The organism is Micromonospora sp. NPDC049081 (assembly GCF_040648835.1).
Lineage (GTDB): Bacteria > Actinomycetota > Actinomycetes > Mycobacteriales > Micromonosporaceae > Micromonospora > Micromonospora antibiotica.
In genome coordinates this window covers 55,683-111,317 of the sequence record NZ_JBEZEK010000007.1, presented here as the reverse complement: position 1 = coordinate 111,317, position 55,635 = coordinate 55,683, and the positions used below count along the sequence as shown (strand labels likewise).

At 73.6% G+C, this 55,635-nt stretch carries 53 protein-coding genes (2 of these 53 running past the window's edge); 28 read left to right on the top strand and 25 right to left on the bottom strand.

What is annotated here, in order from left to right; translation table 11 throughout:
- On the top strand, positions 1-169 hold the 3' portion of the coding sequence (locus tag AB0B63_RS13285) for a DUF6510 family protein (protein ID WP_208566361.1). It extends 125 nt beyond the left edge of the window; only the last 169 of its 294 coding nucleotides appear in the window; the start codon falls outside the window, past its left edge; it ends in the stop codon at positions 167-169.
- Positions 170-271: 102 nt separating this feature from the next.
- Here the strand turns inward: AB0B63_RS13285 and AB0B63_RS13280 are convergent, their stop codons facing one another.
- Together AB0B63_RS13280 and AB0B63_RS13275 are read right to left on the bottom strand one after the other, a co-directional pair.
- Positions 272-1,303, bottom strand: coding sequence for a LacI family DNA-binding transcriptional regulator (locus tag AB0B63_RS13280; protein ID WP_357017870.1), 1,032 nt, complete (start codon positions 1,301-1,303; stop codon positions 272-274).
- A 224-nt stretch (positions 1,304-1,527) separates the two neighbouring features.
- On the bottom strand, positions 1,528-2,613 hold the full coding sequence (locus AB0B63_RS13275; RefSeq protein ID WP_208566359.1) for a hypothetical protein: 1,086 nt from the start codon (positions 2,611-2,613) through the stop codon (positions 1,528-1,530).
- A gap of 350 nt (positions 2,614-2,963) precedes the next feature.
- Between AB0B63_RS13275 and AB0B63_RS13270 the strand changes: the two genes are divergently transcribed.
- The gene (locus AB0B63_RS13270; RefSeq protein WP_357017867.1) at positions 2,964-4,265 is read left to right on the top strand and encodes an NAD(P)/FAD-dependent oxidoreductase; all 1,302 of its coding nucleotides are present in this window, start codon (positions 2,964-2,966) and stop codon (positions 4,263-4,265) included.
- Positions 4,266-4,292: 27 nt separating this feature from the next.
- On the opposite strand, the gene AB0B63_RS13265 is transcribed toward AB0B63_RS13270, so the two are convergent.
- Positions 4,293-5,381 carry an AI-2E family transporter gene (locus AB0B63_RS13265; RefSeq protein WP_357017865.1) on the bottom strand — a complete coding sequence of 363 codons (1,089 nt, stop codon included), beginning with the start codon at positions 5,379-5,381 and terminating at the stop codon, positions 4,293-4,295.
- Between the two features lie 156 nt (positions 5,382-5,537).
- Here AB0B63_RS13265 and AB0B63_RS13260 point away from each other — a divergent pair, with 156 nt between their 5' ends.
- Entirely contained in the window at positions 5,538-5,873 is a 336-nt protein-coding gene (locus AB0B63_RS13260) for a hypothetical protein (protein WP_208566356.1), read from the top strand.
- A gap of 148 nt (positions 5,874-6,021) precedes the next feature.
- Here AB0B63_RS13260 and AB0B63_RS13255 read toward each other — a convergent pair whose 3' ends face one another.
- Complete coding sequence (locus tag AB0B63_RS13255; RefSeq protein ID WP_208566355.1) at positions 6,022-6,375, bottom strand: STAS domain-containing protein; 354 nt, start codon at positions 6,373-6,375, stop codon at positions 6,022-6,024.
- 85 nt (positions 6,376-6,460) lie between these two features.
- Positions 6,461-6,811 carry an STAS domain-containing protein gene (locus AB0B63_RS13250; protein WP_357017861.1) on the bottom strand — a complete coding sequence of 117 codons (351 nt, stop codon included), beginning with the start codon at positions 6,809-6,811 and terminating at the stop codon, positions 6,461-6,463.
- A 264-nt stretch (positions 6,812-7,075) separates the two neighbouring features.
- On the opposite strand from AB0B63_RS13250, the gene AB0B63_RS13245 reads away from it, so the two are divergent.
- The 5 genes from AB0B63_RS13245 (at position 7,076) to AB0B63_RS13225 (ending at position 11,599) form a co-directional block, all read left to right on the top strand.
- Positions 7,076-8,872 (top strand): PP2C family protein-serine/threonine phosphatase, encoded by a 1,797-nt coding sequence (locus AB0B63_RS13245; protein ID WP_357017858.1) that lies wholly within the window; start codon positions 7,076-7,078, stop codon positions 8,870-8,872.
- The gene (locus AB0B63_RS13240) at positions 8,869-9,915 is read left to right on the top strand and encodes a cobalamin-dependent protein (RefSeq protein ID WP_357017855.1); all 1,047 of its coding nucleotides are present in this window, start codon (positions 8,869-8,871) and stop codon (positions 9,913-9,915) included. Before AB0B63_RS13245 ends, AB0B63_RS13240 begins: the two co-directional genes overlap by 4 nt.
- Before the next feature lie 65 nt (positions 9,916-9,980).
- On the top strand, positions 9,981-10,349 hold the full coding sequence (locus tag AB0B63_RS13235; protein ID WP_308290694.1) for an STAS domain-containing protein: 369 nt from the start codon (positions 9,981-9,983) through the stop codon (positions 10,347-10,349).
- 128 nt (positions 10,350-10,477) lie between these two features.
- Positions 10,478-10,924, top strand: coding sequence for a response regulator (locus AB0B63_RS13230; RefSeq protein WP_208566350.1), 447 nt, complete (start codon positions 10,478-10,480; stop codon positions 10,922-10,924).
- A gap of 156 nt (positions 10,925-11,080) precedes the next feature.
- Positions 11,081-11,599, top strand: coding sequence for an ATPase (locus AB0B63_RS13225; RefSeq protein WP_357017851.1), 519 nt, complete (start codon positions 11,081-11,083; stop codon positions 11,597-11,599).
- A 145-nt stretch (positions 11,600-11,744) separates the two neighbouring features.
- Here the strand turns inward: AB0B63_RS13225 and AB0B63_RS13220 are convergent, their stop codons facing one another.
- The 3 genes from AB0B63_RS13220 to AB0B63_RS13210 form a co-directional block, all read right to left on the bottom strand.
- Entirely contained in the window at positions 11,745-12,572 is an 828-nt protein-coding gene (locus AB0B63_RS13220; protein ID WP_357017849.1) for a hypothetical protein, read from the bottom strand.
- Between the two features lie 270 nt (positions 12,573-12,842).
- Positions 12,843-13,268, bottom strand: a complete 426-nt coding sequence (locus AB0B63_RS13215) for an OsmC family protein (protein ID WP_208566347.1) — start codon at positions 13,266-13,268, stop codon at positions 12,843-12,845.
- A gap of 81 nt (positions 13,269-13,349) precedes the next feature.
- Positions 13,350-14,300 carry a serine/threonine-protein kinase gene (locus tag AB0B63_RS13210; RefSeq protein WP_357017845.1) on the bottom strand — a complete coding sequence of 317 codons (951 nt, stop codon included), beginning with the start codon at positions 14,298-14,300 and terminating at the stop codon, positions 13,350-13,352.
- Between the two features lie 255 nt (positions 14,301-14,555).
- On the opposite strand from AB0B63_RS13210, the gene AB0B63_RS13205 reads away from it, so the two are divergent.
- The 5 genes from AB0B63_RS13205 (at position 14,556) to AB0B63_RS13185 (ending at position 21,071) form a co-directional block, all read left to right on the top strand.
- Positions 14,556-14,789 carry a hypothetical protein gene (locus AB0B63_RS13205; protein WP_357017842.1) on the top strand — a complete coding sequence of 78 codons (234 nt, stop codon included), beginning with the start codon at positions 14,556-14,558 and terminating at the stop codon, positions 14,787-14,789.
- 133 nt (positions 14,790-14,922) lie between these two features.
- The gene (locus tag AB0B63_RS13200; protein WP_208566344.1) at positions 14,923-15,669 is read left to right on the top strand and encodes a response regulator transcription factor; all 747 of its coding nucleotides are present in this window, start codon (positions 14,923-14,925) and stop codon (positions 15,667-15,669) included.
- Positions 15,647-17,305, top strand: a complete 1,659-nt coding sequence (locus AB0B63_RS13195) for a HAMP domain-containing sensor histidine kinase (RefSeq protein WP_357017838.1) — start codon at positions 15,647-15,649, stop codon at positions 17,303-17,305. Before AB0B63_RS13200 ends, AB0B63_RS13195 begins: the two co-directional genes overlap by 23 nt.
- A 44-nt stretch (positions 17,306-17,349) precedes the next feature.
- The gene (locus AB0B63_RS13190) at positions 17,350-19,848 is read left to right on the top strand and encodes a glycosyltransferase family 39 protein (protein WP_357017835.1); all 2,499 of its coding nucleotides are present in this window, start codon (positions 17,350-17,352) and stop codon (positions 19,846-19,848) included.
- Positions 19,845-21,071, top strand: a complete 1,227-nt coding sequence (locus tag AB0B63_RS13185; RefSeq protein WP_357017832.1) for a glycosyltransferase — start codon at positions 19,845-19,847, stop codon at positions 21,069-21,071. The genes AB0B63_RS13190 and AB0B63_RS13185 overlap by 4 nt, the downstream gene beginning before the upstream one ends.
- A 184-nt stretch (positions 21,072-21,255) precedes the next feature.
- Here AB0B63_RS13185 and AB0B63_RS13180 read toward each other — a convergent pair whose 3' ends face one another.
- The 10 genes from AB0B63_RS13180 to AB0B63_RS13135 are packed head-to-tail and all read right to left on the bottom strand — an operon-like array spanning position 21,256 to position 30,937.
- A complete protein-coding gene (locus AB0B63_RS13180; RefSeq protein WP_208566340.1) occupies positions 21,256-22,326 on the bottom strand; it encodes a LacI family DNA-binding transcriptional regulator in 1,071 nt (356 codons plus the stop codon).
- Between the two features lie 39 nt (positions 22,327-22,365).
- On the bottom strand, positions 22,366-23,028 hold the full coding sequence (locus tag AB0B63_RS13175) for an SDR family oxidoreductase (protein WP_208566339.1): 663 nt from the start codon (positions 23,026-23,028) through the stop codon (positions 22,366-22,368).
- The gene (locus AB0B63_RS13170) at positions 23,025-23,807 is read right to left on the bottom strand and encodes an aldolase/citrate lyase family protein (protein ID WP_208566338.1); all 783 of its coding nucleotides are present in this window, start codon (positions 23,805-23,807) and stop codon (positions 23,025-23,027) included. Before AB0B63_RS13170 ends, AB0B63_RS13175 begins: the two co-directional genes overlap by 4 nt.
- On the bottom strand, positions 23,807-24,886 hold the full coding sequence (locus AB0B63_RS13165; protein WP_357017829.1) for an ABC transporter substrate-binding protein: 1,080 nt from the start codon (positions 24,884-24,886) through the stop codon (positions 23,807-23,809). Before AB0B63_RS13165 ends, AB0B63_RS13170 begins: the two co-directional genes overlap by 1 nt.
- On the bottom strand, positions 24,883-25,743 hold the full coding sequence (locus tag AB0B63_RS13160) for an ABC transporter permease (RefSeq protein WP_208566336.1): 861 nt from the start codon (positions 25,741-25,743) through the stop codon (positions 24,883-24,885). Before AB0B63_RS13160 ends, AB0B63_RS13165 begins: the two co-directional genes overlap by 4 nt.
- On the bottom strand, positions 25,740-26,531 hold the full coding sequence (locus tag AB0B63_RS13155) for an ABC transporter ATP-binding protein (RefSeq protein WP_232377477.1): 792 nt from the start codon (positions 26,529-26,531) through the stop codon (positions 25,740-25,742). Before AB0B63_RS13155 ends, AB0B63_RS13160 begins: the two co-directional genes overlap by 4 nt.
- Positions 26,532-26,533: 2 nt before the next feature.
- Positions 26,534-27,472, bottom strand: coding sequence for a polysaccharide deacetylase family protein (locus AB0B63_RS13150; RefSeq protein ID WP_208566335.1), 939 nt, complete (start codon positions 27,470-27,472; stop codon positions 26,534-26,536).
- The gene (locus tag AB0B63_RS13145; protein ID WP_357017825.1) at positions 27,466-28,902 is read right to left on the bottom strand and encodes an MmgE/PrpD family protein; all 1,437 of its coding nucleotides are present in this window, start codon (positions 28,900-28,902) and stop codon (positions 27,466-27,468) included. The genes AB0B63_RS13150 and AB0B63_RS13145 overlap by 7 nt, the downstream gene beginning before the upstream one ends.
- Positions 28,899-29,930: an alcohol dehydrogenase catalytic domain-containing protein gene (locus AB0B63_RS13140; RefSeq protein ID WP_357017822.1), complete on the bottom strand. Its 1,032-nt coding sequence runs from the start codon at positions 29,928-29,930 to the stop codon at positions 28,899-28,901. The genes AB0B63_RS13145 and AB0B63_RS13140 overlap by 4 nt, the downstream gene beginning before the upstream one ends.
- Positions 29,927-30,937 carry an asparaginase gene (locus tag AB0B63_RS13135; protein ID WP_357017820.1) on the bottom strand — a complete coding sequence of 337 codons (1,011 nt, stop codon included), beginning with the start codon at positions 30,935-30,937 and terminating at the stop codon, positions 29,927-29,929. Before AB0B63_RS13135 ends, AB0B63_RS13140 begins: the two co-directional genes overlap by 4 nt.
- A gap of 196 nt (positions 30,938-31,133) precedes the next feature.
- Here AB0B63_RS13135 and AB0B63_RS13130 point away from each other — a divergent pair, with 196 nt between their 5' ends.
- Together AB0B63_RS13130 and AB0B63_RS13125 are read left to right on the top strand one after the other, a co-directional pair.
- Entirely contained in the window at positions 31,134-31,823 is a 690-nt protein-coding gene (locus tag AB0B63_RS13130) for a helix-turn-helix domain-containing protein (RefSeq protein ID WP_357017817.1), read from the top strand.
- Positions 31,824-32,016: 193 nt separating this feature from the next.
- Positions 32,017-32,229, top strand: a complete 213-nt coding sequence (locus AB0B63_RS13125; RefSeq protein WP_357017814.1) for a hypothetical protein — start codon at positions 32,017-32,019, stop codon at positions 32,227-32,229.
- 856 nt (positions 32,230-33,085) lie between these two features.
- Here the strand turns inward: AB0B63_RS13125 and AB0B63_RS13120 are convergent.
- Positions 33,086-33,484 carry a VOC family protein gene (locus AB0B63_RS13120; RefSeq protein ID WP_208566331.1) on the bottom strand — a complete coding sequence of 133 codons (399 nt, stop codon included), beginning with the start codon at positions 33,482-33,484 and terminating at the stop codon, positions 33,086-33,088.
- A gap of 244 nt (positions 33,485-33,728) precedes the next feature.
- Between AB0B63_RS13120 and AB0B63_RS13115 the strand changes: the two genes are divergently transcribed.
- From AB0B63_RS13115 to AB0B63_RS13100, 4 genes are all read left to right on the top strand, one after another.
- Complete coding sequence (locus tag AB0B63_RS13115; RefSeq protein WP_357018201.1) at positions 33,729-34,019, top strand: hypothetical protein; 291 nt, start codon at positions 33,729-33,731, stop codon at positions 34,017-34,019.
- A 14-nt stretch (positions 34,020-34,033) separates the two neighbouring features.
- The gene (locus AB0B63_RS13110; protein ID WP_357017809.1) at positions 34,034-35,455 is read left to right on the top strand and encodes a methyltransferase; all 1,422 of its coding nucleotides are present in this window, start codon (positions 34,034-34,036) and stop codon (positions 35,453-35,455) included.
- Positions 35,448-37,496, top strand: coding sequence for a sulfatase-like hydrolase/transferase (locus AB0B63_RS13105; protein WP_357017806.1), 2,049 nt, complete (start codon positions 35,448-35,450; stop codon positions 37,494-37,496). Before AB0B63_RS13110 ends, AB0B63_RS13105 begins: the two co-directional genes overlap by 8 nt.
- Before the next feature lie 224 nt (positions 37,497-37,720).
- On the top strand, positions 37,721-39,004 hold the full coding sequence (locus tag AB0B63_RS13100) for a citrate synthase (RefSeq protein WP_208566328.1): 1,284 nt from the start codon (positions 37,721-37,723) through the stop codon (positions 39,002-39,004).
- A gap of 100 nt (positions 39,005-39,104) precedes the next feature.
- Here the strand turns inward: AB0B63_RS13100 and AB0B63_RS13095 are convergent, their stop codons facing one another.
- On the bottom strand, positions 39,105-40,511 hold the full coding sequence (locus AB0B63_RS13095) for a glycosyltransferase family 4 protein (RefSeq protein WP_357017803.1): 1,407 nt from the start codon (positions 40,509-40,511) through the stop codon (positions 39,105-39,107).
- Positions 40,512-40,836: 325 nt separating this feature from the next.
- On the opposite strand from AB0B63_RS13095, the gene glgX reads away from it, so the two are divergent.
- Genes glgX through treZ form a run of 3 tightly spaced genes read left to right on the top strand, consistent with a single transcriptional unit; the run spans position 40,837 to position 47,031 of the window.
- Positions 40,837-42,957: a glycogen debranching protein GlgX gene (gene glgX, locus AB0B63_RS13090; protein ID WP_357017800.1), complete on the top strand. Its 2,121-nt coding sequence runs from the start codon at positions 40,837-40,839 to the stop codon at positions 42,955-42,957.
- 1 nt (position 42,958) lies between these two features.
- Positions 42,959-45,301: a malto-oligosyltrehalose synthase gene (treY, locus tag AB0B63_RS13085; protein ID WP_357017797.1), complete on the top strand. Its 2,343-nt coding sequence runs from the start codon at positions 42,959-42,961 to the stop codon at positions 45,299-45,301.
- Positions 45,298-47,031 (top strand): malto-oligosyltrehalose trehalohydrolase, encoded by a 1,734-nt coding sequence (gene treZ, locus AB0B63_RS13080; RefSeq protein WP_357017794.1) that lies wholly within the window; start codon positions 45,298-45,300, stop codon positions 47,029-47,031. The genes treY and treZ overlap by 4 nt, the downstream gene beginning before the upstream one ends.
- Before the next feature lie 403 nt (positions 47,032-47,434).
- Here the strand turns inward: treZ and AB0B63_RS13075 are convergent, their stop codons facing one another.
- Positions 47,435-47,533, bottom strand: a complete 99-nt coding sequence (locus AB0B63_RS13075; protein ID WP_357017791.1) for a hypothetical protein — start codon at positions 47,531-47,533, stop codon at positions 47,435-47,437.
- 1 nt (position 47,534) lies between these two features.
- Between AB0B63_RS13075 and AB0B63_RS13070 the strand changes: the two genes are divergently transcribed.
- A complete protein-coding gene (locus AB0B63_RS13070) occupies positions 47,535-47,858 on the top strand; it encodes a hypothetical protein (RefSeq protein WP_357017788.1) in 324 nt (107 codons plus the stop codon).
- Positions 47,859-47,924: 66 nt separating this feature from the next.
- Here AB0B63_RS13070 and AB0B63_RS13065 read toward each other — a convergent pair whose 3' ends face one another.
- Positions 47,925-49,562, bottom strand: coding sequence for a cellulose-binding domain-containing protein (locus tag AB0B63_RS13065; RefSeq protein ID WP_357017785.1), 1,638 nt, complete (start codon positions 49,560-49,562; stop codon positions 47,925-47,927).
- A 242-nt stretch (positions 49,563-49,804) separates the two neighbouring features.
- On the opposite strand from AB0B63_RS13065, the gene AB0B63_RS13060 reads away from it, so the two are divergent.
- The 5 genes from AB0B63_RS13060 (at position 49,805) to AB0B63_RS13040 (ending at position 54,850) form a co-directional block, all read left to right on the top strand.
- Entirely contained in the window at positions 49,805-50,731 is a 927-nt protein-coding gene (locus AB0B63_RS13060; RefSeq protein WP_357017782.1) for a hypothetical protein, read from the top strand.
- Positions 50,728-51,186: an ABA4-like family protein gene (locus AB0B63_RS13055; protein ID WP_357017779.1), complete on the top strand. Its 459-nt coding sequence runs from the start codon at positions 50,728-50,730 to the stop codon at positions 51,184-51,186. The genes AB0B63_RS13060 and AB0B63_RS13055 overlap by 4 nt, the downstream gene beginning before the upstream one ends.
- 52 nt (positions 51,187-51,238) lie before the next feature.
- A complete protein-coding gene (locus AB0B63_RS13050) occupies positions 51,239-52,492 on the top strand; it encodes a histidine kinase (protein ID WP_244251862.1) in 1,254 nt (417 codons plus the stop codon).
- Entirely contained in the window at positions 52,489-53,115 is a 627-nt protein-coding gene (locus tag AB0B63_RS13045; RefSeq protein ID WP_208566319.1) for a response regulator transcription factor, read from the top strand. Before AB0B63_RS13050 ends, AB0B63_RS13045 begins: the two co-directional genes overlap by 4 nt.
- Before the next feature lie 163 nt (positions 53,116-53,278).
- Positions 53,279-54,850 (top strand): pentapeptide repeat-containing protein, encoded by a 1,572-nt coding sequence (locus AB0B63_RS13040; RefSeq protein ID WP_357017774.1) that lies wholly within the window; start codon positions 53,279-53,281, stop codon positions 54,848-54,850.
- Positions 54,851-54,895: 45 nt separating this feature from the next.
- Here AB0B63_RS13040 and AB0B63_RS13035 read toward each other — a convergent pair whose 3' ends face one another.
- The 3 genes in view from AB0B63_RS13035 to AB0B63_RS13025 are tightly spaced (each overlapping or abutting the next) and all read right to left on the bottom strand, a layout consistent with a single transcriptional unit that may run on beyond the window.
- Positions 54,896-55,051 (bottom strand): hypothetical protein, encoded by a 156-nt coding sequence (locus tag AB0B63_RS13035; protein ID WP_357017771.1) that lies wholly within the window; start codon positions 55,049-55,051, stop codon positions 54,896-54,898.
- Entirely contained in the window at positions 55,048-55,269 is a 222-nt protein-coding gene (locus AB0B63_RS13030) for a helix-turn-helix transcriptional regulator (RefSeq protein WP_357017768.1), read from the bottom strand. Before AB0B63_RS13030 ends, AB0B63_RS13035 begins: the two co-directional genes overlap by 4 nt.
- Positions 55,269-55,635, bottom strand: the 3' portion of a protein-coding gene (locus AB0B63_RS13025) for a DUF2975 domain-containing protein (protein ID WP_357017765.1). 113 nt of this gene lie beyond the right edge of the window; 367 of the gene's 480 nt are visible here — the last part of the coding sequence; the start codon falls outside the window, past its right edge; it ends in the stop codon at positions 55,269-55,271. Before AB0B63_RS13025 ends, AB0B63_RS13030 begins: the two co-directional genes overlap by 1 nt.

The following is a 55,635-nucleotide window of genomic DNA, read 5'->3' as shown; positions in this document are numbered from 1 at the left end:
ACTGCGCGTCTGGGCCCACGCCCCGGGGCTGGTGGGTCGTTGTCCCTCCTGCGCCGAGGTGATGCTGCGGCTGGTCCGGGCCCCCGACCGGGCCTGGCTGGACCTGCGCGGCGCGACCTACCTGCAGGTGCCGATGCCGACCGCCGAACCGTTCCCCCGGCCACTCTGACCAGCCACCTGCCTTCGTCCCCGCCGCCGTCGCGGGGTGCGGCCGGACGGCCCGGACCCGGGTGGTCCGGGCCCGCGGTCGGCACCCCGCGGGTTCCGCCGGTCAGTGCGGTGCGGCGGCGACCGACGCCCGGCGGACCAGCGGGCAGGGCATGGCGACGTGCCGGGCCACCCGGCGGCGGGCCCCCTTCGGCCGGTCGAGCAGCTCCACCATCGTCTCGACCGCCCACGCGCCCATCCCGTGATGCGGCAACGCCACGGTGGTCAGCGCGGGGAACAACCCGTCCGCGATGACCTCCTGGTTGTCGGAGCCGACCACCGACAGCTCCTGCGGCACCCGCAGGCCGAGTTCGGCGGCGGCCCGGTAGACGCCCATCGCCATCCGGTCGGTGAAACAGAACAGCGCCGTCGGCCGGTCGGCCGCGTCGAGCAGGACGCGGGCGGCCCGGTGCCCGCCGGCCGGGTCGCCGACGTCGGCACGTACCAGCTCCGGCCGGTACGGGACCCCGGCGGCCCACAGCGCCTCGCGGTAGCCGAGCAGCCGGCCCCGCGCGGCGGGAACGTCGTCGACGGTGGTGACGAAACCGATCCGGCGGTGCCCGTGGGCGAGCAGTTCCCGCACCGCCGCGGCGGCGCCACCGCGTTCGTCCGGCACCACCGAGGGGAGTGTGGCGTCGTCGCTGCGGGCGTTGAGCAGCACCACCGGCATCGGGCGCAGCTCGTCGGGGACCCGCACCACCCGGTGGTCCGTGGTCGCGTAGAGCACGCCGTCGACCCGGTGCCGCGACAGCGCCCGGATCTCCCGCCGTTCGGCCTCGAGGTCGCGTCCGGTGGTGAGCAGCAGCACCCACCCGCGTGCCGATGCGGTCTCCTGCGCGCCGAGGATGAGCCGCCCGGCCTGCCCGGTGGCGGAGATGACGTCGCCGAGCAGCCCCAGCGCGTACGACCGTTGCAGCCGTAGCCCCCGGGCCAGCCCGTTCGCCGCGTAACCGAGTTGCCGGGCCACCGCCTCGACCCGTTCCCGGGTCTGTGCGCTGACCCGGGTGCCGGACTTGTTGTTCAACACGTGGGACACGGTGGTCACCGAGACGCCCGCCGCGGCGGCGACGTCCCGGATGCTCGCCTTCGGTCCCATCGGCTCACCTTCGTGCTGCTCGTGGCTCGGCCGCCGGGGCGACGGTCCGACAACGCTAGCCGAACCGGCCGGGAAGCGGAGACGACGTACGGCACCCGGTCCACGGGTTGGGCCGGGCGGCGACGGCCCCGGCACGTGCCGGCCGGGCGGGTGCTGGCGGTACGGCGGCGTCGCCCGGGTCGATGCCCGCCCGTGCGGTGCACCGGCGGGCATCGACGTCCGACTCAGATCCGGGAGGTGAAGGCGACCAGCACCTGGTACGGCGCGGGCGTGCCGGTGTTGTCGAAACAGATCACGTCCACCGGGGCGTCCACCGCGTACGACCACGGCTGGGTCAGGTTGCAGTAGTTGGGCCCGGTGCCCTGCGCGGTGACCTGGGCGTGCGTCTCCTTCTGGCCGAGCTGCTTGAAGGTGACCAGGTAGCGGCCGGCCGGTGCGAGCGGCGCGATGGTGTTGACGCCCACCCCGAGCTGGGAGTTGTCGTTGGTGGGGCCGCCCGCCGCGCTGGCCAGGTGACCGAAGAACTTCGGCGGGGCCAGCGACCCGATCACCGACCGGCCCCGGTGGTAGGAGAGGGTGAAGTCGGTGTTCACCGGCGCACCGGCCTGGTCGAAGCAGAACACGTAGACCAGCACGTCGGTGCCGGAGGCGCCCCACCGGGCCACGGTGCACCGGCGCGGACCGGCGTTCGGCTGGATCGCGGTGGCCTGCACGTTGCCGGCCAGCACCCCGGCCAGTCCGACCCCGGGCAGCCGCACCGACCACTGCCCGACCCCCAGCGGGGCCAGCGCGGCGGGGGCCCCGGTGGACACGTACGACTGGACCAGGCCGCTGACCCCGCCCTGGACGTAGGCGTGTGCGGTGCCGGCCGGCAGCACCCCGGAGCTGGCGGTCCACAGCACGGTGAACCGGCTGTCGTCGCGGGTGCCGCCGGGGGCGAAGCACTGCACGTCGACGATCTCGTCGGTGCCCGACTGGAACCAGCGCACCACGGTGCAGTAGTGCCCGGCCCGGTCCACCGGGGTCACGTGCGGCACCCCGCGCGCACCGGCGCCGATCTGCGGGAAGCGCACCTGGAACCGGCCCGGGGCGAGCTTGATGCCGGTGGCCCAGGCGGCCGGGAAGGCGGTCTTCCAGGTGCCCCACTGCCGGGTGGTGTCCAGCACGGTCCAGCTGGTGACGGTGGGGTTGTCGACGTAGGCGAAACCCCACCGGTCCGCGGTGGCCGCCGCGGCGGGTGCGGTCGGCGCGAGCCCCACGGCCGCCAGCAGGGCGGCCAGTGCGACGGCGACGACACGGCGAACTCTCATCTGTCCCTCCGATTGGTGGTGGTCGAACAGGAACTCAGCGTGAGCGGAAGGCGCGCCGAAAGCAACGGTGTCGTCTACGCGGTGTGACTACAGTCGGGACCCCGTCACTGATGTATCAGGCGGGCCGGAACGCCCTCGTGCACCGCACGCGCCTTCGCGCGGCGGCGGGAACGGTGACTCCGGGTCACCGGCCGCCCCGCCCCGGCCGCTCCGCCCCGCCCCGCTCCGCCCCGCCCCGCTCCGCCCCGCTCCGCCCCGCTCCGCTCCGCCCCGCTCCGCCCCGCTCCGGCGCGACGGTGCCGGGGCGATCCGACACGTTTGTCGTGCTGACCGCCGGGAAGGGAGCGGGCATGACGAAACCTCGTGTGGTGATCGTGGGCGCCGGTTTCGCCGGTTACCACGCGGCGAAGACGTTGCGGCGGTTGGCCGGTGGACGGGCCGAGGTCGTACTGCTGAACTCGACCGACTACTTCCTCTATCTGCCGTTGCTGCCCGAGGTGGCCGCCGGGGTGGTCGAGCCGACCCGGATCTCGGTCCCGTTGACCGGCACCCTGCCCGGGGTGCGGGTCGTCGTCGGCGAGGCCGACCGGGTCGACCTGGCCAACCGCTGGGTGGGTTTCACCAACCCGGAGGGGGAGCGGGGCCAACTGGCCTACGACCGGCTGGTGCTCTGCGTCGGCAGCGTCAACAAGCTGCTGCCCATCCCCGGGGTGACCGAGTACGCCCACGGCTTCCGGGGCCTGCCCGAGGCGGTCTACCTGCACGACCACGTGGTCCGGCAGATCGAGCTGGCCGAGCAGGCGCAGGACCCGGCCGAGCAGCAGGCCCGCGCCACCTTCGTGGTGGTGGGCGCGGGCTACACCGGCACCGAGGTCGCCGCGCACGGGCAGCTCTTCACCGACGCGTTGCACGCGCAACGCCCCCGGTTGACGGTCCGGCCCCGGTGGATGCTGCTGGACGTCGCCCCCCGGGTCCTGCCGGAGCTGGACGAGCGGATGTCGCGCACCGCCGACCGGGTGCTGCGTCGTCGGGGTGTCGACGTCCGGATGGGCACCTCGGTCGCCGAGGCCACCGCCGACGGGGTACACCTCACCGACGGCGAGTACGTCCCGACCTGCACGCTGGCCTGGTGCGTCGGGGTCCGTCCCGACCCGTTCGTGGCCGAGTTGGGGCTGCGGACCGAGAAGGGCCGGTTGGTGGTCGACGAGTACCTCAACGTCCCCGGTTTCCCCGAGGTGTACGCCTGCGGCGACGCCGCCGCCGTGCCGGACCTGACCCGCCCCGGCCAGGTCTGCACGATGACCGCCCAGCACGCGCAGCGGCAGGGCAAGCTCGTGGCGCGCAACATCGCCGCCTCCTACGGCCAGGGCCGGCGTCACCCGTACAAGCACCACGACCTGGGTTGGGTGGTCGACCTCGGTGGGAAGGACGCGGCGGCCAACCCGCTGAAACTGTCGCTGTCCGGGTTGCCCGCCAAGGCGGTCACCCGGGGCTACCACCTGCTGGCGATGCCCGGCAACCGGGCGCGGGTGAGCGCCGACTGGGTGCTCGACGCCGCGCTGACCCGCCCGGCAACGCAGCTCGGCCTGGTCCCGGCCAACGCCGTGCCGTTGGAGAGTTCCTCGCCCGAGGTGCCGGCGCGCACCCGCTGACCGAAGCTGATCGGTCCGGCCGCCGGCTCACCCCCGGCGGCCGGACCGGGCCGCGTCGGACCCGCCGACATCGTCACCCCTGCGGCGGCCGGCGGGCCCGAACTCGCGCAGCAGCACCTGGACGACCCCGGCCGCCGGGATGGCCAACAGCGCCCCGACCAGCCCGGCCAACTCGGCCGCGACGAGCACGCTGACCAGCACGGTGAGCGGGTTCAGCCGGACCGCCCGGGACATGATCAGCGGTTGCAGCAGATGGTTCTCCACCTGCTGGTAGACGACGAAGAAGACCAGCACCACCAGCCCGGCGGTGGGGGAGCGCAGGAAGCCGGCCCCGGACGCGACGACCGCCCCGAGCGTCGCGCCGACCAGCGGAACCAGGTCGGCGATCCCCACCAGTAGCGCGATCACCGCCGCGAACGGCACCCCCACCAGCACCAGCACGACGTACGTCCCCAGTCCGCAGATCACGCTGATCAGCAGGTTGCCGCTGAGATAGCCGGTGATGACCCGCGAGGTGCCCCGCCCGATCCGCCGCAACCGCACCCCCGTGCCGGCACCGACCGCCCCGAGCATGGTCCGGATGATCCAGGGCGCCTCCAGGACCATGAGGTAGGCCAGCACGACGACGGTGACCAGGCCGGCGAGGGTCCGCAGGACGCCCCGGAACAGTTCCACCGCCGGCTGGCGCAGCTCACCGCCGTACCGCTGGACCTGGTCGCCGTGGCGACGGGCGTAGTCCAGCAGGCCGGTCCGGTCGAGCAGGCCGCCCAGCGGTCCCTGCCCGGCGCGGGCCTGCCGCAGCAGTTCGGGGGCCCGGTCGGCGAACCGGCCCAGCTCGTCCAGCAGCGGCACCAGGATCACCGCGCCCACCGCCGCCAGCAGCCCGAACACGGCCAGGAAGACCAGCAGGGTGGCCGTGGCCCGGTGCCGCACCAGCCGGCGCTCCACCCGGTCCACCAGGGGTTTGAGGGCCGTCGCGAGGAACGCCGCGAGCAGGATCCAGATCAGCACCCGACGGGTGGACCAGAGCAGGCCGAGCCCGATGACGACCGCCAACACCAGACCGATCACGATCAGCGCCCGGCGGGCGGTACGACGATCGTCGGTGGTCCCCATCCGGCGCGGCTACCCCCGGTCGGCGCCCGGAAACCGTTCTGCCGGACCCCGGCGGGCGGCGGCTTCACTCGCCGGGGGTGAGGGGCGCTCACCCGTCCGGGGCAGACCATCGAGGCGACCGGAGGTCTTCCGAGGCACGCGGAAGGGAAGGTCGTCATGAAGAGGATCGTGGAGATTGTTCCGGCTCGTCCCGGCTGGTACTCGCGGTGGCGGATCGGCCCCGAGGCGACACGGTGCTACCCGGTGAGCCTCTGGGCGCTGGTGGAGGAGGCCGACGGTTCCGGTCGTGAGGTCGTCGGTGTGGACTGCGCCGGGCAGTGGCCGGGAGCGGAGGAGAACGAGTCGGGTGGGGGATTCGTCCGTTACCTGTTCCAGCTGCCCGATTCCGGTCCTCCGGAGGACGTCGAACGACCCTCCCCCGTCGAGGTCCGGTCGACCGGTCCCCGCCGGCAACCCGCCGTCGTGACGCAGGAGCCCGCCGTCGCCGGATGACCGCCGCACGTACGCCGACGGGGTCGACCGGGCCGCCCGCCGCCGGTCCCGGCACGAACAGGACCGGGGCGCAGCTGACCCGCCCGACCCCCTCCCGGCCCCCGGCCCCTGGTCCCAGGGTCGGGGGCCACCCCGGCAGCCGGGTGGCTCAGCCCACCTCGCGGACGTCGTCGGCGGCACCTGCCGTCGGTCGCTCCACGGCGAGCAGCTCGGTCAGGCCGGTGCGGTCGAGCAACTGCTGGAGCCGGTCACCCACCCCGGTCAGCCGCAGCGGCCCGACGCCGCCCCGGCTGAGCACCAGGAAGGCGCTCAGGCCCGACGAGTCGCACAGGCCGACCCCGCCGAGGTCGACCGTCAGCTCGTGGCAGCCGTCCGCGCGGACCCGGGCCGCCGCGTCGAGCAGCTCCGGAGCGGTGTCGAAGTCGAGGTCACCGGTCAACCGCAGCCGGGCGTGGCCGGCGTCGGGCCGGGTCACCTCGATGGACAACAGCTGCGGGCGCATGCCCTCATGTTCCCAGCAACCCCGGACCGGGAAACGTCGGGGGTTCGCGGGACCCACCCGGGCCGGGGCGCGGGTCGCCGGGGGTTCAGGCGGTGGCGGCGGGTGGCTTCGGCGCGGCGACGGCGGACTGCTCCGGCGCCTGACGGGCCAGTAGCCCGGTGACCCCCGTCATGTCCAGGATGGTCCCCAGGAACCGGGGCGTGGCTCGCAGGCGGATCAGCGTCCCGGCCCGCTGGCCCTCGCGCCAGGCGTGCACGATGACCGACAACCCGGTGCTGTCGATGAAGGTCAGGCCGGCGAAGTCGATGACGATCACCGGAGGCCGGCCCGTGAGCAACCGGTCGATCTCGGCGCGCAACGGCGCGGAGGTGGTGTAGGCCAGCTCACCCCCGACCGCGATGACCGGTGACCGGGGGTCGGAAACGTCCACCGACATGGTCAGTGGGGCAGCTTCGAAAGTCCTGCCAGGGGATGCCACAGCGCGCCTTTCCGCAGGGCCGACGGTCGGGCTGGATCAGCCGGATCGTAACAATCTCCCGGCGGGTCCGCAGGAGCGCGTATCCGGGCCGCCGGGTGCCGTGCGGTGGCGGAACCCGCCGTGCGGCGTAGGCTGAGCGGAACAGATTGGCGCATACGGACGACCTCCGCGGCCGGCGAACGGTGACAGGCGGACGGTGACAAGGGGAGTGGGGCTCAGCTGGTGGTTGCTGCCGACGTCAGGGGTTTCGACCCGGGCGACGGACGGATCTCCACGCCGAGTGCCGGACGGGCTCCGGCCCGGTCCGTCGGCGCCCCCGCCGTGCTGCCCCCGCTGGCACCGGACGGCACCAGCCCCGGGCCCGCCAGCCCCGGGCCCGCCAGCCCCGAGCCTGCCCGGTCCGAGCCCGCCTGGTCCGAGGTCGTCGAGCACTTCCGTGAGGGCCTGATCATCTGTGACTCCGACGGCGTGGTGAGGCACGTCAGCCCCGTCGCCGAGCGGTTGCTGCCCGAGGTGACGCCCGGTCGTGGCCTGGCCGCCGCCGGGCTCGCCGTGCTGACCGGGGTCACCGACCCCGACGGGTTCGGCCATCACGGCCGGCGGCTGCGGATCCGCCGGGTGGCGCTGTCCGGGTCCCGCAGCTGTCTGTATGTCGAGGACGTCACCGACAGCGTCTCCCGGGCGGACGCGCTGCTCGCCGAGCGGGCCCGGTCCGCCTTCCTCGCCGTCGTGGGGGAGAAGCTCGGTAACCCGCTGCACCCCGACCGGGCCGCCGCCGCCGTCATCCGGCTGACCGTACCCACCCTGGCCGAGGTGGCGGTGCTGGTGCTGGCGCCCCGGTCCGGGCGGGCCCGGTGGTGGCGGGCGACCCGGGCCGACCACGAGTCCCCCACGGTGGACAGCGGCGTGCTGCCCGCCGCCGCACTGCCCCCGGCGATCGCCGAAGGGCTGTCCGGTGTCGAGCCGCATGCCGTGGACTGGCTCGTCGAGCAGGCGGTCGAGGCCGGTTGGCTGCCGGGGCTGACCACGTCGGAGGTGACCGCCCGGATGGTCTCGCTGCCCGGCCGGGACGCCCCGGCCGGGGTGCTGCTGGTGGCCCGCCGCACCCGCTGGTACGACGAGGCCGACCTGGATCTCGTCCGGGCCTTCGCCGCCCGGGCCGGCGCCGCGCTCACCACCGCGGTCCTCTACCGCAACCAGGCCGAGGTGGCCGACACCCTCCAGGCCAGTCTGGTGCCGGTGGAGCCGCCCGAGGTGGCCGGCGTGCAGTGGGGGACGGCCTACCGGCCGGCGCAGGCGAGCCTGCGCATCGGTGGCGACTTCTACGGCGCGCACCGGCTGGCCGACGGTGGCGCGGTGTTCTTCCTCGGCGACGTCTCGGGCAAGGGGGTGGAGGCCGCGGTCTTCACCGGCCAGTTGCGTCAGTGTCTCCAGGCGCTGCATCGTGTCGAGTCGCACCCCGGCCGGCTGGTGAAGCTGCTCAACGACGCCCTGCTGGAGACCACCCAGGCGCACGGTCAGGGCCGCTTCGCCACCCTGGTGCTCGGCACGGTACGCCCGCACCGCGACGGCGGCCTGTCGCTGACGATGGCCGGTGGCGGGCACCTGCCGCCGCTGGTGCTGCGCAACTCCGGCGAGGTCGAGACGGTGCCGCTGCGCGGCATGCTGATCGGCGTGGTCCCCGACCCCCGCGTCGGTGAGGTCACCGTACGCCTGGCCGTGGGGGAGACCTGTCTGCTCTACAGCGACGGGGTGACCGAGGCCCGGGGCGGTCGACGTGGTGACGAGCAGTTCGGCCAGGACCGGTTGGTCCATGCGGTGACCGCCTGCCACCGGATGCCCGCCCCGGCGCTCGCCGAGCGGGTCGAGCAGGTCACCTGCGACTGGCTGGGGCACGGTGACCACGACGACATCGCGGTGCTGGCCCTGCGGGCGACCGGGCCGGGCGGTCGTCCCCGACGGCACCTGCACTCCGTCCCGGCTGTCCCGGGCACGGCCGAGAGGAACCCCCGATCGTGACCGTCCCGACCGCCCCGGTCGATCCGGCGCACGCCTTCGCCGACTTCCTCGCCTGTCTGGAGGAGGCGGACGAGTACGGCGCGATCGAGGTCGCCACCGGGTTGCTCGACGCCGGTGTCCCTGCGGAGCGGGTGCTGCTCGACCTGGTCGCACCGGCCCAGGTCGAGGTGGGTGAGCGGTGGGCCCGCAACGAGTGGAGTGTGGCGCAGGAACACGCGGCGACCCACATCAGCGAGCGGGTGGTGGCGGCGATCGCCGGGTACGCCGATCCGCGTCCCACCCGGGGGCGGATCGTGGTGGCCTGCATGGATGGTGAGTGGCACGCCCTGCCGCCCCGGCTGGTCGCGGAGGTGCTGCGACTGCGCGGCTGGCAGGTGACGTTCCTGGGGGCCAGTGTGCCGGCTGCGCACCTGGTGTCCTACCTGCACCGGCACGACGCGCACGCGGTCGCGTTGGCCTGTGCCCTGCCCATGCGGCTGCCGTACGCGCACCGGATGATCGAGGCGTGCCGGCGCTCGGACGTGCCGGTGGTGGTCGGCGGGCGCGGGTTCGGTGTGGACGGCCGGTGGGCCCGGCGGCTCGGGGTCGCCTGGGCGGCGGACGCCCCGGGCGCGGCCGACCTGGTCGCCGACGAGCGGCGGTTGCGTCGGGTGCCACCCGCGGATCTGTCCCACCTCGCCGACCACGAGTACGCGGGCCTGGTGAAACGGCGTGGCGAGCTGATCGACTCGGCGGTGGCGGACCTGCGGGTCCGGGTGCCGTCGGTCGGGGAGTACACCTCGACGCAGTGGGATGCGACGATCGGTGATCTGGGCTACATCGTGGATTCGCTGGCCGCCGCCGTCTACGTCGACGACCCGGAGCTGTTCACCGACTTCGTGTCCTGGCTGGCGACGATCCTGGCCAGTCGGGGGGTACCGACCGCGGCGGTCGCGTCGACCCTGGGCCACTACGGGCACGCCCTGCGTGACTTCCCCCGGGCGGGACGGTTCGTGGCGCTGGGTGTGGCGGCGACCGTCGCGTCCGGGGTCGTCCGGCACTGACGCGGCGTTGCGGGGCGCCCGGGGAGCGCTGCGTATACTTGCTGCACTGCAAGGGTCTTCCTGCGGTGGAAGCGAGAGGGACGACGTTGACCTTCACCGTCACGCACGACGAGCGCGATGGTGGCGGCGTGTGCCTGCGGCTCGCGGGCGAGTTGGATCTCGGTGCGGCCGGGGCGCTCAACGCCGAGATCGACCGGCTGGTGGCCGACGGCGAGCGGCACCTGCTGCTCGACCTCGGCGCGTTGACCTTCTGTGATTCCACCGGCATCGCGGCCTTCGTGCGCGGTGACAACCTGACGGCCGCCCGGGGCGGGTGGTTGCGGCTGTCCGGGGCGACCGGCCGGGTGGATCGGGTTCTCCAGATCACCGGGCTGGCCGAGGTGCTGCGTTACCAGCCGGACACCGCCGACCCGCGGTCGCCGTCCGCCCGGTGATGGGCTAAATTTCCCCGCCAGCGGATGACCGACCGGTTTCCCACCTCGCGGATGACCGCGTTCGGTTCTCCCGCCGACGGGGTACCGAGACCGTCGTCCCCGATCGCCGAGACAGACAGGTTGGACCCATGGACCGAGGCGCCACGAACCCCGTCCGCATCCTGGTGGTCGACGACGACCCGGGTGACGTGCTGATGATCGAGGAAGCCCTGGCGGACTCCGAGATCGCCAAGGTCATCGACGTGGTCGGTGACGGCCAGGAGGCGATGGAGTTCCTGCGTCGGGAGGGCCGGCACGTCGACGCCCGCCGCCCCGACGTGATCCTGCTCGACCTGAACATGCCCCGGATGGACGGGCGTCAGGTGCTCGGCGAGGTCAAGCAGGACGACGACCTGCGGACGATCCCGATCGTGGTGCTGACCACCTCGAACGCGGACACCGACATCGTGGGCAGCTACAGCCTGCAGGCCAACGCCTACGTCACCAAGCCGATCGACCTGGACGACTTCAACGACGTGGTGCGCCGGATCGACGAGTTCTTCGGCCGGGTCGTGGTGCTGCCGAAGCGTTCCTGACCGCACGGTTCGCCCCGGCGCGTCCCCCGCGCCGGGGCCCGGTCGGCCGCCGGCCCCGCAATTGCTGAACATTTTTCCCGAACCGCCCCCGTGTCGGCCGGCTGCCGCCAGGATCGAGCTGGGACAGACGTATCAGCTTCCTGGGGGCGACACGTGATGAGGTTCTCCGTCGTGCGGTCCGGTTCCGACCGGCAACAGGCCGATTCCTTCCTGGACGAGCTCGGAGTCCGGTTGACCCGACTCGCCGCGCGGGCGGAGGTGATCGGCGGCGCGGGGCGGGACTGGGATCAGATCCGCCAGGAGACCACCCTGCTCCTGGCGATGGTCGACCGGCGGCGGGCCGACGCCGGCCGGGCGGTCCGCCCGGCGGAGCCGGCGGCCGAGCTGCTGGCCCGGGCCCGCGACGAACTGGACGCCGCCCGGGAGGAGGCCCGGCAACTGCGGGAGCGGGTGTACGCCGAGGCGGTGCAGGCCCGGCGGGAGTTCGAGGCGTCGCTGCACGAACGGCGGCACCGGGCCGCCCGGGCGGATCAGCTCCTGACCGGGGTGGCCGTCGAGACGGTGCCGGTCGACACCCCGACCGCCGCCGCCGGGGGTGTGCCGGCGACCCGGGTGGCCACCGGCGTCGACGAGGTGCCGGCCGACCAGCCGGAGCCGGGGACCTGGGTGGCCTGACCGGGCCGCACCCGCTGCCGGCGACCCGCCCGGGGCCGTCGGGCCTCAGCGGTCGATGCCGCCACCTGCGGCGGTCGCCCGGGGCCGTCGGGCCTCAGCGGTCGGTGCCGCCACCGCTGCGGTGACGGGCCGGGGTCGTCGGGCCTCAGGTCAGCGCCGCCACCACGGTGGTGGCCCTCTGCTCGTGCCGTGCGTAGGCGTGGGGGTAGGCGGAGATCTGCACGGCCTGCGCGGCGGCGGTGACGCTGAGGTCCCGCCAGCCGGGGATCTTGGCCAGCGCCGCATAGAAGGCCCGTGCCGCATAGTCGGGGCGCATCAGCTGGGCGACGGTGCCCCAGCCGCTGCTCGGGCGTTGCTGGAACAGGCCGACCGAGTCGTGGTCGGAACCGCTGCCCTGGTGCGGGTGGTCGTACGACTCGGGCAGCACGTCGCTGGCGAGGTTGTGCAGGTCGCTCTCCTGCATGGCGGTGGCGACGGCGACCACCATGCCGCGTCGGGGCACGCCCAGGTCGACACCGGCGTCGACGATCTTCTTGGCGTTGTCCATCTGGAGCGGGGTGAGGCCGGCGACCGGGCGGGGCCGGCCCGGCTTCGTCGGTGTCGGTGAGGCGCTGCGGGCGGCCGGTGGGTGCGGGCTCGCCGACGCCGGGTCGGCCGGGGGTGAGGCGGCCCGGTCCCGGGCGCGGGAGGCCCGCTGTTCGTCGGCGGCCCGGTCGGCCAGCACCTCCTGCACCGGCCGGGGCCGCTGCCGGTCGACGTGGTGCGTGCCGGCGAACGCGATGAGCCCCAGACAGCAGGTGACGCCGCCGGCGAGGGCGATCCGGGCGGGTACCGACGGGGTGCGTACGCCCCGCCGGGGCGGCTCCGGTGCGCGGTGCCGGCCGATCCTCCGTTCGTCCGAGGTGGCCCCGGTCGAAGGGTCAGCCGCGTGCTGTCGGGCCGGTCGCTGCTCATCGGTGTCGTCGGGGTGCACCCGCCGAGGCTAGAGAGGTTTCGGCCGCGGACCACCGCCGTGCCGGGTGGCCTGCGCCACACCGGGTCACTTTCCGCCCGGATCTTCTCCGCATATCGCCATGGGAGCCGCGTAAGCCTCAGGCCGCTTCTGTCGCTTATAGCATTAATTCCTATGCGATAGCGGACAGAAGTTCATCGCTGCTGATCGATCAGTGGGCATCGTTCGTCCGGGGGGGGGCGATGGTGTTCGTACCACCGACCGCCGCCTCCACCGGACGAACGATGTGGCTCAGTGCCGGCCGTTGTCGGCCGCGCTCACCGTCAACCGGTGCCGGCTGCTGTCGTCGCTGGAGAACGGCCAGAGCCGGTCGGCGTACGCGACCAGCTCGGCCAACTGGTCGCGGCTCAACCCCACCGACGAGATGCTGGCGTGCACGTCGGCCCGGTACCGGCCGTCGTCGTCGCGTCCCAGCTTCGCCTCGGCGGTCACCTGCACCGTGTGCGCCTCGTCGGTGATCTCCCCGGCCGCCTCGACCGCCGCGTGGTGCAGGCAGGAGGCGAAGGCGGCGGCGAGCAGCTGCTCCGGGGTCAACCCCGTGCAGTGCGGCGCGAGCGGCGACGCCAGCGCGGTGGAGAGCCCACCGTCGTCGGTGCGTACGTGCCCGCCCGTGGCGGTCGCGCTGGCCTCGTGCAGCCAGGAACTCGGATCCGGCATCGCGTTCCTCCCTCACTCGTCGGCCGGATTCCCGGCCACGAACGGGTGAAACGCCGTGCCGCGCGGCCGGCGGAACCGGGATCAGACCGATCCGGTACGCGACCAGTCGTGCAACGCCACCGCCTCGGTCGCCTCCGCCGCCGCCCGCTCGGTCCAGGGCGACATCGACGCCGTCCGGGGCCGGGGCACCGGTGCCAGCATCGGTACGTAGACCCGGGCGTCGACCACCTCCGCCAGCTCCAGCGCCGCCACCAGACTGCTGGGCCGCTGCCGGGGGTCGTCGTCGAGGCAGCGCCGGCACAGGTCCACCACCTCGGGTGGCAACCCCGCGATCGGTGGCAACGGTTCCGCCGTGATCTTCCACCGGGCCCCGACCAGTTGGGTGGCGGTGGTCCCCGCCGCGTACGGCAACCGGCCGGTGAGGCTGTAGTAGAGCAGGACCCCCACGGCGTACATGTCGGCGGCGGGGGTGGCCGGCTGCCTGTCGAACTGCTCCGGGGCCAGGTAAGCCGGGGTGCCCACCACCATGCCGTCCGGGCTGCGGTCGGGGGCCCCCGCCGGGGTGGCGATGCCGAAGTCGAGCACCTTCGCCCCCGACGGGGTGAGCATGACGTTGGCCGGTTTGACGTCGCGGTGCACGATGCCGTGGGCGTGCGCCGCGGCGAGCCCGGCGGCCACCTCGGCGCAGACCCGCACGGCGATGCGCCAGTCCAACGGCCCGGCCCGCAGGTGCGCGGCGAGGGTCTCCCCCTCCACCAGCTCCATCACGATGTACGGCATCTCCCGGCCCGGCAGCGTCGTGGAGGTGCCGAAGTCGTGGACGCTGGCGACGTTGGGATGCACCAGCCGGGCGGCGGAGCGGGCCTCGGTCCTGATCCGCTCGACGGAGGCCTCCTCACCCCGGTGGGCGGGGGACATCAGCTTGACCGCGACCGGCCGGTCCAGCACGACGTCGTGCGCCCGCCAGACCTCCGACATCCCACCCATGCCGATGCGCTGTTCGAGCTGGTACCGCCCGGCGAGCGTCCTCATCGACCCGCTCCTGTCCATGCCGACCGCGTCGCCGGGATGGCGATGGCGCTGCCGAGCCGGTACCCGGCCGCTGCGCAGGGCAAACCGTCCGCCCGCCCCGGTGGACCCCGGAACCGCCAGGTGCCGGCCGATCCGTGCGGCCTGCGTCGTGTGCCCTCCGTCGTACGGCGTCCGTCGTGTGCCCCCGGCCCGGCCGGGCGTGCGGTAGCTTGCCGGGGTGGCCGGCGTACCGTCGGCCCACCACCGGGAGGGTCGATGGGCGAGGTGACCGTACGCTTCCTCGGTGGGCCGGCACACGACCTGGTCAGGGCGTTGCCAGCCGACCCGGCGGGCGCACCGCCGGTGCGTTGGGTGCTGCGCCACCCGGACACCCCGCCGGCCCCCGGTGGAGGCGGCCCCGACCACCTCTACCAGCGGGACCCGGCGACCGCCGACGGGGTCTGGACGATGTCCTTCGTGCACACCTACCCGCTCGGCGCGGGCCAGTAGCGGCCCACAGAAGCACGATCGGCCCACCCGACCCCGTCCGGCCCGGTACGGTCGAGCGGGGCCGCCGCACGCGCACAGCCGGCACACAGGATGCGCATAGGTCAGGACCAGCAACCGGTCCCACGATGGGGGCATGGTGACCGACGGGCAGACCGTACCGAACCGGATCGAGCTTCGCCGTCCCGACGGCGAGCCCGTCCGGGTGCTGGTGGTCGACGACGAACCCACCCTGACCGACCTGCTCTCGATGGCACTGCGCTACGAGGGCTGGCAGGTGCGCAGCGCGGGCAACGGAATGGCGGCGCTCAGCGCGGCCCGGCAGTTCCAACCCGACGCGGTGGTGCTCGACGTGATGCTGCCCGACCTGGACGGCTTCCAGGTGCTGCGCCGGCTGCGCGAGCAGACCCCGACCGTGCCGGTGCTGTTCCTGACCGCCCGTGACGCGGTCGAGGAACGGATCGCCGGACTGACCGTCGGCGGCGACGACTACGTCACCAAGCCGTTCAGCCTGGAGGAGGTCATCGCCCGGTTGCGCGCCCTGCTGCGACGTACCGGCTTCGCGGTGACCGCCCGGGAGGAGGCCGTGCTCACCGTCGGCGACCTCACCCTCGACGAGGACAGCCACGAGGTACGCCGGGGCGACGACCTGATCACCCTGACCGCCACCGAGTTCGAGCTGCTGCGCTACCTGATGCGCAACCCGCGCCGGGTGCTGAGCAAGGCGCAGATCCTCGACCGGGTCTGGAACTACGACTTCGGCGGGCAGGCCAATGTGGTCGAGCTGTACATCTCGTACCTGCGTAAGAAGATCGACGTGGGACGCCGACCGATGATCCACACCTTGCGCGGCGCCGGTTATGTCCTCAAGCCCGCGCCGTGACCCGGTCGCCCTGCTGCGCCGGCTGTCCGGCGCGGTCCGGGGGCGGTGGTTGGCCGGTTGGTCCCTGCGCCGCCGGTTGGTGCTCACCGTGGTCGCGCTGCTCGCGCTGGTCAGCGTTGGCATCGGCGGGCTGACCACGGTCGCGCTGCGGCACTTCCTGATCAGCCAGGTCGACAGCCAACTCGTCATGGACAACCGCCGCTTCGACAGCCGGCTGCCCTGGGAACGGCCCCAGGACCAGCCGCGTCCCCTCGACCAGATCGCCGGTCGGCAGGGGCAACCCGACCCACCGCCGACGTTCCCGATCGGCTCGGTCGGGCTGCGGGTCACCCCGCAGGGGGAGACGTCGGCCCGCATCCGTAGCAGCTCCGGGGCGACCGAGGCGCTCACCGCCGCCGAGGTCGCCCCGCTGACCCGGCTGCCCACCGACCGCGCACCGCACACCGTCGCGCTCGGCGACCGTGGCGACTACCGGGCGGTGTCCCGACGGCTCCCCGACGGCGACATCCTGATCTTCGCCTATCCGCTGCACATGGTGCAGGAGACGGTGTGGTGGATGGTCGCCGCCCAGGCGGGCGTCGCGGCCGCCGGCCTGCTGGTCGCCGGCAGCCTGGGTGCGCTGATCGTCCGGGCCACGCTGCGCCCGCTGCACCGGGTGGCGGCCACCGCCGGGCGGGTCGCCGAACTGCCCCTGGACCGGGGCGAGGTGGCCCTGTCGGTGCGGGTGCCCGCCGTCGACACCGACCCGCGTACCGAGGTGGGGCAGGTGGGCGCGGCGCTGAACCGGATGCTCGGTCACGTCGCCGCCGCGCTCGCCGCCCGGCAGGCCAGCGAGACCCGGGTACGCCAGTTCGTCGCCGACGCCTCGCACGAACTGCGCACCCCGCTGGCCGCGATCCGGGGCTACGCGGAGGTGGCCCGCCGGGGCCGGGACCAGGTTCCCCCGGACGTCGCCCACGCGCTGCGCCGGGTCGAGTCCGCCAGCACCCGGATGACCAGCCTCGTCGACGACCTGCTGCTGCTGGCCCGGCTCGACTCCGGCCGGCCGCTGGCCACCGGCCCGGTCGACCTGACCGCGCTGGTGGTGGACGCGGTCAGCGACGCCCACGTGGCCGGCCCCGAACACCGGTGGCAGCTCGACCTGCCCGACGAGGCGGTGGAGGTGCCCGGCGACGCCGTCCGGCTGCACCAGGTGGTGGCGAACCTGCTGGCCAACGCCCGGGTGCACACCCCGCCCGGCAGCACCGTCACCACCCGGCTCGCCCCGATGCCCGGCGCGGTGCAGATCAGCGTCACCGACGACGGCCCCGGGGTGCCGGCGGAGCTGCGCGAGGAGGTCTTCGAACGGTTCGCCCGGGGGGACAGCTCGCGGTCCCGGGAACACGGCAGCACCGGCCTCGGCCTGGCCATCGTCGCCGCCGTGGTCGAGGCCCACCACGGCACCGTCGCGTTGGAGAGCCGGCCGGGCCGCACCGTCTTCACCGTACGGCTGCCGGACTCCCCCGCCCCCGCGCCCCCGGCCTCGGACCCGCCGACACCGGCACGTCCCACCGCCCCCGCGCCGCAGGTTTCCGTCGCGCCCGCGCGGTCGGACGGCGACGGGCCCGCGTCCCCGGATTCCACAGCGCACGCATAGCCAGGGCACGGGATCGACCCAACCAGCCCGGCCAGGCTGACCGCATGGACAGAACCGAGAGCCTGCTGACGACGCCGGCCAGCCCGCCGGACGCCGCGACCGTACCGCCGTCGGGCCCGCCCGACGCCGCGACCGAACCGCCGGCCCGGTCGGCGACCGTCCACCCGGACGCGGGCGACGCGCCCCCACCACGGGACCCGCGCTGGGTCAGACCCGCGCTGGCCGTGCTGCTGCTCGGCACCGCCCTGCTCTACCTGTGGGGCCTGGGGGAGTCGGGCTGGGCGAACTCGTTCTACTCGGCGGCCGTGCAGGCCGGTGCGGAGAGCTGGAAGGCGTTCTTCTACGGCTCCTCCGACGCGGCCAACTCGATCACCGTCGACAAGACGCCGGCCTCGCTGTGGCTGATGGCCCTGTCGGTACGGATCTTCGGGCTGAACAGCTGGGCGATCCTGGTGCCGCAGGCGCTGCTCGGCGTCGCCTCGGTCGGCGTCCTGTTCGCCACCGTCCGCCGCTGGTACGGCCCGGCCGCCGGCCTGATCGCCGGGACGGTACTGGCGCTCACCCCGGTCGCCACCCTGATGTTCCGGTTCAACAACCCGGACGCGCTGCTGGTGCTGCTGCTCGTGCTCGGCGCGTACGCCACGGTGCGGGCGGTGGAGACGGCCAGCACCCGGTGGATCGTGCTGGTCGGGGTGCTGGTCGGCTTCGGCTTCCTCACCAAGATGCTCCAGGCGTTCCTGGTGGTCCCGGTCTTCGCCGGGGTCTACCTGCTGGCCGCGCCGACCGGTTTCTGGCGGCGGATCCGGCAGCTGCTGCTGGCCGGCCTGGGCCTGGTCGTGGCCGCCGGGTGGTGGGTCGCGACGGTGGAGCTGGTCCCGGCCAGCGCCCGGCCCTACATCGGCGGGTCGCAGGGCAACAGCATCCTGGAGCTGACCCTGGGCTACAACGGTCTCGGCCGGATCACCGGTGACGAGGAGGGCAGCGTCGGCGGCGGCGCCCGGATGGGCGGCGGCGGTGGGCCGTTCTCCGGGCAGACCGGCTGGTTGCGGATGTTCGACACCGAGGTCGGCGGCCAGATCTCCTGGCTGTTGCCGGCCGCGTTGATCCTGCTCGTCGCCGGCCTGGTGCTGGCCGGGCGGGCGGCCCGCACCGACCGCCGGCGTGCCGGGCTGCTGCTGTGGGGCGGTTGGCTGCTGGTCACCGGGCTGATCTTCAGCTTCATGTCCGGCATCTTCCACGCGTACTACACGGTGGCCCTGGCCCCGGCGGTCGGCGCGCTGGTCGGCATCGGCACTGTCCTGCTCTGGCGGGAACGCCGGGCCGCCGCCCGATCCGCCACCCCGGTCACCGGTACGGCGACGCCCGCCGCGCCGGTCACCGCGTCGGCTGTCCACCCGGGACCGACGCCGGGGGCCGACCTCGGGCCAGCGCAGCCTGCCGCCGGCCCGGCACAGCCTGCCGCCGGTGTCGTGCCGACTGTCGCCGGTACCGCGTCGGGGGCCGGTGGTCGGCGGTCCGCCCGGTGGCGGGGGGTGTTCGCCACCGTCGTCCTGGCCGGCACCCTCGCGGTGACCGCCTGGTGGTCCTGGACCCTGCTCGGGCGCAGCCCCGACTTCCACCCCTGGCTGCGCCCGGCCGTGCTGGTGGTCGGCCTCGCCGTGGCGGTGCTGATCCTGGCGGCCCGACTGCTGCCCCGGCGGCTGGTGCCGGTGGCGCTGGCCCTCGGCGCGTCGGCCGCGCTGGCCGGCCCGGCGGCGTACGCGGCGCAGACCGCCGGCACCCCGCACACCGGGTCCATCCCGAGCGCCGGCCCGGCCGTGCAGGGCGGCTTCGGCCCGGGGCGTGGCGGACCCGGCGGCCGGATGGGCAACGGTATGGAGTTCCCCGGTGGCGGCTTCCCGGGCGGCAACCGGCCCGGCGGCACCGGCCAGAACGGTCAGCCTCCCGGCTTCCCCGGTGGTACCGCCGACGGCGGCACGGGGCAGTTCCCCGGTTTCCCCGGTGGCACCGGCCAGAACGGTGGCACGGGGCAGTTCCCCGGTTTCCCCGGCGGCACCGGCCAGAACGGCGGCCCGGGGCAGGACGGCGGCACCGGCCGCAACGGTGGCACGGGTCAGGACGGTGGGCGTACCGGGGGTGGCCAGGGGCGCACCGGCGGCGGGATGGGCGGGTTGCTCGACTCCCGCGAGCCGAGTGCCGCGCTGAAGGCGCTGCTGACGGCCGACGCCGACGACTACACCTGGGTCGCGGCGGCCGTCGGCTCCAACAACGCCTCCGGATACCAGCTGGCCACCGGTCGTCCGGTGATGGCGGTCGGCGGCTTCAACGGCAGCGACCCGTCGCCCACCCTGGCCCGGTTCCAGGAGTACGTGGCCGCCGGGAAGATCCACTACTTCGTCGGCGGGGGCGGCTTCCGGGCCAACGGGGGCAGCTCCGCCTCCCAGGAGATCGCCGCCTGGGTCGCCGAGACCTTCACCGCGCAGACCGTGGACGGGGTCACCGTCTACGACCTGACCAGTGCCGGACAGGAGGCACAGGGATGACCACGATCGGCAGCCCCCGACCCGCCGTCGAGACCCGGACCGACACCCCCACCGCCGTGCTCGACGTGGTGGTGCCGGTCTACAACGAGGAGACCGACCTCGGTCCCTGCGTACGCCGGCTGCACGAGCACCTCAGCACGCACTTCCCGTACCCGTTCCGGATCACCGTGGCGGACAACGCCAGTGTCGACGGCACCCTCGCGGTGGCCGAGGCGCTCGCCGCCGACCTCCCGCACGTCGAGGTGCGGCACCTGAGCGCCAAGGGTCGGGGCCGCGCGCTGCGGGCCGCCTGGTCGGCCTCGGACGCCCCGGTGCTGGCCTACATGGACGTGGACCTGTCGACCGACCTGGCCGCGTTGCTGCCGCTGGTCGCCCCGCTCATCTCCGGTCACTCGGACCTGGCCATCGGCACCCGACTGGCGCGGACCTCCCGGGTGGTGCGGGGCGCCAAACGGGAGGTGATCTCCCGGGCCTACAACCTGCTGCTACGGGGTGCCCTCGCGGCCCGGTTCTCCGACGCGCAGTGCGGTTTCAAGGCGATCCGCGCCGACGTGGCCCGGGAGTTGCTGCCGTTGGTGCAGGACACCGGATGGTTCTTCGACACCGAGTTGCTGGTGCTCGCCCAGCGGGCCGGGCTGCGCATCCACGAGGTGCCGGTGGACTGGGTCGACGACCCGGACAGCCGGGTGGACATCGTGGCCACCGCCCTGGCCGACCTGCGCGGCATCGGCCGGCTGGGGCGGGCCCTGCTCACCGGGGCGTTGCCGCTGGCCACCCTGCGCGCCCAGTGGGGCCGGGCACCGCTGGCCGGGCAGCCGGCGCGGGTGCCGGTCGGGCTGCCCGGCCAGTTGGCCCGCTTCGCGCTGGTCGGGGTGGTCAGCACCGTGGCGTACCTGGTGCTGTTCGTGGCGACCCGGGGGGTGCTCGGCGCGCAACCGGCGAACCTGGTGGCGCTGCTGGTGACCGCGGTGGGCAACACCGCGGCGAACCGGCGGCTCACCTTCGGCATCACCGGTCGCCGGTCGGTCGGTCGGCACCACCTCCAGGGCCTGCTGGCCTTCGCCCTCGGACTGGCGTTGACCAGTGGTGCGCTCGCCGCGCTGCACGCCGTCGGCACCCCGGCCCGGCCGGTCGAACTGGCGGTGCTGGTGGCGGCGAACCTGGCCGCCACGGCGCTGCGGTTCCTGCTGCTGCGCCTGGCGATGCACCACCGCCGGCGCTGACCGTCGGGCGGCGACGCGTCGTGGCCGCCGTACCCCGCACGACCGGACCCCGGCACCGGACCGGGCGGCGCGGGGCACGGGCGGATCCGGACCGGGCGGACCTGGTCCGGGTGGCGCGGGGCACGGGCGGATCCGGTCCGCGCGGCACGGCGGGTGCCGGCCGACCGGGCCCGCCGGGCGGCCGTCAGTTCAGCGGTGTGCCCACCCGGGACACCGCCGGCAGCGCGACGGTACCCGCCACCGCCCTCGTCGCGTCGGGGAGGAAGTCGGCGGTGGTCGCCCGGACGACCAGCTCCGGGGCCAGCCGCACCGACGTGGTGCTGCCCGAGTCGAGCAGGGTGAGCAGGGCGTGCAGCGCCTGCGAGCCCATGTCCCGCAGCGGGGTACGGATCGAGGTGAGCGGCACCAGGAGCTGGGCGTCCACGTCGATGTCGTTGTACCCGACCACCGCCACTTCCCGACCGACCCGCAGGCCGTGGTCGCGCAGGGTGCCCATCGCGCCGATCGCGGCGAAGTCGTTGACCGCGAAGACCCCGTCGGGACGACCGGAGCCCAGCAGCCCGGCCATCGCCGAGGCCCCACCGGCGACGTCGAAGGTGGACGGTGCGACCCACCGGGGGTCGACCGGGACGCCCTGGGCCTTCGCCGCGGCGAGGAAGCCCGCGACCCGGTCGGCGGAGGTGCTGGCGTGGCCGGGGCCGGCGATCACCGCCAGCCGCCGGCAGCCCACGTCGATCAGGTGCTCGGCGGCGAGCCGCCCACCGAGGCGGTCCCGGCCGGTCACCGACGGGAAACCCCGGGAGGCCCGGCTGACCAGCACGAACGGCACCCCGTCGGCGGCCAGCCGGGCCAGCATCGGGTCGTTGCGGCGGGCGTCACCGATGATCAGCCCGTCCACCCGTTCCCCGATCAACCGCTGGATGCGCAGCGCCCGCGCCTCGTCGTCGTCCCAGCTGCTGCTGACCACCGCCTGGTAGCCGGCGGCGGCAGCGGCGGCGTCGATGCCCTCGAAGACGGTGGCCAGCACGATGTCGGTGATCCGGGGGACCAGCACGCCGATCACCCCGGTCTTGCCGCTTCGCAGGCTGGCCGCCCAGCGGTCCCGGTGGAACCCGAGCTGCTTGGCGGCCTCCACGATCCGGGTCGCGGTCGCCGGGGCGACCCGCACGTCGTCGCCGCGCAGCACCCGGGAGACCGTGGAGACGTGCACCCCGGTGAGGCTGGCGACATCGCGCAGGGTCACCCGTTTGTTCACTGTGCCTCCCGTGCCGGACCGGTACCCGTACCCGGCAACCTAGCTGAGATGACTGCCCCCGTTCACATCGAAGGTCATGCCGGTGACCGTGGCGCAGGAATCGGAGAGCAGGAACAGCACGATGTCGGCGATCTCCTGTGCCGAGGAGACCCGGCCCAGCGGCATCCGGGCCCGCAGACCCGCCTTCTGCTCGGCGGTGAGCCGGTCGTGCATCGGGGTGGCCACCGGGCCGGGCGCGACGGCGTTGACCCGTACCCCCTGCGGTCCGAAGTCGACGGCCAGGTGCCGCATCAGGCCCAGCACCCCCGCCTTCGCCGCCGCGTACGCCGTGCCCGACAGCCGGGTGCCGCCGTCACGGGCGTTGAGGCTGCTCATCAGCACCAGCGACCCGCCGCCGGCCGCCGCCATCCGGGGCACCACGGCCTGGCTGACGACGAACGCGGCGGTGAGGTTGTTGCGCAGGGTGCGTTCCCACTCGGCGAGGCTGGTCTGTTCGATGCCACCGGAGCTGACCACCCCAGCCAGGTGGGCCACCCGGCGCGGGGTGCCGATCGCGTCGACGAACTCGCCCACCGCGACCGGGTCGGCGGCGTCCACGCCGGTGGAGACGTCCAGCACGTGCACCGTCTCGCCCCGGGCGCGGGCGGCGGCGACCACCGCCGCGCCGATGCCGCTGGCCCCGCCGGTCACCAGCAGGCTCACGACGTACCGCCGAGGATCTCGTCGCGGGCCCGCCGGTAGGCGTCGGAGAGCAGCATCTCCGGCTGGGAGTAGACGACGAAGCGGACGCCCCGGTCGATCCAGCGGCGGGCCTCCTCGGCGGAGTAGGCCAGCATGCCGGCGACCCGGCCGGCGGCGACGACCCGCTCGACGAAGTCGACCGCGTGCTTCTCCACCTCCGGGTGGGTGGGCTGGTAGCCCAGGCCCAGCTTGACCGACAGGTCGGCCCGCCCGAGCATCAGCACGTCGAGGTCGGCGGCGAGGATGTCGTCCAGGTTGGCCAGCCCGGCCGGGGTCTCGACCAGGGCGACGACGGTGGTGTTCTGCCCGGCCCAGGTCAGGTAGCGGTCGAAGTCGCCCCGGGCGGTGCCGTGCCCGGCGGCCCGCGCCGCCGAGCACAGCGTCCGGTCACCGACCGGCGGGTAGTGGGTCAGCCGGGCCGCCTCGACGGCCTGCGCGCCGGTCTCCACCAGCGGCAGCACCACCCCACCGGCGCCGCTGTCCAGGGACCAGAGCAGGTCCTTCTCCTCGATCCGGCGCAGCCGGACCAGCGGGGTGGTCCCCGCCGAGCCGGCCGCCCGGACCATCGCCAGCACGCTCTGCTCGTCGGCCGCGGCGTGCTCGGTGTCGACGACCAGGAAGTCGTAGCCGAGGGCGCCGAGGATCTCGCCGATCGCCGGTTCCTGGAGCAGGGTCAGGCTGCCGAGGGCGACGCCACCGTCGCGCAGCACCTCGGCCAGCCGGCTCGGACGGGGATACATCAGGACTCCAGCTTCTGCACGCCGCCGCAGTCGCGGTTGGCCGGCACCTCGCCGACGATCTTCAGGGCGGCGTCGACGACGGAACCGTCGTGCCACTCACCGACCTCCGGCAACTTTTCGATGATCTTGTTGTCGAGCAGCCACTTGCCGTCCTCGGCGGTCACCGTGGCGGTGTCCACCCGACCGTTCGGGTCCATGTACGGCCACTGGTCGGTGCCGTACAGCTTGGTGATCGTCTCCGCCGGCACCTTGGTCCGCTCAGCCACGATCTTGATGACGTCGTCCTTGTTGGCCGGGTCCTGGTAGTAGCGCACGCCCTCCAGCCAGCCGGCCATCCACCGGGCCGCGACCTCGGGCCGCTTGCTGATGAAGTCCTGCGACATGGTGATCAGGCCCTGCTCCTGGTTGGGCGCCACCTCGTTCATCGCCAGCACCCGCTTGGCCTGCCCGTCGGTGATGAGCTGGTACGCCAGCGGCTGCACCACGAAGCCGGCGTCCACCGCACCGCTCTTGAGCGCGTTGGCCGTGTCCGGGTAGCTCAGGGTGACGATCTGCCCCAGGTCGGACTGCTTCAACCCGACCTCACCCAGCGCCCGGTCCAGCCAGTACTCGGTGGTCGAACCCTTGGCCAGGATGGCGACCTTCTTGCCCTTGAGGTCGGCCACGCTCTTCAGGCCGCCGTCGAAGGCCTGGGTACGGGCCAGCAGGAGGTTGTCCGACGCACACCGGTACTGCTGCCGGTCGGCCACCGCCCGCACCCGCAGGCCCTGGTTGACCGCGTTGAACAGCGCGCCACCGGTGCCCGGGATGTTCACGTCCAGCTTGCCCTGACCCTGCACCGCGAGCCGGGAGTAGATGTCGGCGTTGCTGAACTCCACCTCGACCTGGTGCTTACCGAAGAAGCCCTTCGCGTCGGCCACCATCATCGGCGCCAGCGAGAGGATCTCCAGCGAGTTGACCGTCACCTTGTCGGTGCCGTCGGCGCCCTTCGACTCCGCGTCGTCACCGCAGGCCGCGGTGCCGAGCAGCAGGCTCGCCCCCAACAGCGCGGCGATGACACCTTTTTGCTTGATTGTCATGATTGGCCCTCCGTCCAGCTGAAGAAGCGCCGCTGCACGCGCAGCGTCACCGTGGTGAGGAAAAAGCCCATCGCCGCGATCACCGCGAGCGTGGCGTACATGTTGTCGATCTGATAGATCTGCCAGTACCGCCAGGTCATCGACCCGACGCCGTCACTGGCGGCGAGGAACTCACCGGCGATCGTGCCCAGCAGGGCCAGCCCCGCGGCCAGCCGGATGCCGGCGAAGATGGACGGCAGGGCGCCCGGCAGCACGATCTTCCAGAGGATCTGCTGCCGGCCGGCGCCCAGGTTGCGGGCCATCAGGATCAGCCGCTCGTCGACCTGGAGCACCCCGGACATCGCGTTCACCACCGCCGGGAAGAACGAGATGATCCCGGCGAGCACCACGATCGGCCGTCCGCCGGTGCCGAAGATGACCAGCAGCAGCGGCAGGATCGCCACCACCGGGATCGGGTACGTGATGGCGATCAGCGGATCGATCAGCACCCGAACCCACCGCGACCGTCCCATCGCGATGCCCAGCAGCGTCGCCGGGATCACCCCGAGCAGGAAACCGAGCAGGATGCGCTGGGCGGTGATCCCGACGTTGGGCAGCAGCTCCCCGGAGGAGAACAGCTCGACCAGGGCCTGCACGCACTCCGACGGGGCCGGGAAGAAGGTCTTGTCGATCAGCCCGGCCATGCTGCCGCCCTGCCACAGCGCCAGCACCACGACCACCGGCACCATGCTGCCCAGACCGCTGCTGAGCAGCTTGAAGCCGCGACCCGGCGGGCGTTCCGCGCGGGGGTCCACCGCGTAGCGGACCACGGGTTCGTCGGGCGCCCGCTCCCGGGTCGGCACGCTCTGCTCGCTCATCGGTCCCCCTTCGCTTCCGCCCACTCGGCCGCCAGGGTGGCGTCCCGCAACTGCGCCCACAGGTGGCGCTTCAACTCGGTGAACCGCGGGTCCAACTCGACGTCGCGGGTACGCGGCCGGGGGAACGGCACCCGGATCTCCTCGACCACCCGGGTCGGCCGGGGCCCGAGCACGATGATCCGGTCCGCCAGCAGCAGCGCCTCCTCGATGCTGTGCGTGATGAACAGGACCGTCTTGCGGTGCTTCGACCAGACCTGGAGCAGCTCGTCCTGCAACAGGGTCCGGGTCTGGGCGTCCACCGCCGCGAACGGCTCGTCCATCAGCAGGACCTCGGGGTCGCTGGCCAGGGCCCGGGCGATCCCGGCCCGCTGGCGCATCCCGCCGGACAACTCGTGCGGCTTGTTGTCGGCGAACGCCTCGATGCCCATCATCGTCAGGTGCTCCCGGGCCACCTCGCGCCGCCGGGCGGCGGGCACCCCGCGCAGCTCCAGCCCGAAGCCGACGTTGTCGGCGATGGAGCGCCAGGGGATCAGCGCGTAGTCCTGCCAGACGATCGAGGTGAGCGGGCCGGCGGCGGTGCGCTCGCCGACGAAGCGGATCTCCCCGTCGTCCGGCCGGCGCAGCCCGCCGAGCAGGCCGAGCAGCGTCGACTTGCCGCACCCGCTGGGCCCGATCACGCAGACGAACTCCTGCGCCTCGATCGTGGTGCTGAGGCTGCCGACCACCGACAGTCGGCTCCCGTCGGCCCGGGGATAGCCCTTGGCCACGTTGTCGATCTCGATGCGCATGGTCACTGCCCTCCGTGGGCCGGCAGGTCGGAGTAGTTGTGGTGCCACCAGTCGGCGATGTCGCGTCGCCTGGCGAACCAGACGCCGGGCAGGTCCTGCGCCCAGGCGATCAGGTCACGCAGCGCGGAGGCCCGCCCGGCCTGGCCGATCAGCCGGGCGTGCAGCCCGATCGAGATCATCTTGGGGGAGGTCTCGCCCTCCTCCCACAGGTACTCGATGCCCCGCCGGCAGTTCTCGAAGAAGTCCGTCGGGTTGCCGTAGCCGGGGCTGAAGGCGAACCGGCCGTCGTTGTAGGTGTGGGTGTACGGCACCACCAGGTGCCGCTGATCGGCCACCTGCACCCAGTACGGCAGGTCGTCGTTGTAGGCGTTGGAGTCGTAGCGGAAGCCGCCCTCCTCGACCAGCAGCCGCCGCGTGCGGTCCGACGGGGCGTACCGGGAGTACCAGCCGACCGGGCGTTCCCCGGACAGCTCGGTGATCGTCGCCACCGCCTGCCGGATCTCCGCGCGTTCCTCGTCCTCGGTCATCCCCGACGGCTCCCGCCAGCGCAGACCGTGCGAGCAGATCTCGTGCCCGGCGTCGACGAACGCCTTGGTCAGCGGCCGGTTACGGGCCAGCGCCTCGGCGCAGCCGTAGACGGTCACCGGGGTCTGCGTGCGGTCGAACAGCCGCAGCAACCGCCACGCCCCGGCCCGGCTGCCGTACTCGTAGACCGACTCCTGGGACAGGTCACGGTGCTCGGCGCTGGTCGGCGTGTACGAGATCTCGCCGACCCACTCGTTGACGCTGTCGCCGTCGAGGAGGCTGTGCTCGGCGCCCTCCTCGTAGTTGAGGCACAGGCTCACCGCCACCCGGGCACCACCGGGCCATTCGACGCGGGGCAGGTCCGCGCCGTAGCCGATGAAGTCCCGCTCGGTGCCGGGTTCGACTCTGATCACCATGACGTCATGTCCTTTCTGCCGGATGGGCCGGGCCCAGCGGGAACCGGCGGCGGGCCGCCGTTCGGATTCGGTGCCCCACCCCGCACCAGCGCGGTGAGGTCTCGCAGTCGGGTCGCCCCGGGGGCCCGGGTCAGCCCGTGCAGCAGCTCGGCCGCCCCCGCCGGCACCCCCGGCGTACGCAGCAGCGCGGCGTCCACGGCGGCCATCTCGCCGGCCGTCATCGGGTCCTCCCGGTCACCGTGGTGGAACCGGGCCCGCCCGGTCAGCCGGGCCCCGCTGCGGGTGGTCACCTCCACCACCGCCGGTCGGCCCGCCGGATATCCCTGGTCCAGCCCGGGGTCGTGGCGTACGGTCACCCGCTCGGCGAGGCGGGCCGCGCGGGCCCGCCGGTCGTCCGCCGGCCCGTCCGGGGCACCCGGGTCGCTGCCGACCAGCCCGCAGGCGACCACCCACGGGATGCTGAACTGGCGGGCCAGCCGGCCGACCGGACGACGCTCGGCGAGCAGGGCCGCGCCCGCGTAGGTGTCCACGGTCACCGTCGCCACCTCGTCGGCCGTCAGGTCCCGGGCCATCGCGCGGGCCACCGTCCACCCGGTCAGGGTGTGCGCGCAGACCCCCACCGGTTTGTAGTAGGCGTCCGGCAGCAGCGGTCGGGATCCCAGCGCGCCGTCCACCGGCCGGTCGGTGCCGCCGTGGTGGACGGTCCGGGCGAGGTGCGGCAGCGCCGGACCGGTGGCCGGGAACCCGGCGTCGGCGAGCCGGGCGACGGTCAGCCCGTTGGCGGTGCCGAGGGCGGGCAGCAGGTAGTGGGCGGCGTGTCCCCGCCGGGTGTCGGCCTCGGGCCCGGCCAGCGCCACGGTCAGCGCCAGGTTCACCGTGTCGGTGACCCCGGCGGTGTCCTGACCGGTGACGATCCCGGCGGCGGCCGCCGCCGCCCCGGTGCCCCACCCACCGTGCGGGTGCACCCCGGGGCGGGGTGCGCCGAGGAGCAGACCGAGCCGGGCGCCCACCTCCCAGCCGACCGCCAGCGCCCGCAGGAACACCCGCAGGCTGTGGTCGTCGGCTTCGGTGGCGGCCAGCGCGGCGGCGTACGCGTGCAGCCCGGGGTGCCCCCGGGATTCGCGCAGGCCCTCGTCGCACTGGCTGACGGTGATCGCCGCCGCCGTCACCGCCGCCGCCCGTGCCGGCTCGTCCGTCCCGCCCGGGGCGGCCAGCAGCGTGCACCGGCCGTGCGGGTCGCCGGGGGTGTCGAGCCCGGAGGGCAGGTGCCCCCGGGCCGCGACGGCGTTGGCGGTCAGCCGGGCGGCCACCTGCCGGACCAGCACCTGTCCAGTGCCGGTGGCCAGCAGCGTGTCGGCGGCCTCGACGGCACCGGCGACGAGCGTGGCCAGCACGTCGCCGCGGGCATCCCCCCGCCGGTGGTCGGTCACGGTGTGATCACCTGCTTGCCGAGCACCCGCCGGTCGGCGAGCGCCTGGTGGGCCCGGCCGGCGTCGGCCAACGACAGGACCGCGTCGACCCGGGGGGCGAGCTGTCCCGCCGCGACCAGCCCCAGCACCCGGGCGATCTCGTCGGGACGCTGGCTGCGCGAGCCGCGCAGCTCGTACTCGTTGCGGAAGGTCTCGATGAGGTCGAGGTGCGGGTGCTCCCCGGCGTGGCCGCCGCCGACGATCAGCCGGCCGGTGGGGGCGAGGGTGCCCAGCGCGGCCTCGAAGACGTCGCCGCCGATGTGTTCGACGATCACGTCGAAGCCCGCGCCCCCGGTGATCTCCCGGGCCTCGGCGGCCCAGTCGGGATTCCGGGTGCTCAGCACCGCGTCCGCGCCGAGCGAGGAGACGAAGTCGGCCTTCGCCGGGTCGCCGATGAGGCCGACCACCCGGGCGCCGCCGAGCTTGGCGAGCTGCACCACCGCGTGCCCGAGCCCACCGGCGGCGCCCGGGGCGAGGACCCACTCGCCGGGGGCGAGTCGACCGATGGAGTACAGGGTGCGCCAGGCGGTGCCGAAGGAGATCGGGGTGGAGGCGGCGACCACCGGGTCGAGGTCGCCGATGTCGAGCAGGCCGCGCGCCGGGGCCACCGCGTGCCGGGCGTAGCCGCCCCACCTGGTGATGCCGGGCATGTCGGCGTTCGGGCAGAGGTTGGCCCGGCCGCCCAGGCAACGGGGACAGGTCCCGCAGGGCGTGTTGGGCAGCACCAGCACGCGGTCGCCCGGGGCCCGGTCGGTGACCCGGGAGCCGAGCTGCTCGACCACGCCGACGACCTCCCGGCCGAGCACGTGTGGCAGCCGCAGCGGCATCCGGGACACCCCGCTGCGCAGGTCGGCGTCGAGGTGGTTGACGGCGACCGCCAGCACCCGCAGCAGGACCTCGTCGGGGCCGGGTTCGGGTAGGTCGACCTCGGTGAGGGTGAGCGTCTCGGGGCCGCCGTACCCGTTCATGGTCACTGCTTCGGTCTTCACGCGTGACGTCCTTCCACCATGGTGCGCAGGGCTGCCGGTACGGCGCCGGGTTCTTCGACGGCCAGGGCGAGGGCCAACGCCACCCGGGCCTGGGTGCCGGTGAGGTCTCCGGCGAAGAGCGCGCCGGCGCGGGCGAGGGTCGCCCCGCCGCCGGCGTAGACCGGGCGGACCCGGCCCGCCCCGGTCCGGCTGGTGATGACCACGGGTACGCCGCGTCGGCCGGCCTCCGCGAGGGCCTCGGCGACCGCGGGTGGGGCGTTGCCCGCGCCGAACGCCTCGACCACGATGCCGGCGGCACCGGCGTGCAGCGACGCGTTCAGGTGGGTGCCGTCCACACCGGCGACGAGCTTGACCAGGTCCACCCGGGGAAGTGCGGTGGGGACCGGTCGGTCGGCGTAGTGGCTGCCCCGGGCGGCGGTGGAGACGCGGAGCACGCCGTCCGGGTCGACCAGGGCCAGCACCCCGGCCGTTCCACCGGAGAACGCCGACACCGCCGAGGTGTGCACCTTGCGGCTCTCCACCGCGGCGTAGGCGACCCCGCCCATGACCGTCGCCGCGCCGACCGGCTGCGGGGCGGCGACGACCCGGATCGCGTCGACGAGGTTGCGTCCGGCGTCGGAGTCGGGCTCGTCGGCGCTGCGTTGCGCGCCGGTCAGCACGACGCGGGCGTCGGGGCCGGTGAGCTGCCCGGTCAGGTAGGCGGCTTCCTCCAGCGTGTCGGTGCCGTGGGTGACGACGACGCCGGAGAACCCGTCGGCGAGCTTGGCCCGGACGGCCCGGACGGTGCCGAGCATGTCGTCCAGGGAGAGCGCGAAGCTCGGCCGGCAGGACAGGTCGAAGCCGTGGATCTCCACGCCGGCCGGGACGGTGACGTTCTTCAGCAGGTCCGTGACGGAGTCGGTCACGGCCAGGCCCTCGTCGGGGTCCCACCGCGACGCGATCGTCCCACCGGTTGCCAGAACCGCGATCCGCACCAGCCACACCCCCTTGCGCAAACGATTGCTCAACTGGGTGATGACAGTTGCACAAACGTTCGCCCTGCACAAGAGCTGCGGGAACGCGGAAGCGAGGAAGTTATGCGATGGCGATCTGCCAGGTGACGGCCCGGTGTCCGTCCTGTTTCGGTGTCCGCCGTCGTCCGGTTCGGGCCGGTGGCCGGTGGCGTGGCGCGGTCCCCGGCCGGTGGCGTGGCAGGCTGGGTCCGTGTACCGGGAACGGCCTGCCGAGGTGATCGCCGGCGCGGTGCTATGGGCGAGCGAGAGTCGACCGGATGCCGCGCCGACGCGGGTGCTGCCCGATGGCTGCCTGGACCTGCTCTGGTCGAGCCGGGCGGGCCTGCTGGTCGCCGGGCCGGACCGCACGGCCTACCTGAGCCTGTCCCGGCAGGGGGAGCGGTGGCGTGGTGTCCGGCTACCGCCCGGGCTGGGCCCGGCCGTCTTCGGTGTCCCCGCCGACGAGTTGCGCGACCGGCGGGTGCCCCTCGACGCCCTCTGGGGGCGGACCGCGCTCCGGCTCGCCGACCAACTCGGCGCGTCGCCCACCGCGGCCGACCTGGCCACGGTGGCGGCCGACCGGCTCGCCCGGGTGGGCGGCGCGGACCCGCTGGGCCCCCGGGTGGCCGCCCTGCTCGCCGCCGGCGCCACGGTCACCGCGACCGCCGCCGAGGTCGGCCTCGGCCCACGCGCCCTGCACCGACGCAGTCAGGCCCTCTTCGGGTACGGCCCGAAGACCCTCGCCCGCATCCTGCGGCTGCGCCGCGCCCTCGCCCTGGCAGGTCGCGGGGTCGGCCTGGCCGAGGTGGCTGCCCGTGCCGGCTACGCCGACCAGGCCCACTTCACCCGCGACGCCCGGGACCTGGCCGGAGTCACACCGACCACCCTGCTCGCCCGGTGACCCCGCCCCGTCGGCAGTGGTGCCCCTTGACCCGCGCTGCCCGTCACCCGGTAGTGCCCGTCGCCAGGGCGTTGCCTGACGCTGCCTGTTGCCCGGTAGTGCCCGTTGCCGGGGTGTGCCTGGTGTTGACCGTTGCCCGGTAGTGCCCGTTGCCGTTGGTCTGCGCTGCCCGTCATCCGGTGCCTCGGCGGCCGTGGGCGGCTTCGTCGACATCGGCGCGACGATGGACGGGGTGTCGGTCGTCAGTCACGTCGTGGTCGCCGGGTGCTGGATGCTGGGTGCTGGGCAAGCGTGGCCGGGCGATGGCCCGGAAGTCCGTTGCGGAAGGGCCGCCAGCGGACGCCGGGCCACGGCGGGCATCATCGGGCTGATCGAGACGATTCCGGTGCTCCGGCCGGCGCACTGAGCGCCGGACCGTCGCCCGTTCGTCGCCCGCCGGACCGCTGCCCGGACCGGCGGACAGCCCGGCTGACCATGTGCTGTCCGGGCCCTTTCGAGCTGATGACCCAAACGACTCACCACCCTGCCTCCGCCCTGGTCGTCCGGAGTCCTCGTCGGTCACCACCATGCTTTCCGCCCTGGTCGTCCGGAATCCTCGCCAGTTTCTCCAGGACCTTCCACGCCCGCCGGTCGGCGTCGGCGTCGGAGGGGAGGGCTGATGACGCCACCGACCGACGGTGTCGGCTCGGGGATGAGAGGGTGGCGGGCCGGTTCTGTCCTCGTTCTCCCCGCTCCGCCTGCCCGAACCGGCCCGGCAGCGGCGTAGTCGGTGGGCGGGCCGGTCGAGCTGACCGAACCGGCCCGGCAGCGGCGTAGTCGGTGGGCGGGCCGGTCGAGTGAATCGTTGACGTCATCAGCTCGAAAGGACCCGAACAGCACCACGCCTGGTCCCGCTCCCGGCAGGATCCTGCATCCGGGTGGCGTCCCGGGCAGTGTGGCGCGGGGGCGCGGGCTGTGGTGGTGCGGGGGAGTGGCCGTGCGGGCTGTGGTGGTGCGGGGGAGTGGCCGCTCAGGCTGTGGTGGAGCGGGAAAATGGCCGCGCGGGCTGTGGTGGTGCGCGGGAGTGGCCGTGTGGGCTGTGGTGGTGCGGGGGATGTGGCGGGGCAGGCGGTGGCCGCGCGTGGCGGTGGCCCTGTGGGGCGGTGGCCCTGTGGGGCGGTGGCGCGGGCAGTGGTGGCGTGAGCCGGGTCTTCTCGGTTTCGGTTACCACGCCGTCCGGCCGGCAGCAGGTGGGAATGCCGGCAAATCCGTGGCCGCCGTGGTCAGCTCGGGTCGAGCGGGGCGAAGAGGTCGACGCCGTTGCCGTCCGGGTCGTGCAGGACGGCGTACCGCTGGCCCCAGAAGGCGTCCCAGGGGGCGATCTCGCCGTGGAAGCCCGCGTCGGTCAGCGCGGTCCAGTACCGGTCCACCTCGGCCGGGTCGGCGCAGCGGAAGGCGAGGCTGGCGCGCGGGCTGCCGCTGGGTGGCGTCCAGTCGGGGTGGAAGCCGCGCAGCATCGTCACGGTGTCCCAGGCCAGCCGCAGCCCACCCGGCAGGGTGACCTCGACGTGGTCCTCGTGGTCGGCGTCGGCGGGGATGTCGAGCCCGAGCCGGCGGTAGAAGTCCAGGGTGCGGGCCATGTCGTTGACCGCGGTGCCGATGAGATCGAAGCGGGGCGTCATGGGTCCAGGTTAGGTCGGTGCCCGACCCGGGGTCTTGAACGGAACGGACCGAGGAAACCACGTGCCCCTCGCGCGGGACCGGACGACGGCCGGGACGGACTACCGGCCCGGCCTGATCCATGTGCCCCTCGCGCGGGGACCGGACGACGTACGGTGTCAGGGGAGAAAACCGCCTTTCAGGTTCAAATGCCTCGTAACGGCGTGCCTGTCGGCGGTCCATGACGGCGAGGGAAGGGAGCGGCCGATGATGCACCTGGCCTACCTGGACGCGGGATCCGGCAGTCTGATCGTGCAGGCGGTGGTCGGCGGAACAGCGGGCGCAGCGGTCGCCGCCAAGCTCTACTGGCGGCGGGTGGCGGCCCGCTTCCGTCGCCAGCCCACCGAACCCGTCGAGGCCCGTCCACCCGGCCAACCCGCCGGGCAGGCCGAGGCCAACGCGACCGGGCGGCAACCGGCCGCGACCGGGCGGCACCCCTCCGTACCCGCCGAGGCCACCCGGACCGACCGGCAACCGCGACAGCCCGCCGGCAACTGACGGCCGGCGCACGGATGACCACCGCCGACCTCGGGATCCGGGCCGAACCCGGCTCCTTCCGCGACCCCGCCAACCGGGTCTTCCACCTGGGCGAACAGGTGCTGCGCGGGCTGGGCCCGCAGGGCACCGCCGACTGGCAGGCCCTCGCGGCCAGCGGGTTCTTCGCCGCGCTGCTCGCCGAGGGCAAGGTATGCGCCACCTCGGCGGTGGACCCGGCGACGCTGCCGGACACCGGGTGGACCACGGTGCTGCGGCACGAGCGCATCCCGTTCGTCTCGCACCCGTACGAGTGGTCGTTCGGCATGTTGCGCGACGCCGCCCTGCTGCACCTGGAGATCCTGCGTCGGGCGTTGGAGGCGGGGTTCACCGTCAAGGACGGCTCGGCCTACAACCTCCAGTGGCGGGGGGCCACCCCGGTCTTCATCGACATCGGCTCGTTCACGCCGCTGACCGAGGGCGAGCCGTGGGCCGGCTACCGGCAGTTCTGCCAGACCCTGCTCTATCCGCTGCTGCTCCAGGCCCACCTCGGGGTGGACTTCCAGCCCTGGCTGCGGGCCCGGGTCGACGGCATCACCCCCGATCAGCTCCGACCGTTGTTCCGGGGCGTGCGCCGGCTGCTGCCCGGGGTGCCCACGCACGTGCACCTGCACGGCGCGATGCAGGCCCGCAACGCCGACGCGAGCAGCAGCGCCGTCGCCGCCCAGCTGCGCGACGCGGGCTACTCCCGCCAGCTGGCCCTGGCCACCGTACGACGGTTGACGCGGCTGGTCAGTCGGCTGGACCGTCGGGTGGCCGGCAGCCACTGGGTCGACTACCCGCGCACCTGCGGCTACACCACGGCGGACCGGGCGGCCAAGGAGAGCTTCGTCGAGGCGGCGGTGGCGGCGGGCGGCACCCCCCGGCTGGCGCTCGACCTGGGCGCCAACGACGGCCGGTACGCCCGGATCGCCGCCCGGCACGCCGCCCAGGTGGTCGCCGTCGAGCAGGACCCGGCCGTGGTCGACACCCTCTACCGGGCGCTGCGTGCCGAGGGTGACCGGCGGATCCTGCCGCTGGTGATGGACCTGGCCGACCCGTCACCCGGCGGCGGCTGGCGGGGCGTGGAGCGGGCCGGGTTCGCCGCCCGGGCCCACGCCGACGTGGTGCTCGCCCTCGCCGTCGTGCACCACCTGGCGATCGGCCACAACGTGCCGCTGCCCGAGGTGGTCGACCAGCTGGTCGGGTACGTCCGTCCCGGTGGTCGGCTGGTGGTGGAGTTCGTCGATCCGCAGGACCCGATGGCGCGGCGGCTGCTGGCGAACAAGCCGGCCGGGATCTTCCCCGACTACCGGCGCGACGAGTTCACCCGGCTGCTGACCGCCCACTGCCGGATCGAGCGTCGGTGCGAACTGCCCTCCGGCACCCGGACGCTCTACCAGGTGGTGGTGGGTGACTGAGCCGACCCTCACCCGGACCGAGCCCGTCGCGCCGCCCGCGCCGGATGAGCGGAGCGCGCCGTCCACCCGGCGGGTCGAGCTGCGCCGGGCGGCGGAGCTGGTCGCCCTGGTCGGCCTGGTGGTCACCCAGCCGTTGCTCGACGTGCTCGGGCGCAGCCCCGACTTCTTCCTGTTCCACCGGGCCGGCAGCGGGGACGTGCTCACGCTGGTGGCGTTGGTCGCGGTGGTGCCCGGCCTCGCCGTGGTGCTGCTCGGGGCGGCGACCCGGCTGGCCGGGGCCCGGGTCCGGGCCGGGGCCCACACGGTGCTCGTCGGGCTGCTGCTGGCCGGGCTGGCCGTGCAGGTGGGCCGGCAGGTGACGACGCTGCGGGGCGTACCGCTGGTCATGGTGGCGGTGCTGGCCGGGGCGGCCGGGGCGGTGGCACACCGGCGCTGGTCGCTGCCCGGCCGGGTGTTGCGGGTGGCCGCCGTCGGACCGGTCGTCTTCGTCGGGTTGTTCCTGTTCGCCTCGCCCGCCTCGGCGGTGGTGCTGCCCCGCGCGCACGAGGGTGCCGCCGGGGTCGCCGGCCCGGGCTCGCACCCGCCGGTCGTCATGATCGTCCTGGACGAGTTGCCGCTGGTGTCGCTGCTCGGTCCGGACGGACGGATCGACGCGGCCCGCTACCCGAACTTCGCCGAGCTGGCCGGCGGCTCCACCTGGTACCGCAACGCCACCGGCGTCAGCGGGTGGACGCCGTACGCGTTGCCGGCGATGTTGACCGGCCGCTACCCGTCGACCCCGGCGGCCCCGCACTACTCGCAGTACCCGGACAACCTGTTCACCGCCCTCGGCGGCCTGTACGACATCCGGGCCCAGGAGAGCATCACCCGGCTCTGCCCGCCCAGCCGCTGTGACCAGCCGGTCGCCCCCGAACAGGGGCTCGGCGTGCTGGTGCGGGAGAGCGGGGCGTTGCTGGGCCGCATCGCCGCCCCGGTGGACAGCCGGGTCGACCCGCAGGAGTCCTACCGGGAGCAGACCGCCGCCGAGGTGGGCCTGGACGCCGCCGAACCGGTCCCGGCCGACCCGAAGTTCCGTTGGGACAGCCTGAACGACAACCAGCCGGCCCGGTTCACCGCTTTCCTGGCCGGGCTGCGCCCGTCCGACCGGCCGACCCTGCACTTCCTGCACCTGCTGATGCCGCACGCCCCTTGGGTGTACCTGCCGTCCGGGGCGCGTTACGACGCACCGGACGACCTGCCCAACGACGGCGCGGGTTGGGCGGAACTGGCCCGGGCCCGGCACCTGGCCCAGTTGCGGTACACCGACCGGCTGGTCGGCGAGACGCTGCGCACGCTGCGCGCCTCCGGCCTGTACGACAGGTCGCTGGTCGTGCTCACCGCCGACCACGGGGTGAGTTTCGCCCCGGACTGGCAGGGCCGGGGGATGGGCGCGATCACGCACGCGCCCGGCGAGGTGGCCTGGGTGCCGCTGTTCGTCAAGGAGCCCGGTCAGCGTGCCGGTCGGGTCGACGACCGCAACTGGGAGCACGTGGACCTGCTGCCCACCATCGCCGACGAGGTGCACGTCCGGGTCCCGTGGCGGCTCGACGGCCGGTCCGCGCAGCAGCCGCCCCGGGAGCGTACCGAGAAGTTCTTCTACGACCAGCCCGGTGAGCGGGTGGTCCTTCCCGGCGGGGTGCCGGCCCGTCCCGCGCCGCCCGTCCCGCATCCGCTGGTCGGCACGACGGTGGGGGAGAAGCCGTCGGGTGGTACCGCCTCGGTGGCGCACCTGGGCGCGTTCGACCACGTCGATGCGGGGGCGGGGGAGTTGCCGGCCCTGGTGTGGGGGACCGTGCCCGGGCAGGTGCCCGACGGCACGCTGCTCGCGGTGGCCGTCAACGGCCGCATCGGCGCGGTCGTGCCGGTGGTGCCCCCGGACCGGGGGGGTCGCCGGTTCGCCGCGTTCCTCCCCGACGACCGGCTGTTCCGGGCCGGGGCGAACCGGTTGGACATCTACCGGGTGGGCAGCGGCGGCGATCTGCGTCGATTGACCCTCTCCTAAGCTTTAGTGCAATTTCCTGGCATTTCGCCGCTTTTCTGCGTCCCGTCACCGGTGTCCGGCTCCGGCCGTACCCCCGGGCCCGGCGGGGTTTCCGCGCCGCTGGGTCGGGAATCGGGTGACGCATACCTCACCGCAGAACCACGGGGGGCGGTATCCCCGCGACCGCGATTACGGTAAAAGCGAAGGCAATTCAACGAAGATTCGCCGGCGAAGCGAGGAACCACATGACGGAAGTCAAGCTCGACCACCCCGGTGGGCAGCTTTCGATGCCGGTGCAGGGCGCGGTCGAGGGCCCTGCGGGCATCGGGGTCAGTAAGTTGCTCAAGGAAACCGGGATGACAACATACGACCCCGGTTTCGTGAACACCGCGTCCTGTTCTTCCGCGATCACCTACATCGACGGTGACGCGGGCATCCTGCGGTACCGCGGCTACCCGATCGATCAGCTGGCCGAGAAGTCCTCCTTCCTGGAGGTCTCCTACCTGCTCATCTACGGTGAGCTGCCGACCCAGCAGCAGCTGGGCGAGTTCAGCGAGCGGATCCGGCGGCACTCCCTGCTGCACGAGGAGATGCGCCGGTTCTTCGACGGCTTCCCCCGGGACGCCCACCCGATGGCCGTGCTGTCCTCGGCGGTCAGCGCCATCTCCACCTTCTACCAGGACAGCCTGGACCCGTTCGACTCCGAGCACGTGGAGATGTCCACGGTCCGGCTGATGGCGAAGGTCCCCACCATCGCCTCGTACGCCTACAAGAAGTCCATCGGTCAGCCGCTGCTGTACCCGGACAACTCCCTGGGCTACGTGGAGAACTTCCTGCGGATGAACTTCGGCGTGCCCGCCGAGCCGTACGAGGTCGACCCGGTGGTGGCGCGGGTGCTGGACATGCTGTTCGTCCTGCACGCCGACCACGAGCAGAACTGCTCGACCTCCACCGTCCGGCTGGTCGGCTCCAGCAACGCCAACCTCTTCGCCTCGGTCTCGGCCGGGGTGAACGCCCTGTTCGGCCCGCTGCACGGCGGGGCGAACCAGGCCGTGCTGGAGATGCTGGAAAAGATCGAGGCCGACGGCGGTGACGTCGCGTCCTTCGTCCGCAAGGTCAAGGACAAGCAGGACGGCGTCAAGCTGATGGGCTTCGGGCACCGGGTCTACAAGAACTACGACCCCCGGGCCGCCATCGTCAAGAAGGCCGCCCAGGACGTGCTCGGCCGGATGGCCAAGCCGGACCCGCTGCTGGACATCGCGATGCAGCTGGAGGAGATCGCGCTCGCCGACGACTTCTTCGTGTCCCGCCGGCTCTACCCGAACGTGGACTTCTACACCGGGTTGATCTACAAGGCGATGGGCTTCCCGACCAAGATGTTCACGGTGCTGTTCGCGCTGGGCCGGCTGCCCGGCTGGATCGCCCAGTGGCGCGAGATGATCAGCGACCCGGAGACCAAGATCGGCCGGCCCCGGCAGATCTACACCGGTGCGCCCGAGCGGGAGTTCACCGCGATCTCGCAGCGCTGACCCCGGTCACGACGAAGGCCGCCGACCCCGCTGCGGGTCGGCGGCCTTCTCGCGTACGGGGGCCGGGCATCGGGGCCCGGCAGCCGGCACCGAGCTGCGGTCAGCGCAGGCCGGCGGCGACGAGCAGGTTGCCCGCCGGGATCGGGGCGGTGACCCGGCCGGTGGCCATCCGCTGCTCGGCCCGCTGCGCGGTGAACGCGGCGTCCCCGGCGATCGCGGAGGCGTACGCCGTCGCGGTGCGGGCGGCGATCGCCGACCAGCCGTACTGCTCGTGGACCATGGCGCGGGCCCGGCGGGCGAGCACCCGGGCGCGTTCCCGGTCCGACAGCAGCGCGTGCACGGCCTCGGTGAGGTCGGCCGGGTCCTCCGGGGCGAAGGTCATCCCGGTCACCCCCGGCTCGACGATCTCGGCCAGCCCGCCGGTCTCGGCGACCGCGAGCGGTGCGCCGGCCGCCGCGCCCTCCAGGGCGACCATCCCGAACGGCTCGTAGATGCTGGGCACCGCGAAGCAGTCCGAGGCGGCCATCACGGCCGGCAGGTCGGTGCCGCCGAGGAAACCGGGCATGGCGACCGTGCCGCCCAACCCGAGCCGGCGCACCTCGGCCTCCAGCTCCGCCTTGTACGGCCCGTCGCCGACGATCACCGCGCGCAGGCCGGGGTGCCGCTCGCGCAGCCGGGGCAGGCCGGCGAGCAGGTGCTGGACGCCCTTCTCGTAGACCAGCCGGCCGGCGAAGGTGACCAGCGGCCCGTCCCCGGCGAACCGGGCGCGGGCCGCGGTGACCGCCGAGGTCGGCACCTTCCAGCGGTGCGGCTCGACCCCGTTGGGGACCACGTCGACCCGGGCGGTCGGCACGTCGAACAGCGCGCCCACCTCGTCGCGCATGTACCGGGAGCAGACGATGACCCGACCCGACTCGGCGGCCAGCCACTGCTCGACGCCGTGGATGGTCCGGTTCATCTCCCCCGGCAGCCAGCCCTGGTGCCGGCCGGCCTCGGTGGCGTGGATGGTGGTCACCAGCGGCACGTCCAGGTGGGCGCGCAACGTCATGGCGGTGTGCGCGACCAGCCAGTCGTGGGCGTGGATCACGTCGTACGCGCCGGACTCGGTGGCCCGCAGGGCGGCCCGGGTCAGGGTGTGGTTGAACGCCATCGTCCAGGCCAGCAACGAGTCGGTGGCCAGCGGGAAGGTGACCGGGTCCTCGGCGGCCCGGACGATCCGCACGCCGTCGGCGTACTCCTCCAGCGCCGCGCCCTCGGTGTGCCGGGTGACGACGGTGACCTCGTGCCCGGCGGCGGCCAGGGCCACCGACAGGGCGTGCACGTGCCGGCCGAGCCCGCCCACCAGCACCGGCGGATACTCCCAGGAGAGCATCAGGATGCGCCGGGTGCGCGGGGGCACGCCGGAGCCGCCGCCCTGCTGGGGGAGCTGGGGCCGGAAGGTGGGGGTGGGCCGGCAGGTCCGGTCCACAGCGGTCGCGAGCTGGTCGCTGACCCGCAGGGTGGTCACATCAATCTCCGTCCATGCGCACGCGATCACGCCGGCAGCGGTGACGGCGGGAGGGGGCGGTGGTGGGGGTGGCCGAGGGCCGAGTGGTGACGTGCCCGCGCGGGCGCGTCGCGTCTAGCAAAGGGCATCGGGCGGCTCGGCGCATCTCGAAAGGGCCTATCGTGACGGACGACACCTGACGGTGGGTGATCCCTCGGACGGGTGGAAATCGGGTGCCGTCCGAACGGGTGGATTGGCCGACCCGGCCACGGGGCATCAGTGGCGTGCGCATCGGCCGGTCCCTGACTCGGCAGGTGTGCTCATGATCATGGGCCGAAGGAGCGACATGCAGGTCTGGCCGGGTGAGCGTTATCCCCTGGGCGCCACCTACGACGGGATGGGCACCAACTTCGCGATCTTCTCGGAGGTCGCCGAGAAAATCGAGTTGTGCCTGTTCGACGAGTGGGACACCGGCGCGGAGCGCCGGGTCGAGCTGCGTGAGGTCGACGCGTACGTCTGGCACGCGTACATCCCCGGGATCGAGCCGGGCCAGCGGTACGGCTACCGGGTCCACGGCCCGTACGACCCCGCCAACGGCGTCCGGTGCAACCCGCACAAGCTGCTGCTCGACCCGTACGCCAAGGCGGTCGACGGGGAGGTCAGCTGGGATCCGGCGGTCTACGACTACGAGCTGGGCGGCGACCCGGACCGGATGTCGGAGACCGACTCGGCCCCGTTCATGCCCAAGTCGGTGGTGGTGAACCCGTACTTCGACTGGGGCAACGACCGGCCGCCGCGCACCCCGTACCACCACTCGGTGATCTACGAGGCGCACGTGCGCGGGCTCACCATGCGTCACCCCGGCATCCCGGAGGAGCTGCGCGGCACCTACGCGGCGATCGCCTCCCCGGTGATGATCGACTACTTCCGGCAGCTCGGGGTGACCGCCATCGAGCTGATGCCGGTGCACGAGTTCGTGCACGACCACCGGCTGGCCGACCTCGGCATGCGCAACTACTGGGGTTACAACAGCATCGGCTTCTTCGCCCCGCACCACGGCTACTCCGCGCTGGGCCGCCTCGGCCAGCAGGTGCAGGAGTTCCGGGGCATGGTCAAGGCGCTGCACGCCGCCGGCATCGAGGTCATCCTCGACGTGGTCTACAACCACACCGCCGAGGGCAACCACCTGGGGCCCACGCTGAGCTTCAAGGGCGTCGACGCCCCCAGCTACTACCGGCTGTCCGAAGAGGACCGCCGGTACTTCGTCGACTACACCGGCACCGGCAACAGCCTCAACGTCCGCAGCCCGCACTCCCTCCAGCTGATCATGGATTCGCTGCGGTACTGGGTGACCGAGATGCACGTCGACGGGTTCCGCTTCGACCTCGCCGCCACCCTGGCCCGCGAGTTCTACGAGGTGGACCGGCTGTCCACGTTCTTCGAGGTGGTGCAGCAGGACCCGGTGGTCAGCCAGGTGAAGCTGATCGCCGAGCCGTGGGACGTCGGCCCCGGCGGCTACCAGGTCGGCAACTTCCCACCCCTGTGGACGGAGTGGAACGGCAAGTACCGCGACACGGTGCGGGACTTCTGGCGCGGTGAGCCGGCCACCCTGGCCGAGTTCGCCTCCCGCATCTCCGGCTCGGCCGACCTCTACCAGGACGACGGCCGCCGCCCCTTCCACAGCATCAACTTCGTCACCTGTCACGACGGGTTCACCCTCAACGACCTGGTGTCCTACAATGACAAGCACAACGAGGCCAACGGTGAGGAGAACCGCGACGGCGAGGGCCACAACCGGTCCTGGAACTGCGGCGTCGAGGGGGAGACCGACGACGCCGGCATCACCGCCCTGCGGGCCCGGCAGCGCCGCAACTTCCTGGCCACCCTGATGCTCTCCCAGGGCGTGCCGATGCTCGGCCACGGCGACGAGCTGGGCCGCACCCAGCACGGCAACAACAACGCCTACTGCCAGGACAGCGAGCTGGCCTGGGTGGACTGGGAGCACGCCGACGACGACCTGCTGGCCTTCGTCCGGCGGCTCACCGACTTCCGCAACCGGCACCAGGTGTTCCGCCGCCGCCGGTTCTTCACCGGCCTGCCGGTGGGTGGCCGCAACACCGAGGCGGGGCTGCCGGACCTGGCCTGGTACACCCCCGACGGCCGGGAGATGACCGGCGAGGACTGGGGCAACGACTTCGGCCGCTCGGTGGCCCTGTTCGTCAACGGCGACGGCATCCCCGAACGCGGCCAGTACGGCCAGCGGCACCGGGACTCCTCGTTCCTGCTCTGCTTCAACGCCCACGACGCGCCGCTGGACTTCACCCTGCCCGGTGCGGAGTTCGGGCAACGCTGGGAGTTGGTGATCAGCACCGCGGAACCGGATCCGGAGAAGCCGACGGTGGTCGAGGCGGGCGGCGCGGTCTGCGTGCCGGACCGTTCCCTGGTGGTCCTGGAGAGGACGGTCTGACATGCCCGCGCAGCCCGCACCCGACTCGACGGCGACGGTCGGGTCGACGTACCGCATCCAGGTCCGACCCGGGTTCGACCTGGACACCACCGCCGGGCTGGCCGACTGGCTCGCCGACCTGGGCGTCACCCACCTCTACACCGCGCCGCTGCTCACCGCGACCCCCGGCTCCGCGCACGGCTACGACGTGGTCGACCACCGCGCGGTCAACCCGGAGCTGGGCGGGGAGGCCGGCCGGCAGCGGCTGGTCCGGGCGTTGCGGGCGGCCGGGCTGGGCCTGGTCGTCGACATCGTGCCCAACCACGCCGGGGTCGCCCAACCGGCCGCCAACCCGGCCTGGTGGGACGTGCTGCGCCGGGGCCGGGACTCGGCCTACGCCGACTGGTTCGACGTCGACTGGGAGCGGGGGCGGCTGCTGCTGCCGGTGCTCGCCGACAGCCCCGACGCCCTCGACGACCTCAAGCTGGTCGACGGGGAACTGCGCTACCACGAGCACCGGTTCCCGGTCGCCGACGGCACCGCCGACGGCAGCCCCCGCGACGTGCACGACCGGCAGCACTACGAGCTGGTCTCCTGGCGGCGCGGTGACGCCGAGCTGACGTACCGCCGGTTCTTCGCCGTGTCCGACCTGGCCGGGCTGCGGGTGGAGGACCCGGCGGTCTTCGACGCCACCCACGCCGAGGTGCTGCGCTGGGTGGCCGCCGGTGAGGTCGACGGCATCCGCGTCGACCACCCCGACGGCCTGCGCGACCCGGCCGGCTACCTGACCCGGTTGCGGGCCGCCGCCCCGCACGCCTGGCTGGTGGTGGAGAAGATCCTGGAGTACGGCGAGGAGCTACCGGACTGGCCGGTCGACGGCACCACCGGCTACGACGCGCTGGCCGCGGTCTGCGGGCTGTTCGTCGACGGGCGGGCCGAGGGCGACTTCACCGCCCTCGACGCCCGGCTCACCGGTCATCACACCTCCTGGCAGGACCTCACCCACGCCACCAAGCTGGAAGCCGCCACCCGGCTGCTCGCCGCCGAGTTGGGTCGGCTCGCCTCCCTCGCCCCCGACCTCGACCGGGACGCCACCCGGGCGGCCCTGGCGGAGTTGGCCGCCTGCTTCCCGGTCTACCGGGGCTACCCGCCGCACGGGGCCCGGCACCTGGCCGCCGCCCGCGCCGAGGCGGGTCGCCGCCGGCCCGACCTGACCGCCACCCTGGATGCGGTGACCGCGCTGCTGCGTCGCCCCGAGCACGAGCTGGCCGCCCGGTTCCCGCAGCTCACCGGCGCGGTGATGGCCAAGGGGGTGGAGGACACCGCCTACTACCGGTGGAGCCGGTTCGTCGCGTTGAACGAGGTGGGTGGCTCGCCGGCCCACTTCGGGGTGCCGCCGGCGGAGTTCCACCGGTTCGCCGCCGCCCGGCAGGTCCGCTGGCCGACCAGCATGACCACGCTGTCCACCCACGACACCAAGCGCGGCGAGGACGTCCGGGCCCGGCTGGCCGTACTCGCCGAGCTGCCGGCCCGTTGGGCGGAGCAGGTGGGCGACTGGATGGCCCGTGCGCCGCTGGCCGATCCGGCCTTCGCCCACCTGCTGTGGCAGACCGCCGTGGGCGCCTGGCCGATCGACCGGGAGCGGCTGCACGCGTACGTGGAGAAGGCCGCCCGGGAGGCGTCGACGTCCACCAGCTGGGCCGACCCCGACCCGACCTTCGAACACGACCTGCACGCCCTGGTCGACCGGCTGTACGACGACCCGCTGCTGCACGACGAGATCAGCGCGTTCGCCGCCGAGCTGACGCCGGCCGGCTGGTCCAACGCGCTGGGCCAGAAGCTGGTCCAGCTGGCCATGCCGGGGGTGCCCGACACCTACCAGGGCACCGAGTTGTGGGAGAACTCGCTGGTCGACCCGGACAACCGTCGCCCGGTCGACTTCGCCGTACGCCAGGAGCTGCTGGCCCGGCTCGACGCCGGCCGGCAACCGGCGGTGGCCGCCGACGGCGCGGCCAAGCTGCTGGTGGTCTCCCGCACGCTGCGGTTGCGCCGTGACCACCCGGAGCTGTTCGCCGGCTACCGGCCGGTGGCCGCGCACGGGCCGGCCGCCGCCCACGTGGTCGCCTTCGACCGGGGTGGCGTGATCGCGGTGGCGACCCGGCTGCCGGTGGGGCTGGCCCGCGACGGCGGCTGGCGTGACACCCGCCTGTCGATGCCCGGCAACAGTGTTACCGACGTGTTCACCGGACGGGTCTACAGTGGTTCTGAGCTGCTCCTTCATGATCTGCTGAGCACCTACCCCGTCGCGCTCCTCGCGCCCACCGCCCTGCTGGCTCCCACCGACCCCGTGGAGGCTGCCGCATGACCGAGTTCACCGTCTGGGCGCCCGACGTCGCCCGGGTCCGGCTGCACCTGCCCGGCGTCGCCGACCACGACATGCGGGCGGGGCCGGACGGCTGGTGGCGGGTCGAGGTGCCCGCCGCCGGCCCCGGCACCGACTACGCGTTCCTGCTCGACGACGACGACACCCCGCTGCCCGATCCGCGGTCGGCCTGGCAGCCGACCGGGGTGCACGGGCCGAGCCGACGCTACGACCACGCCGCCTTCGCCTGGACCGACCAGGGCTGGCCCGGCCGGCAACTGCCCGGCAGCATCCTCTACGAGCTGCACGTCGGCACGTTCACCCCGGAGGGCACCTTCGACGCGGCGATCGACCGCCTCGACCACCTGGTCGACCTCGGCGTCGACCTGATCGAGTTGCTGCCGGTGAACGCCTTCAACGGCGAACACAACTGGGGCTACGACGGGGTGTGCTGGTTTGCCCCGCACCAGCCCTACGGTGGGCCGGACGGGCTGAAACGCCTGGTCGACGCCGCCCACGCCAGGGGGCTGGGGGTGATCCTCGACGTCGTCTACAACCATTTCGGGCCCTCCGGGGCCTACGCGCCGAGGTTCGCGCCCTACCTGACCGAGCAGGACAACTCCTGGGGCCGCACGGTCAACCTGGACGGCCCGCACTCCGACGGGGTGCGCCGCTACATCGTCGACTCGGTGCTGATGTGGCTGAGCGACTACCACGTCGACGGCCTGCGGCTGGACGCCGTGCACGCGATGCCCGACACCCGCGCGGTGCACATCCTGGAGCAGGTGGCGGTCGAGGTGGAGGCGCTCGCCACCCACCTGGGCCGGCCGCTGTCGCTGATCGCCGAATCCGACCTCAACGACCCCCGGCTGATCACCGCCCGGGAGGCGGGCGGCTACGGCCTGCACGCGCAGTGGAACGACGACGCCCACCACGCCCTGCACACCCTGCTCACCGGGGAGCGGCAGGGCTACTACGGCGACTTCGGCTCGCTGGAGTGCCTGACCGACGTGCTGACCGGCGCGTTCTTCCACGCCGGCACCTGGTCCAGCTTCCGCAACCGCAGCCACGGCCGGCCGGTGGACCGGCACGCCACCCCCGGGCACCGGTTCGTGGCGTACCTGCAGAACCACGACCAGATCGGCAACCGGGCCACCGGCGACCGGATCTCCGCCGGCCTGTCGCCCGCGCTGCTGCGGGTCGGGGCGATGCTGCTGCTGACCGCGCCGTTCACCCCGATGCTGTTCATGGGGGAGGAGTGGGCGGCCAGCACGCCGTGGCAGTTCTTCACCAGCCATCCGGAGCCGGAGCTGGCGGCGGCGGTCGCGACCGGCCGGCGGCGGGAGTTCGCCGCGCACGGCTGGCCGCCGGGTGACGTGCCCGACCCGCAGGACCCGCAGACCTTCCTACGCTCCCGCCTGGACTGGGCCGAGCTGGACAAACCCGAACACCGCGAGATGTACGACTTCTACCGGCGGCTGATCGCCCTCCGCAAGAGCCGGCCCGACCTGGCCGACCCCCGCCTGCACCAGGTGGAGGTACGCCACGGCGACGAGTTCCTGGTGGTCCGCCGGGGCGGATGCCTGGTGGTGGCGAACCTCGCCGGTCGCCGCCAGCGGGTCACCCTGCCCGGGGTGGCCCGTCGGGTGCTGCTCACCACGGGGGAGGGCGTCACGGTGATGCGCGACCGGGTGGAGTTGCCGGCGGAGACGGCGGCGATCGTTGCGCTCTGAGCGCAACGCCCGTCGCCGCACGGTCTGCGGCTTTGGTTCGCGCGGTCTGCGGCTTTGGTTCGCGCGGTCCGCGACTGGGTTCGCGCCGGTCCCCGGTTCTCCGCTTGGTCCCCGGTTCTCCGCTTGGTCCCCGGTTCTCCGCTTGGTCCCCGGTTCTCCGCTCGGTCCGCTTGGTGCGCTCTGTTCCCGGCGCGGGTGCGCCCGGTTCTCGGGCTGACTCGCGCGGTGGGTGGTCACGCTGGGTCACGGTCGCGGCGGGAGCACCATGCGGGTGGAAGGTGTATGCCTGGCTGGCATATTTATGCCTGTGTGGCATAAGCCTGAGTGCACACATGTACTCCCCAGGTCCGACCTCCTGCCCGTCCGCGCGCCGGCGACGAGCCCCGCAGCCTAGGCGGTGTGCTCAGGAGCCTTCGAACAACTTCCCGGTCACGTACGTGCCCTTGCCCTGTCGCCCCTGAAGCTCCCCGGTGATCTGGAGATGCTCGATCGCCCGCCGCACCGTGCCAACTGAGCAGTCGTACTGCTGGGCAAGTGACGCCGGGGAGGCGGTCCACCGGCACGAACAGGTGATCCGTCGGGAGGGCTGGCGGCTCCTGCCGGCCGAGTACCGGGCTGCCTACCTGGTCGACGCCGCGCGGGCGTACCTCCAGGTCGGCGACCTGTTCGGGGCCGGTCGGGTGCTTGTCGACGCGGACGGCATCGCGCCGGCCGAGGTGCGGTGCCGCCCGGTGGCCCGTACGGTCATCGCCGAGCTGGCCCGGGGGCGGCCGTCGGGGGCCGGCGTCGCGCGACTGGCCACGCTGGTCGGCCTCACCACCCGGTGACCGGGGCTGCCCGCGGTGGTGGCCCGACCGGTCCGACCGGCCGGACCACCCTCCGGAAACCGGCGGTTACAGGGTGACCTGCCGGCCGCCGAGGGTCACCACGAGCCGCCCGTCGGCGGCGAAGGACCAACCGATGGCCCCGGTGTACGACGCGCAGCGGGAGCCGTTGCTGCCGTTCCAGAACTGGTTGGAGCTGTCGCTGTTGCCGACGATCTTGTCGTTGGACCCGCTGCCGCTGCGGCACGAGGTGTTGTTCCGGAACACCGAGCTGCCGCCGTCGAACGAGAAGTTGCGCTCGGTGTTGTCGATGCCCAGGTTGTTGGAGATCGACATCGAGCCGAGGTTGCGGTTGTAGGTGAAGCCGTGCTTGCCGTTGCGGTAGGCGATGGTCCGCCGTACGACGTGGTTGACGCCGATGTCCTCGCCGCCGAGCTTGAAGCCGTTGCGGTCACCGTTGCCGTTCTGCGTGCCGTTGCTGAGCGTGCCGTTGTTGTAGGCGAGCGAGTCCTCGATGGTGACCACGCCGATCGGGCCGGTGTCGGTCTTGGTGTAGAGGTCCCACCCGTCGTCGATGTTGTTGTGCGACACCGCGTACCGGAAAATGTTGCCGCTGCCCACGGTGAGCTTGGCGGCGAAGCCGTCGGCGTCCTCCCCGTCGGAGTCGGCGTTGTCGTGCGACTCGGCGCTGAGCACCAGGTTGTTGGCGGGCCACTGGTCGCGCGGGGTGCTGGAGGCGATCCGGGAGAGTTGCAATCCGCTGTCGCGGTTGAAGCGGGTGACCGTGCGTTCGATGATGTTGTTGCTGCCGCCCACGAAGATCCCGTTGTCGCCGGCCCGCTCGACGACGAGGCCCTGGACGTGCCAGTACGACCCGTTCAGCGCCAGCCCCCGGTTGGCCGGGTCCTCGCTCATCGCCGAGAAGTTCAGCACCGGCTTCTCACCCGGGTAGGCGAACAGCTTCTTGCGGGCGCTGGCGGTGCCGTTGTTGCCCGGTTCGATGGTCACGGTCTGCGCCAGGTTGTACGTCCCGGCGCGGACGTAGATCGTCCCGCCGGCGGTGACCCGGGTGATGGCCGAGGCGAGCGTGGTCGGGTTCGTCTGGGTGCCGGCCGCACCGGCGCTGCCGTTCGGTGCCACGTACAGCGTGCTGCCCGACGGCGGGGGTGTCGTGGGCGGTGGGGTGGTCGGCGGCGGCGTGGTCGGCGGGGGTGTCGTGGGTGGGGGTGTGGTGGGCGGGGGTGTCGTCGGGGGCGCGGTGGTGGGGGTGCCGGTGGTGGGGGTGACGCCGCCGGTGCAGGCCACCCCGTTGACCGCGAAGTTCGTCGGGACCGGGTTGCTGCCGGTCCAGGTGCCGTTGAAACCGAACGAGACCGTGCCGTTGGTGGCGACCGCCCCGTTGTAACCGGCGTTCGCGGCGCTGACCGTGCTGCCGCTCTGGCTGAACGTGGCGTTCCACCCCTGGTCGACGCGCTGCCCGGCACCGAACGTCCAGGTGGTCGTCCAGGCGCTGAGCGGGTCGCCCAGGTTGGTGAGGTTGACGCTCGCGGTGAAACCGCCGGACCACTGGGTGGACACCGTGTAGTCGACCCGGCAACCGGCGGCGGCCTGGGCGGCGTTCGCGGTGATCACGACTCCGGTCGCGGTGAGCGTCGTCGCCGCCACTGCGGACATCCACAGTGCCGTCCGACGCTGTCGGTAGATCATGGTCTTCTCCTGGGGGTTGGGGTACGAAGCCCGCCCTGCCCCGGGGCCGCCCCGGGAGGTGGTGGGTCGGCGCGTCAATCGAGGTAAGCGCTTTCCAAGGTGCTGAGCATCGTCTATGCCGTCAATCCGCCCGTCCGCCCCGGCACCCCTCCACCCTGGGGAGGAGGCGGCCTCCGACCGGGGGCCGTGACCGGGGCTTCCGGTCGGGCGCGGCCGGGCCGGCGGCCGGCGAGGCTCGACACATGACTGAACTGATGTCCCGGGCGGCCGGCCGGCACCGCCCCCTGATGGTGCTCAGCGTGGCGGCGGCGGTGCTCGCCGTCGTCACCGCCGTCGGTGTGGTCGTCGACGGGCGGGTGCTCACCGGCGTGCCGATCTGGCTCAAGCCGTTCAAGTTCTCGGTGTCCTTCGCGCTCTACGCCGCCACCCTCGCCTGGATGCTGGCGCAACTGCCGCGCCGCAGCCGGCTCGCCGAGTGGTCGGCCGGCGTGGTGGTGGCGACGGCCCTGGTCGAGATGGTGGTGATCGTCGGGCAGGTGCTGCGCGGCACGACCAGCCACTACAACCAGACCACCCCGCTCAACGCCGCGCTCTGGCAGGTGATGGGAATAGCGATCATGGTGTTGTTCGCCGCGCACCTGATCGTCGCGGTGGTGCTGCTGGTACGGCGGCCCACCGACCGGGCCACCACCTGGGCGGTGGCTCTGGGGCTCGGCCTGTCCGCGCTGGGGATGCTGGCGGCGTTCCCGATGGTGGCCCAGGACCGGGCCGGGCCGGACGGGATCGCCGGGGCGCACAGCGTGGGCGTGCCGGACGGCGGGCCGGGCCTGCCGATCGTCGGGTGGAGCACCACCGGGGGCGACCTGCGGATCGGGCACTTCGTGGGGCTGCACGCCATGCAGGCGCTACCGATCCTGGCCTACCTGCTGCGCCGCTACCTGGGTCACTGGCTCGACGAGCGGAGCCGGGTCCGGCTGCTGGTCGTCGCGGGGGCCGGGTACGGCGTACTCACCGTGCTGTTGACCTGGCAGGCGCTGCGCGGGCAGCCGCTGCTGCGGCCGGACCTGGCCACCCTCACCGCGCTCGCCGCCCTGGCCGCGGCGACCACGGTCACCGCGGTGGCGGTGGTGGCCCGGCGACGTCGCCCGGAACTGGCGCTGGCCGCGTGACCGCCACCTGGTTCACGCTGACCTTCGCGCTGGCCGCACCGTTCTGGGCGCTGATGATCCTGCTACCGGGCTGGTCGTGGACCATCCGGATCATCCGGTCGCCGCTGATCGTCCTGCCGGTCCTGGCGATCTACGCGGTGCTGGTGCTCCCGGCGCTCGGCGCGGTGCTCCCGGTGGTGACCTCACCGACCCTGACCGGGGTACGGGACCTGTTCGGCACCGACGTCGGCGCGGCGGCAGCCTGGGCGCACCTGATCGGGTTCGACCTGTTCGTCGGCCGGTGGGCGTGGCTCGACAGCCGGGACCGTGCCGTGCCGGCGCTGGTCATGGCCCCGGTGCTGGTGGCGACGATCCTGCTGGGCCCCCTCGGCCTGGCCGGTTACCTGGTGCTGCGGACCCGCTGGGCCCACCCGAGCGGGGCAGCTGCCGCTCCCACCCCCCGATCCGTAGGCTGACCCCGTGGGTTGGGTCGGGCGACTGTTCGACGCACGGGACACTCTCGTGCGGATGCTGCTGCTCGATCTCAGTGGCCTCGGCTACCTTGTCTTCGGCACGCAGGCCGGTAAGCCGCCCACCGACGCCCAGTGGGCGCTGGCGGTGGTCGCGTTCGCCGTCGCGTTGCTCGCACACCGCCGGCCCCTGGTGAACCTGACGGTGCAGACCGGACTGCTGGTGGTCGCGGTCGTGGCCCTCGACGACACCACCATCAACCAGGTCGGGGCCAGCTGGGCGCTGCTCGAACTGACCATGCGGTCCCGTCGGCCACGTACCGGTTGGCTGGCCGCCGGCGGGCTGGCCGTGGTCACGGCGTTCGGCCCGTCCCCGTCGGGTCACGGGGCCCGGGGCATCGTCGGGACGGTGTTCGGGGTGCTGGTCTACGTCGGGCTGCCGCTGCTGGTCGGCACGGTGGTGCGTACCAACCGCGAACTCGCCCGGCAGGCCGAGGAACGGCTCCGGGCGGAACAGTTGCGACGCGAGTCGGACAACCGGGCGGCCCGCGCCGACGAACGCAGCGCCATCGCCCGCGAGCTGCACGACGTGGTCGCGCACCATGTGGCGTCGATGGTGCTGCGTGTCGGTGTCGCCCGGCACGTCCTGACCGACCTCGGCCCCGGGGTGGGCGCGGTCTTCGACGACGTGCACGCGACCGGGACGGCGGCGTTGGCCGACCTGCGGGGGCTGGTCGCGGTGCTGCGTGATCCCGACGGGGCGCACGGGGACGCGGCACTGATCTCGATCGAGCCGGCGGCGTTGCCCACCGCGCTCGGCGCGGCGATCGACCGGGCCCGGCAGGCCGGGGTGACGGTGGAGGCGGAGGTCGATCCGGCGGTGGGCGCACTCGACGCGGTACGCGGGCTGGCGGTGCTCCGGTTGACCCAGGAGGCTCTGACGAACGTGGTGAAGCACGCCGGCACGTCCGCGCGGGCGCGGCTGTCGGTGTCGGTCGTCGAGGACGCCGTCCACTGGGAGGTGTCCGACGACGGCCGGGGCTGGGCTCCGGCGGCGGTGCCGCCCGGTGGTGGACACGGTCTCACCGGCATGCGGGAACGCGTGGAGGTCCTCGGTGGGCGGTTGGACGCCGGGCCGGCCGGCACCGGCTGGCGGGTCCGGACCGTGCTGCCTGCCGGTGCGTCCCCCACCGGGGCGTCGCCCGGTGCCGGTGCGTCGCCGGCCGGTGCGGGCGCGCGCCGGGCCGGGTGGGCCGGCCCGGCGTCCCCGCCGCCCGGTTCCGCCGGGCCGTACGCGGCGGGGCCGGCGTGATCCGGGTGCTGCTGGTCGACGACCAGCACCTCATCCGTGCGGGCCTGCGCATGCTCTGCGAGGCACAACCCGACATCGAGGTCGTCGGGGAGGCCGACAACGGCCGCGACGCGGTCACCCTGGCCGCCCGGCTCGTCCCCGACGTCGTGGTGATGGACCTGCGGATGCCCGGTGTCGACGGGATCACCGCGACCGGGCGCATCCTCGCCGACCGGCCCGGCACCCGGGTGCTGGTGTTGACGACGTTCGGCGACGACGACCATCTCTATCCCGCCCTGACCGCCGGTGCCTGCGGGTTCCTGCTCAAGGACGCCCCGCCTGCCGATCTGGTCGACGGGATCCGGCGGGCCGCCGCCGGAGCCAGCCCGTTCAGCGAGGAGGTGCTGCAGCGGTTGGTCGGTCGGGCGGTGCGGGCCCGCGTGCAGCCGCGCACACCGGTGACGGGCCTGACCGCCCGCGAGCGGGACGTCCTCGACCTGGTGGCCGAGGGGCTGTCCAACACCGAGATCGCCGACCGGCTGCACATCGGCGTGACCACCGTCAAGACCCACATCACCAGTCTGATGACCAAGACGGACAGCCCGAACCGGGTTCGCCTGGCGCTGTTCGCCCGGGGCGGCTGACCGCGCCCACCCGGGGGCGGCTGACCGGGGCCCACCGGGGACGGCTGACCGCGCCTACCGGGGGCGGCTGACCGGGCCGCCCGGCTGGGGTGGCTGTCGGTCGGCCCGGCTATCCGGCGCGACGCCGGGGGCGTCCGCGGCGAGGGCTCGGGTGGGAGGTCGGGTGACGGTCGGGGAGTCGGACTCGGTGGCGTTCCAGGTAGCCGTCCGCGCGGTGGCGCAGGAGACCGGCGCGGGCCGGATCGTCGCCCTGCGTGGCCTCGGCGAACTGGTGTCCGGCTGCCCCGGGCTGCGACCCCGGGCGGTCGCGGCTCTCGCCGACGGGCTGCGGGCACCGGTGGGGGCCGACGGGTGGGACGCCGACGCCCGGCGGGAGGCGGGCCGGGTGCTGGCCGCGCTGTTGCGCCCGGCGGCGGAGGCCCCGGCCGGGCCGGCGGACCCGACCGCCGATCCGGAACCGCCGCCCGCCGTCGACCTCGACCTGTGGGGGGCCACCCTGGTGGACCTCGACCTCTCCCGCGCGGTGCTGGGCGCGGCCCGGTTCGCCGACGCCCGGTTCCGCGGGACCACCTCGTTCGCCGACGTCCGGTTCACCGGCGACGCCGACTTCGCCCGCACCGTCTGGTCCGGTCCGGCCCGCTTCACCCGGGCCCGGTTCCTCGGCCACGCCGCATTCGGTCGGGCCCGGTTCCGCGCCGACGCCGACTTCACCGGGGCCCGGTTCGCCGCGTTCGCCTGGTTCGGCCGGGGCGAGGACGAGCTGTGGGAGGACGACCCGGCCTGGGAGACCATCGAGGAGACCTCCCCGGCACCCTGGGACGAGCCGAACGAGGACGACCCGCACTGGCCCGTCGCCGTGCTGATGGGTGACTACCAGGAGTGGAGCGAGGGCGGCGACGGTGCCCGGTTCGTCGGGCCGGTGTCATTCCGGCAGGCCCGCTTCGCCGGTCCGGCCTGGTTCTTCAAGGCGCGGTTCGGGGCCGCCGCGACGTTCCGACGGGCCCGGTTCGGTGGGCCGGTCCACCTCGACCAACCCAGCGTGGACCTCACCGGCGCGACCTGGGCCGGTACGGCCGACGACGGGCCGGTGTGCTGGCCGCTCGGCTGGACGCCGGCACCGGCCGGGCCGGACGGGGCGCAGGTGGTGCCCGACGACGCCGTCCGCCCGTATTCGGGTCAGCTCGCCGACGCCGACCCGGACGTGCGCCGGGCGGGGCTGGCGGTCCTCGCCGACCTGGGTGACGCCCGGCCGGAGCTGCGGCAGCGGGTGGTGGACGCGGTCTGCGGCTACCTGCGTACCCCGCTGCCGTTCGACCTGGCCGGGCCCCGCACCGACGGGCAGGCCGCCGAGCTGGAGCTGCGGCGCACCGCGCAACGGATGCTCGCGGCGCGGCTGCGTCCGTCGACGCCCGCCCCGGACGGGCCGCCGCACTGGCCGGGAACGGACCTCATGCTCTGCGGGGCCACCCTGGTCGACCTCGACCTCGGCGGTTGCCACGTCGGCCACGCCGATTTCACCGGCGCCCAGTTCCACGGCGACACCGGGTTCGCGGGGAGCGTCTTCACCGGGGCGACCTTCCGGCTCGGCGGCGGCGACGGGCAGGCGACGTTCCACGGTCCCGTCAGCTTCGCCGGGGCACGCCTCGACCGCCGACGCAGTGTGCGCGAGGTCCTCGGCGCGGTGGCGGGTCACGCCGGGATGGTGGTCGACGAGACGGCGTCTCCCCCGGGGTGAGCGTCACCGCGCGGCGTCCTTGAAGCGACCCGGCCCCGGCCGGCGCTACCGCAGGACCCGTACGCCGATGGCGATCGCGCCGATGACCAGCAGGCCGCCCAGGAACTGGAGCCCGGGGGAGTCGTCGGACTCGCCGAGTACGACGCCGGCCAGCCCGGCGGCCAGGACCACGACGGCGACGAGGGCGGACAGGTACCTCACGGTGTCGGCTCCTCGTCGTCGACGAATTCGAGCAGATCGCCCGGCTGGCAGTCGAGCACCCGGCAGATCGCCTCCAGCGTGCTGAACCGCACCGCCTTGGCCCGGCCGTTCTTCAGCACGGCCACGTTGGCCGGGGTCAGCCCGACCCGCTCGGCGAACTCGCCGACGCTCATCTTGTGTCTGGCCAGTTGCACGTCGATGCGGACGACGATGGGCATCAGATCACCGCCTCCAGGTCGGTGCGCAGTGCGGTGGCCTGCCGCAGCAGCGCCCGCATCACCACCATCAGCAGCCCGAGCACGGTGACGCCGACCGACAGGAGGAACAGCAGCATCGGCAGCCCGGGGTCGTCGGCGTTGAACCCGACGTAGAGGAAGACGGCCACCAGTACCAGCCAGCCGGCGGCGATGGCCCAGACGATGGCGTCCACCCAGGCCAGTGCCGACTCACTGAAGATCCGGTCGTTTCTGACCAGGGTGAGCAGCCGCCAGGTGGCGACGATCACCACCTGCACGCAGAGCACCCAGAACACCGTCACGGCGGTGGCCGGCCAGCGCAGGTAGGCCTGCTCGGGTGCTTCGCGC

Excerpts from the sequence above, each read along its gene's own strand:
- treY (WP_357017797.1), top strand. The coding sequence starts at position 42,959 with ATGCCCGCGCAGCCCGCACCCGACTCGACGGCGACGGTCGGGTCGACG.
- AB0B63_RS13270 (WP_357017867.1), top strand. The coding sequence starts at position 2,964 with ATGACGAAACCTCGTGTGGTGATCGTGGGCGCCGGTTTCGCCGGTTAC.
- AB0B63_RS13265 (WP_357017865.1), bottom strand. The coding sequence starts at position 5,381 with ATGGGGACCACCGACGATCGTCGTACCGCCCGCCGGGCGCTGATCGTG.
- AB0B63_RS13050 (WP_244251862.1), top strand. The coding sequence starts at position 51,239 with ATGCTGCTGCTCGATCTCAGTGGCCTCGGCTACCTTGTCTTCGGCACG.
- AB0B63_RS13110 (WP_357017809.1), top strand. The coding sequence starts at position 34,034 with ATGACCACCGCCGACCTCGGGATCCGGGCCGAACCCGGCTCCTTCCGC.
- AB0B63_RS13185 (WP_357017832.1), top strand. The coding sequence starts at position 19,845 with ATGACCACGATCGGCAGCCCCCGACCCGCCGTCGAGACCCGGACCGAC.
- AB0B63_RS13115 (WP_357018201.1), top strand. The coding sequence starts at position 33,729 with ATGATGCACCTGGCCTACCTGGACGCGGGATCCGGCAGTCTGATCGTG.
- AB0B63_RS13065 (WP_357017785.1), bottom strand. The coding sequence starts at position 49,562 with ATGATCTACCGACAGCGTCGGACGGCACTGTGGATGTCCGCAGTGGCG.
- glgX (WP_357017800.1), top strand. The coding sequence starts at position 40,837 with ATGCAGGTCTGGCCGGGTGAGCGTTATCCCCTGGGCGCCACCTACGAC.
- AB0B63_RS13255 (WP_208566355.1), bottom strand. The coding sequence starts at position 6,375 with ATGCGCCCGCAGCTGTTGTCCATCGAGGTGACCCGGCCCGACGCCGGC.
- AB0B63_RS13260 (WP_208566356.1), top strand. The coding sequence starts at position 5,538 with ATGAAGAGGATCGTGGAGATTGTTCCGGCTCGTCCCGGCTGGTACTCG.
- AB0B63_RS13060 (WP_357017782.1), top strand. The coding sequence starts at position 49,805 with ATGACTGAACTGATGTCCCGGGCGGCCGGCCGGCACCGCCCCCTGATG.
- AB0B63_RS13200 (WP_208566344.1), top strand. The coding sequence starts at position 14,923 with ATGGTGACCGACGGGCAGACCGTACCGAACCGGATCGAGCTTCGCCGT.
- AB0B63_RS13160 (WP_208566336.1), bottom strand. The coding sequence starts at position 25,743 with ATGAGCGAGCAGAGCGTGCCGACCCGGGAGCGGGCGCCCGACGAACCC.
- AB0B63_RS13215 (WP_208566347.1), bottom strand. The coding sequence starts at position 13,268 with ATGCCGGATCCGAGTTCCTGGCTGCACGAGGCCAGCGCGACCGCCACG.
- AB0B63_RS13155 (WP_232377477.1), bottom strand. The coding sequence starts at position 26,531 with ATGCGCATCGAGATCGACAACGTGGCCAAGGGCTATCCCCGGGCCGAC.
- AB0B63_RS13205 (WP_357017842.1), top strand. The coding sequence starts at position 14,556 with ATGGGCGAGGTGACCGTACGCTTCCTCGGTGGGCCGGCACACGACCTG.
- AB0B63_RS13225 (WP_357017851.1), top strand. The coding sequence starts at position 11,081 with ATGAGGTTCTCCGTCGTGCGGTCCGGTTCCGACCGGCAACAGGCCGAT.
- AB0B63_RS13120 (WP_208566331.1), bottom strand. The coding sequence starts at position 33,484 with ATGACGCCCCGCTTCGATCTCATCGGCACCGCGGTCAACGACATGGCC.
- AB0B63_RS13280 (WP_357017870.1), bottom strand. The coding sequence starts at position 1,303 with ATGGGACCGAAGGCGAGCATCCGGGACGTCGCCGCCGCGGCGGGCGTC.
- AB0B63_RS13195 (WP_357017838.1), top strand. The coding sequence starts at position 15,647 with ATGTCCTCAAGCCCGCGCCGTGACCCGGTCGCCCTGCTGCGCCGGCTG.
- AB0B63_RS13165 (WP_357017829.1), bottom strand. The coding sequence starts at position 24,886 with ATGACAATCAAGCAAAAAGGTGTCATCGCCGCGCTGTTGGGGGCGAGC.
- AB0B63_RS13150 (WP_208566335.1), bottom strand. The coding sequence starts at position 27,472 with ATGGTGATCAGAGTCGAACCCGGCACCGAGCGGGACTTCATCGGCTAC.
- AB0B63_RS13190 (WP_357017835.1), top strand. The coding sequence starts at position 17,350 with ATGGACAGAACCGAGAGCCTGCTGACGACGCCGGCCAGCCCGCCGGAC.
- AB0B63_RS13100 (WP_208566328.1), top strand. The coding sequence starts at position 37,721 with ATGACGGAAGTCAAGCTCGACCACCCCGGTGGGCAGCTTTCGATGCCG.
- treZ (WP_357017794.1), top strand. The coding sequence starts at position 45,298 with ATGACCGAGTTCACCGTCTGGGCGCCCGACGTCGCCCGGGTCCGGCTG.
- AB0B63_RS13250 (WP_357017861.1), bottom strand. The coding sequence starts at position 6,811 with ATGTCGGTGGACGTTTCCGACCCCCGGTCACCGGTCATCGCGGTCGGG.
- AB0B63_RS13030 (WP_357017768.1), bottom strand. The coding sequence starts at position 55,269 with ATGCCCATCGTCGTCCGCATCGACGTGCAACTGGCCAGACACAAGATG.
- AB0B63_RS13275 (WP_208566359.1), bottom strand. The coding sequence starts at position 2,613 with ATGAGAGTTCGCCGTGTCGTCGCCGTCGCACTGGCCGCCCTGCTGGCG.
- AB0B63_RS13230 (WP_208566350.1), top strand. The coding sequence starts at position 10,478 with ATGGACCGAGGCGCCACGAACCCCGTCCGCATCCTGGTGGTCGACGAC.
- AB0B63_RS13170 (WP_208566338.1), bottom strand. The coding sequence starts at position 23,807 with ATGTATCCCCGTCCGAGCCGGCTGGCCGAGGTGCTGCGCGACGGTGGC.
- AB0B63_RS13210 (WP_357017845.1), bottom strand. The coding sequence starts at position 14,300 with ATGAGGACGCTCGCCGGGCGGTACCAGCTCGAACAGCGCATCGGCATG.